At 60.4% G+C, this 55,947-nt stretch carries 51 protein-coding genes and 4 tRNA genes (2 of these 55 only partly in view); 35 read left to right on the top strand and 20 right to left on the bottom strand.

Annotated features, from left to right (window positions below):
- Positions 1–278, top strand: the end of a protein-coding gene (locus ACMGF8_RS00535) for a hypothetical protein (protein ID WP_374704529.1). Its footprint begins 451 nt before the window's first position; the window shows 278 of its 729 coding nt (coding positions 452–729); its start codon lies beyond the left edge, outside the window; its stop codon occupies positions 276–278.
- A 16-nt stretch (positions 279–294) separates the two neighbouring features.
- On the opposite strand, the gene ACMGF8_RS00530 is transcribed toward ACMGF8_RS00535, so the two are convergent.
- On the bottom strand, positions 295–663 hold the full coding sequence (locus ACMGF8_RS00530) for a PilZ domain-containing protein (protein ID WP_115580976.1): 369 nt from the start codon (positions 661–663) through the stop codon (positions 295–297).
- Positions 664–949: 286 nt separating this feature from the next.
- Here ACMGF8_RS00530 and ACMGF8_RS00525 point away from each other — a divergent pair, with 286 nt between their 5' ends.
- The 3 genes from ACMGF8_RS00525 to yjiA all read left to right on the top strand — a co-directional run bounded on the left by ACMGF8_RS00525 (position 950) and on the right by yjiA (position 4,316).
- Positions 950–3,016, top strand: a complete 2,067-nt coding sequence (locus ACMGF8_RS00525) for a carbon starvation CstA family protein (RefSeq protein ID WP_102865428.1) — start codon at positions 950–952, stop codon at positions 3,014–3,016.
- Positions 3,017–3,032: 16 nt separating this feature from the next.
- The gene (locus ACMGF8_RS00520; RefSeq protein ID WP_007937254.1) at positions 3,033–3,230 is read left to right on the top strand and encodes a YbdD/YjiX family protein; all 198 of its coding nucleotides are present in this window, start codon (positions 3,033–3,035) and stop codon (positions 3,228–3,230) included.
- 114 nt (positions 3,231–3,344) lie between these two features.
- Entirely contained in the window at positions 3,345–4,316 is a 972-nt protein-coding gene (yjiA, locus tag ACMGF8_RS00515; RefSeq protein ID WP_102865429.1) for a GTPase, read from the top strand.
- A 23-nt stretch (positions 4,317–4,339) separates the two neighbouring features.
- Here yjiA and ACMGF8_RS00510 read toward each other — a convergent pair whose 3' ends face one another.
- The 5 genes from ACMGF8_RS00510 to ACMGF8_RS00490 form a co-directional block, all read right to left on the bottom strand.
- Positions 4,340–5,047: a GntR family transcriptional regulator gene (locus tag ACMGF8_RS00510; RefSeq protein ID WP_102865430.1), complete on the bottom strand. Its 708-nt coding sequence runs from the start codon at positions 5,045–5,047 to the stop codon at positions 4,340–4,342.
- A 37-nt stretch (positions 5,048–5,084) separates the two neighbouring features.
- Positions 5,085–5,798, bottom strand: coding sequence for a FadR/GntR family transcriptional regulator (locus tag ACMGF8_RS00505; RefSeq protein ID WP_102865431.1), 714 nt, complete (start codon positions 5,796–5,798; stop codon positions 5,085–5,087).
- Positions 5,799–5,877: 79 nt separating this feature from the next.
- Complete coding sequence (locus ACMGF8_RS00500; protein ID WP_102882270.1) at positions 5,878–7,191, bottom strand: C4-dicarboxylate transporter DctA; 1,314 nt, start codon at positions 7,189–7,191, stop codon at positions 5,878–5,880.
- 352 nt (positions 7,192–7,543) lie between these two features.
- Entirely contained in the window at positions 7,544–8,797 is a 1,254-nt protein-coding gene (glyA, locus tag ACMGF8_RS00495) for a serine hydroxymethyltransferase (RefSeq protein ID WP_102865433.1), read from the bottom strand.
- 194 nt (positions 8,798–8,991) lie between these two features.
- On the bottom strand, positions 8,992–12,840 hold the full coding sequence (locus tag ACMGF8_RS00490) for an EAL and GGDEF domain-containing protein (RefSeq protein WP_416758357.1): 3,849 nt from the start codon (positions 12,838–12,840) through the stop codon (positions 8,992–8,994).
- Positions 12,841–13,122: 282 nt separating this feature from the next.
- Here ACMGF8_RS00490 and ettA point away from each other — a divergent pair, with 282 nt between their 5' ends.
- Positions 13,123–14,787 carry an energy-dependent translational throttle protein EttA gene (gene ettA, locus ACMGF8_RS00485; RefSeq protein ID WP_092309880.1) on the top strand — a complete coding sequence of 555 codons (1,665 nt, stop codon included), beginning with the start codon at positions 13,123–13,125 and terminating at the stop codon, positions 14,785–14,787.
- Positions 14,788–15,110: 323 nt separating this feature from the next.
- Entirely contained in the window at positions 15,111–16,448 is a 1,338-nt protein-coding gene (gene gdhA, locus ACMGF8_RS00480; RefSeq protein WP_102865435.1) for an NADP-specific glutamate dehydrogenase, read from the top strand.
- A gap of 6 nt (positions 16,449–16,454) precedes the next feature.
- Here gdhA and ACMGF8_RS00475 read toward each other — a convergent pair whose 3' ends face one another.
- From ACMGF8_RS00475 to ACMGF8_RS00460, 4 genes are all read right to left on the bottom strand, one after another.
- Positions 16,455–16,946: a GreA/GreB family elongation factor gene (locus ACMGF8_RS00475; protein ID WP_102865436.1), complete on the bottom strand. Its 492-nt coding sequence runs from the start codon at positions 16,944–16,946 to the stop codon at positions 16,455–16,457.
- A 72-nt stretch (positions 16,947–17,018) separates the two neighbouring features.
- Entirely contained in the window at positions 17,019–17,375 is a 357-nt protein-coding gene (locus tag ACMGF8_RS00470; protein ID WP_250330521.1) for a hypothetical protein, read from the bottom strand.
- A gap of 99 nt (positions 17,376–17,474) precedes the next feature.
- Positions 17,475–19,328 carry a DUF4105 domain-containing protein gene (locus ACMGF8_RS00465; protein WP_102865438.1) on the bottom strand — a complete coding sequence of 618 codons (1,854 nt, stop codon included), beginning with the start codon at positions 19,326–19,328 and terminating at the stop codon, positions 17,475–17,477.
- A 92-nt stretch (positions 19,329–19,420) separates the two neighbouring features.
- On the bottom strand, positions 19,421–19,909 hold the full coding sequence (locus tag ACMGF8_RS00460; RefSeq protein WP_011063564.1) for a DUF3015 domain-containing protein: 489 nt from the start codon (positions 19,907–19,909) through the stop codon (positions 19,421–19,423).
- Positions 19,910–20,185: 276 nt separating this feature from the next.
- Here ACMGF8_RS00460 and ACMGF8_RS00455 point away from each other — a divergent pair, with 276 nt between their 5' ends.
- A complete protein-coding gene (locus ACMGF8_RS00455; protein WP_102865439.1) occupies positions 20,186–22,624 on the top strand; it encodes a Lon protease family protein in 2,439 nt (812 codons plus the stop codon).
- 213 nt (positions 22,625–22,837) lie between these two features.
- Positions 22,838–23,179 carry a hypothetical protein gene (locus ACMGF8_RS00450; protein ID WP_102865440.1) on the top strand — a complete coding sequence of 114 codons (342 nt, stop codon included), beginning with the start codon at positions 22,838–22,840 and terminating at the stop codon, positions 23,177–23,179.
- Positions 23,180–23,182: 3 nt separating this feature from the next.
- On the opposite strand, the gene ACMGF8_RS00445 is transcribed toward ACMGF8_RS00450, so the two are convergent.
- Positions 23,183–25,012, bottom strand: coding sequence for a hypothetical protein (locus ACMGF8_RS00445; RefSeq protein ID WP_416758352.1), 1,830 nt, complete (start codon positions 25,010–25,012; stop codon positions 23,183–23,185).
- 161 nt (positions 25,013–25,173) lie between these two features.
- On the opposite strand from ACMGF8_RS00445, the gene ACMGF8_RS00440 reads away from it, so the two are divergent.
- From ACMGF8_RS00440 to ACMGF8_RS00430, 3 genes are all read left to right on the top strand, one after another.
- Positions 25,174–25,662: a TIGR00645 family protein gene (locus tag ACMGF8_RS00440; protein WP_102865442.1), complete on the top strand. Its 489-nt coding sequence runs from the start codon at positions 25,174–25,176 to the stop codon at positions 25,660–25,662.
- A 133-nt stretch (positions 25,663–25,795) separates the two neighbouring features.
- Positions 25,796–26,101 carry a DUF6482 family protein gene (locus ACMGF8_RS00435; protein WP_115580972.1) on the top strand — a complete coding sequence of 102 codons (306 nt, stop codon included), beginning with the start codon at positions 25,796–25,798 and terminating at the stop codon, positions 26,099–26,101.
- 126 nt (positions 26,102–26,227) lie between these two features.
- Positions 26,228–26,845, top strand: a complete 618-nt coding sequence (locus ACMGF8_RS00430) for an FKBP-type peptidyl-prolyl cis-trans isomerase (RefSeq protein ID WP_044465159.1) — start codon at positions 26,228–26,230, stop codon at positions 26,843–26,845.
- An 89-nt stretch (positions 26,846–26,934) separates the two neighbouring features.
- On the opposite strand, the gene ACMGF8_RS00425 is transcribed toward ACMGF8_RS00430, so the two are convergent.
- From ACMGF8_RS00425 to ACMGF8_RS00415, 3 genes are all read right to left on the bottom strand, one after another.
- Positions 26,935–27,204, bottom strand: coding sequence for a hypothetical protein (locus tag ACMGF8_RS00425; RefSeq protein WP_102865444.1), 270 nt, complete (start codon positions 27,202–27,204; stop codon positions 26,935–26,937).
- Positions 27,205–27,407: 203 nt separating this feature from the next.
- Positions 27,408–27,749 (bottom strand): zinc ribbon domain-containing protein YjdM, encoded by a 342-nt coding sequence (locus ACMGF8_RS00420; RefSeq protein ID WP_016967028.1) that lies wholly within the window; start codon positions 27,747–27,749, stop codon positions 27,408–27,410.
- 114 nt (positions 27,750–27,863) lie between these two features.
- Entirely contained in the window at positions 27,864–28,832 is a 969-nt protein-coding gene (locus ACMGF8_RS00415; protein ID WP_016967027.1) for a polyprenyl synthetase family protein, read from the bottom strand.
- Positions 28,833–29,095: 263 nt separating this feature from the next.
- Here ACMGF8_RS00415 and rplU point away from each other — a divergent pair, with 263 nt between their 5' ends.
- The 5 genes from rplU to ACMGF8_RS00390 all read left to right on the top strand — a co-directional run bounded on the left by rplU (position 29,096) and on the right by ACMGF8_RS00390 (position 32,901).
- A complete protein-coding gene (gene rplU / locus ACMGF8_RS00410) occupies positions 29,096–29,407 on the top strand; it encodes a 50S ribosomal protein L21 (RefSeq protein ID WP_007924746.1) in 312 nt (103 codons plus the stop codon).
- 35 nt (positions 29,408–29,442) lie between these two features.
- The gene (gene rpmA, locus ACMGF8_RS00405) at positions 29,443–29,700 is read left to right on the top strand and encodes a 50S ribosomal protein L27 (RefSeq protein ID WP_003228360.1); all 258 of its coding nucleotides are present in this window, start codon (positions 29,443–29,445) and stop codon (positions 29,698–29,700) included.
- Positions 29,701–29,894: 194 nt separating this feature from the next.
- Positions 29,895–31,118, top strand: coding sequence for an Obg family GTPase CgtA (gene cgtA / locus ACMGF8_RS00400; protein ID WP_102865445.1), 1,224 nt, complete (start codon positions 29,895–29,897; stop codon positions 31,116–31,118).
- Positions 31,119–31,301: 183 nt separating this feature from the next.
- A complete protein-coding gene (gene proB / locus ACMGF8_RS00395) occupies positions 31,302–32,420 on the top strand; it encodes a glutamate 5-kinase (RefSeq protein ID WP_047289314.1) in 1,119 nt (372 codons plus the stop codon).
- A 19-nt stretch (positions 32,421–32,439) separates the two neighbouring features.
- Entirely contained in the window at positions 32,440–32,901 is a 462-nt protein-coding gene (locus ACMGF8_RS00390; protein ID WP_102865446.1) for a CreA family protein, read from the top strand.
- Positions 32,902–33,012: 111 nt separating this feature from the next.
- Here the strand turns inward: ACMGF8_RS00390 and rpsT are convergent, their stop codons facing one another.
- A complete protein-coding gene (gene rpsT / locus ACMGF8_RS00385) occupies positions 33,013–33,291 on the bottom strand; it encodes a 30S ribosomal protein S20 (RefSeq protein WP_016967023.1) in 279 nt (92 codons plus the stop codon).
- Between the two features lie 251 nt (positions 33,292–33,542).
- Between rpsT and murJ the strand changes: the two genes are divergently transcribed.
- From murJ to ispH, 6 genes are all read left to right on the top strand, one after another.
- Entirely contained in the window at positions 33,543–35,081 is a 1,539-nt protein-coding gene (murJ, locus tag ACMGF8_RS00380; RefSeq protein WP_102865447.1) for a murein biosynthesis integral membrane protein MurJ, read from the top strand.
- Positions 35,082–35,210: 129 nt separating this feature from the next.
- A complete protein-coding gene (ribF, locus tag ACMGF8_RS00375) occupies positions 35,211–36,155 on the top strand; it encodes a bifunctional riboflavin kinase/FAD synthetase (RefSeq protein ID WP_162884093.1) in 945 nt (314 codons plus the stop codon).
- 13 nt (positions 36,156–36,168) lie between these two features.
- The gene (gene ileS, locus ACMGF8_RS00370; protein ID WP_102865449.1) at positions 36,169–39,000 is read left to right on the top strand and encodes an isoleucine--tRNA ligase; all 2,832 of its coding nucleotides are present in this window, start codon (positions 36,169–36,171) and stop codon (positions 38,998–39,000) included.
- Complete coding sequence (gene lspA, locus ACMGF8_RS00365) at positions 38,993–39,505, top strand: signal peptidase II (protein WP_102865450.1); 513 nt, start codon at positions 38,993–38,995, stop codon at positions 39,503–39,505. Before ileS ends, lspA begins: the two co-directional genes overlap by 8 nt.
- A complete protein-coding gene (gene fkpB / locus ACMGF8_RS00360) occupies positions 39,498–39,950 on the top strand; it encodes an FKBP-type peptidyl-prolyl cis-trans isomerase (protein WP_115580968.1) in 453 nt (150 codons plus the stop codon). The genes lspA and fkpB overlap by 8 nt, the downstream gene beginning before the upstream one ends.
- Positions 39,951–40,053: 103 nt before the next feature.
- Positions 40,054–41,001 carry a 4-hydroxy-3-methylbut-2-enyl diphosphate reductase gene (gene ispH / locus ACMGF8_RS00355; protein WP_102865452.1) on the top strand — a complete coding sequence of 316 codons (948 nt, stop codon included), beginning with the start codon at positions 40,054–40,056 and terminating at the stop codon, positions 40,999–41,001.
- On the opposite strand, the gene ACMGF8_RS00350 is transcribed toward ispH, so the two are convergent.
- Entirely contained in the window at positions 41,002–41,526 is a 525-nt protein-coding gene (locus ACMGF8_RS00350; RefSeq protein WP_102865453.1) for a GspH/FimT family protein, read from the bottom strand.
- 390 nt (positions 41,527–41,916) lie between these two features.
- Between ACMGF8_RS00350 and pilV the strand changes: the two genes are divergently transcribed.
- Genes pilV through thiO form a run of 6 tightly spaced genes read left to right on the top strand, consistent with a single transcriptional unit; the run spans position 41,917 to position 45,628 of the window.
- Positions 41,917–42,348 carry a type IV pilus modification protein PilV gene (gene pilV, locus ACMGF8_RS00345; RefSeq protein WP_102865454.1) on the top strand — a complete coding sequence of 144 codons (432 nt, stop codon included), beginning with the start codon at positions 41,917–41,919 and terminating at the stop codon, positions 42,346–42,348.
- An 8-nt stretch (positions 42,349–42,356) separates the two neighbouring features.
- Entirely contained in the window at positions 42,357–43,067 is a 711-nt protein-coding gene (locus ACMGF8_RS00340) for a PilW family protein (RefSeq protein ID WP_207166575.1), read from the top strand.
- A 41-nt stretch (positions 43,068–43,108) separates the two neighbouring features.
- Positions 43,109–43,549, top strand: coding sequence for a pilus assembly PilX family protein (locus ACMGF8_RS00335; protein WP_102865456.1), 441 nt, complete (start codon positions 43,109–43,111; stop codon positions 43,547–43,549).
- Positions 43,536–44,054 (top strand): hypothetical protein, encoded by a 519-nt coding sequence (locus tag ACMGF8_RS00330; RefSeq protein ID WP_416758341.1) that lies wholly within the window; start codon positions 43,536–43,538, stop codon positions 44,052–44,054. Before ACMGF8_RS00335 ends, ACMGF8_RS00330 begins: the two co-directional genes overlap by 14 nt.
- A 15-nt stretch (positions 44,055–44,069) precedes the next feature.
- Complete coding sequence (locus ACMGF8_RS00325) at positions 44,070–44,471, top strand: type IV pilin protein (RefSeq protein ID WP_102865457.1); 402 nt, start codon at positions 44,070–44,072, stop codon at positions 44,469–44,471.
- Positions 44,472–44,527: 56 nt separating this feature from the next.
- The gene (gene thiO / locus ACMGF8_RS00320) at positions 44,528–45,628 is read left to right on the top strand and encodes a glycine oxidase ThiO (RefSeq protein WP_102865458.1); all 1,101 of its coding nucleotides are present in this window, start codon (positions 44,528–44,530) and stop codon (positions 45,626–45,628) included.
- Here thiO and ACMGF8_RS00315 read toward each other — a convergent pair.
- The 3 genes from ACMGF8_RS00315 to ACMGF8_RS00305 form a co-directional block, all read right to left on the bottom strand.
- Positions 45,625–46,953 (bottom strand): sigma-54-dependent transcriptional regulator, encoded by a 1,329-nt coding sequence (locus ACMGF8_RS00315; RefSeq protein WP_207166574.1) that lies wholly within the window; start codon positions 46,951–46,953, stop codon positions 45,625–45,627. The genes thiO and ACMGF8_RS00315 overlap by 4 nt on opposite strands.
- Before the next feature lie 150 nt (positions 46,954–47,103).
- Complete coding sequence (locus ACMGF8_RS00310) at positions 47,104–47,337, bottom strand: PP0621 family protein (RefSeq protein WP_102865514.1); 234 nt, start codon at positions 47,335–47,337, stop codon at positions 47,104–47,106.
- A 124-nt stretch (positions 47,338–47,461) separates the two neighbouring features.
- Positions 47,462–48,484, bottom strand: a complete 1,023-nt coding sequence (locus ACMGF8_RS00305) for an outer membrane protein assembly factor BamD (protein ID WP_102882249.1) — start codon at positions 48,482–48,484, stop codon at positions 47,462–47,464.
- A 150-nt stretch (positions 48,485–48,634) separates the two neighbouring features.
- Here ACMGF8_RS00305 and rluD point away from each other — a divergent pair, with 150 nt between their 5' ends.
- The 7 genes from rluD (at position 48,635) to ACMGF8_RS00270 (ending at position 53,723) form a co-directional block, all read left to right on the top strand.
- Positions 48,635–49,597: a 23S rRNA pseudouridine(1911/1915/1917) synthase RluD gene (gene rluD / locus ACMGF8_RS00300; protein ID WP_102865461.1), complete on the top strand. Its 963-nt coding sequence runs from the start codon at positions 48,635–48,637 to the stop codon at positions 49,595–49,597.
- Entirely contained in the window at positions 49,594–50,319 is a 726-nt protein-coding gene (gene pgeF / locus ACMGF8_RS00295) for a peptidoglycan editing factor PgeF (protein WP_102865462.1), read from the top strand. Before rluD ends, pgeF begins: the two co-directional genes overlap by 4 nt.
- A gap of 130 nt (positions 50,320–50,449) precedes the next feature.
- The gene (clpB, locus tag ACMGF8_RS00290) at positions 50,450–53,014 is read left to right on the top strand and encodes an ATP-dependent chaperone ClpB (protein ID WP_416758337.1); all 2,565 of its coding nucleotides are present in this window, start codon (positions 50,450–50,452) and stop codon (positions 53,012–53,014) included.
- A gap of 296 nt (positions 53,015–53,310) precedes the next feature.
- Positions 53,311–53,386, top strand: a tRNA-Asn gene (locus tag ACMGF8_RS00285).
- 9 nt (positions 53,387–53,395) lie between these two features.
- Positions 53,396–53,472 (top strand) — tRNA-Pro (locus ACMGF8_RS00280).
- A 5-nt stretch (positions 53,473–53,477) separates the two neighbouring features.
- A tRNA-Lys gene (locus ACMGF8_RS00275) sits at positions 53,478–53,553 on the top strand.
- Between the two features lie 93 nt (positions 53,554–53,646).
- Positions 53,647–53,723 (top strand) — tRNA-Pro (locus ACMGF8_RS00270).
- Positions 53,724–53,821: 98 nt separating this feature from the next.
- On the opposite strand, the gene ACMGF8_RS00265 is transcribed toward ACMGF8_RS00270, so the two are convergent.
- Positions 53,822–55,947, bottom strand: the 3' portion of a protein-coding gene (locus tag ACMGF8_RS00265; protein WP_416758335.1) for a transporter substrate-binding domain-containing protein. 1,522 nt of this gene lie beyond the right edge of the window; only the last 2,126 of its 3,648 coding nucleotides appear in the window; its start codon lies beyond the right edge, outside the window; it ends in the stop codon at positions 53,822–53,824.

Genomic DNA, 55,947 nt, shown 5'->3' with positions numbered 1-55,947 from the left:
AGCTGGACTCGGTGCTCTATCTGGGGGAAGGAGGGGAAAGGCAGCCGCTGGTGTTCGCCCAGACTGGCAAGGCGGCGTGGCGGATCGTGCCGTCCCGGGAAGGGGGCACCGAAAGCATCCAGCAGGTGTCATCGGCGTCGACGATGGAGAACGAGGAGTTCATCACCACCTATCGCACCTTCCGTTATGTCGACGGCCAATGGACAGAATTGTCGCGGCAGCAAGCGGGTTACTGGGACATGGAAAGCGACTTTCCCGAACCCGCGCTGTTCCCCTGAACACGGGTGTTTTTGATCAAATACTGATCAGCGCACCCAGTTCCCGCTCCAACTCCTCGGGGTCCCCCAGGTTCAGCTCGATCAACCTCCTGAGGTGTTCGATGGACTCCAGGCCGATGTGCAGGCAGACGAAGCCCAACTGACCGTTATGGTCGTGGGCCAGTTGCACATCCATACGCACGTCGGCATCGAGGCCCAGGTGAACATCGGCTTCGAAGGGGCGGTTGGGATCTCCGAGCCAGGGATCGGGGCGTTCGATCAACAGTCCCTTGAGGGACAGGTCCAGCAGCCGCACCGGCCAGCGGTGGGTGCCTTGACTCAGTTCAGTCGTGGCATCGAAGGCGATGCGTTTGAAGCGTCGGCGTTCGGCGTGTTGCTCGCTCATGGGCTGGCCCTCTGCGTGGTGCACTGACTATAGACCCCGGTTTATGACTGTCGCTACAAAGCCATCGGACCGCAAAAAAAATGCAATGCCGCCGTGCTCGCGGCTTGCCGGACGAATGGGGCTGATTCAGGGTTTTGTGGCGGTGCGCCTTGCGCAGAAAAATGTCCCAAAAAATGCCGCTCATAAGATAAAAGAAGGCTCTAGACCAACGTGGGGGGTGGTCTTTGAGAACAGTAGCGCTACACTCGAAATGCTGTTTTTCTATCCCCCTGGCCGGAATAAAAAAATGAAAAATAATAATAGCCTGCTGCGCCATGTCCCTTGGCTGCTGCTGGCAATCGTAGGAGCGTGCGCCCTCGGCGTAGTTGCATTGCGTCGCGGCGAGGCGATCAACGCCTTGTGGATTGTGGTGGCCGCGGTGGCCATCTATCTGGTGGCGTACCGGTACTACAGTCTGTTCATTGCCAATAATGTGATGCAGCTGGACCCACGTCGGGCCACTCCCGCCGTGCTCAACAATGACGGTCTGGACTATGTGCCGACCAATAAACACATTCTCTTCGGTCACCACTTCGCGGCCATTGCCGGCGCCGGTCCCTTGGTGGGCCCGGTCCTGGCGGCGCAGATGGGCTACCTGCCCGGCACCCTGTGGCTGATCGCCGGGGTGGTCCTGGCCGGTGCGGTTCAGGACTTCATGGTGCTGTTCCTGTCCACCCGACGTAACGGCCGTTCCCTGGGCGACATGGTTCGTGAGGAAATGGGGCGTATTCCCGGCACCATTGCGCTGTTCGGCTGCTTCCTGATCATGATCATCATCCTCGCGGTGCTGGCGCTGATCGTGGTCAAGGCCCTGGCCGAGAGCCCGTGGGGCATCTTCACGGTGATGGCGACCATTCCGATCGCGGTGTTCATGGGCGTGTACATGCGCTACATCCGCCCGGGCCGCATCGGCGAGATTTCGTTGATCGGCGTCCTATTGCTGCTGGGTTCCATCTGGCTGGGGGGGCAGGTGGCCGCCGATCCGGTCTGGGGCAAGATGTTTACCTTCACCGGCATCCAGATCACCTGGATGCTGATCGGCTACGGTTTTGTCGCCGCGGTGCTGCCGGTGTGGCTGATCCTGGCGCCCCGTGACTATCTGTCGACCTTCCTCAAGATCGGTACCATCATCGCCCTGGCGATTGGCATCCTGATCACCATGCCCGAGCTGAAAATGCCGGCCCTGACCCAGTTCACCGATGGCACTGGCCCGGTATGGAAAGGCGGCCTGTTCCCGTTCCTGTTCATCACCATCGCTTGTGGCGCGGTGTCGGGCTTTCATGCGTTGATCTCCTCGGGGACCACGCCCAAGCTGCTGGATAACGAAGCCAATGCCCGCTACATCGGCTACGGCGGCATGCTCATGGAGTCCTTCGTGGCGATCATGGCCATGGTCGCGGCTTCGGTGATCGAGCCTGGCGTTTACTTCGCCATGAACAGCCCGGCGGCCATCGTCGGCGGTGATGTGGTGGCCGTGGCGCAGACTGTCAGCAGTTGGGGTTTTGTCATCAGCCCGGAACAACTGCAGGCGGTGGCCAAGGACATCGGTGAAAACACCATCCTGGCCCGTGCCGGTGGGGCACCGACCCTGGCGGTGGGTATCGCGCAGATCCTCCACCAAGTACTGCCGGGTGAGAACACCATGGCGTTCTGGTACCACTTCGCGATCCTGTTCGAAGCCCTGTTCATTCTGACCGCTGTGGATGCCGGTACCCGTGCCGGTCGTTTCATGCTCCAGGATTTGCTGGGGTCTTTCGTTCCAGCGCTCAAACGCACTGAATCCTGGACCGCCAACCTGATTGCTACCGCCGGTTGCGTGGCCCTGTGGGGCTACCTGCTGTACCAGGGCGTGATCGATCCGCTGGGTGGCATCAACACCTTGTGGCCGCTGTTCGGCATCTCCAACCAGATGCTGGCCGGTATTGCCCTGATGCTGGGCACCGTGGTCCTGATCAAGATGAAGCGCCAGCGCTACATCTGGGTCACCCTGCTGCCGGCTGTCTGGCTGCTGATCTGCACCACGACTGCGGGCTTCATCAAGCTGTTCGACGCCAACCCGGCGATCGGCTTCCTGTCGCTGGCGAAGAAATACAGCGATGCGATGGCCAATGGTCAGATCCTCGCTCCGGCCAAGGACATCACGCAGATGCAGCACGTGATCTTCAACGCCTACACCAACGCGACCCTGACTGCCTTGTTCCTGCTGGTGGTGTTCAGCATCCTGTTCTACGCGCTCAAGGTCGGTATCGCGGCTTGGGGCAGCAAGGAACGTACGGATAAAGAATCGCCCTACCAGGCTGTACCTGACGCGTAACCCGAGGATTGCAACCATGTTCAATGACCTGAGTCGCCTCGGTAAATACCTCGGTCAGGCCGCGCGCCTGATGGTCGGCATGCCCGACTACGACAACTACGTCGAGCATATGCAAACCAAGCACCCGGACAAGCCGGTGATGTCGTACGAGGCGTTCTTCCGAGAACGCCAGGAAGCGCGGTACGGCGGCAAGGGCGGTCCGAAGTGCTGTTGAAGTACAGCGTGTAAGCCACACCCATGTAGGAGCCGGCTGCTCGGCGATAGCGCTCTGATTGACGCCATCGTCGGCCAGCCGGCTCCTACGTTTTTATGCGTGGGAGATCCTGTTTTGCAAAATCCTATTCCCGTCACCGTGCTCAGCGGTTTCCTCGGCGCCGGCAAGACCACTTTGCTGCGTCATCTGCTCAAGGCCGAGCACGGTTTGAAGATCGCCGTGATCGAGAATGAGTTCAGTGATGCCGGTATCGACACCCAGCTGCTGGGGGACGAGCCGGTCCAGGTCATGACCCTGTCCAATGGCTGTGTCTGCTGCACCATCCACACCGACCTGACCAAGGCCCTGTATCTGCTGCTGGAGCGCCTGGACAGTGGCGAGATCGCCTTTGATCGACTGGTGATCGAGTGCACCGGATTGGCCGACCCGGCTCCGGTGGCGCAGACCTTTTTCATTGATGAAGAGTTGCGTGAGCGCTACATCCTCGACGGCATCATCACCCTGGTGGATGCCAAGCACGCCGAGTTCCACCTGACCCAGACCATCGCCCAGGCGCAGATCGGCTTTGCCGACCGGCTGCTGGTGAGCAAGCGCGACCTGGTGGATGAGCAGACCTTCGAGGCCCTCAGCCAGCGCCTGACGCGGATCAACCGCCGGGCGCCGATTCGCCTGGTGGAGCACGGCCGGATCGATCTGGCGGAACTGCTGGATGTGCGGGGCTTCAACTTGAATGCTGATCTGGGCGGCGGCATCAGCCTGCGTCCGGTGAGCCCGGCACCCTCGGTGGATCGGATTTCCAGCCTGGTGCTGCGCACTGAACAGGCCCTGGATCTGGATCGCCTCAGCGAGTTCATGAATGAGCTGCTGGAGGATCATGGCAAGCAATTGTTGCGTTACAAGGGCGTGCTGAACGTGATCGACGAGCCACGGCGCATGGTGTTCCAGGGCGTACTCAAGCTTTACGGCTTTGACTGGGATACCGAATGGGCTGAGGGCGAGGCGCGGGAGAGTGTGATGGTGTTCATTGCCGACGATCTGCCGGAAGAGAAGATCCGGCAGGGCTTCGAGAAAATGCTGGGGGGCTGAAGTCCTCGCTGGCCAGCCGACTCCTACAGGTCGGCGGGCGCTGTGCCTAGCAGGCGTTGTTCCAGGTGATCCAAGTGGCGGTTCATCAGGGCTTCGGCCTTTTCGACGTCAGCCGCCTGTAGCGCATCGATGATCGTCGCGTGCTCTTGCCAGGCGCAGCAGTGGCGGGCGCGGCCTTCAAACTGGGCGATGGCCAGGGAGGTCAGCGGCACCAGGCTGCCGAGAAACTGCGCCAGTGGGGCGTTGCCGGCCACTTCAGCCAGTTGCAGGTGGAACTCCCCGGACAGGCGGATGGCCGGGCCGCGTTGGTCGCGCTCAATGGCTTCACGTTCCCGGGCGATCAACTGTCGCAGGGACTGCAACTGGCGCCGGGGTTGCTGGCAGGCCAGGCGCACCAGGGTGATTTCCGTCAGGCGCCGGGCGTGCAGGATCTGCCGGGTCTGCTCCAGGTCAGGAGCCGCGACCTGGGGGCGGTAATTGGGCCGCAGGATCACCACTTGCTGGTGGGACAAGCGCGCCAGGACCTGGCGGATGATGCTGCGGCTGACGCCGAAGGCCTGCCCGAGGCTGTCTTCGGTGAAGCGGCTGCCGGGTGCGATGCGCTGTTCGAGAATGGCGTCGAAGATCTGTGGATAGACATCATCGACCAGCAGTTTTTTTTCGCCGCACTGACGCCGAGGCAGGCTGGCCACCAGGGTGAAGGGGTTGTTTTTCAGGGCGTAGCTGACCATGGCCTGTCTCCAGTCCAGTTGCTGACTCGGGGGTTGATTACAGGGCGTTGGAGCCCAGGTGATCGTCCGGAATATTCAGTTCGATGCCCATGCGCTGGCCTTCCTGGAGGATGTGCCGACGCATCTCGGCGCTGGCCAGGGCGCTGTTCTTGTTGCGGATCGCCCGCACCACGGCTTCATTTTCTTCCAGGCGTTCGGCCAGGTGCTCCGGCGAATTGCGCAGGATCTGCGCACTTTGCTTGAGGGCATTGCTGGTCTGTTGCACCACGTTCTGGAAGATCGGGTTGCTGGTCAGGGTGAACAGTTCCTCGTGGAAGGCGATGTAGGCATTGACCCCGGCTTCGCTGTCATTGGCCTCCAGGGCTTCGCGCATGTCCATGAGGGTCAGGCGCAGCTGGCCGACTTCCTTGCTGCTGATGGATTGCGCCACCAGCCCGACGATGAAGGGCTCCAGGGTGTAGCGCAGTTGCAGCACGTCCTCGAGGCTGGCGCCGGCCACGCTGCGCTCGGCACCTTGGGCTTCGCTCTGGGGCGCATCCAGCACCACCACGCCCTTGCCAGGCATGGAGCGCACCAGGCCCAGGGTTTCCAGGACGATCACCGCTTCGCGCAGGCTGGGGCGGCTGATGCCCAGTTGCTCGGCCAATTCACGTTGCCCGGGCAGCATGTCGCCGGAGCGCCACTGGCCTCGGGCAAGGGCCGCCCGGAGCTTTTCTACCACTGAATTCACAACCGTTGACGAGCTGATCACTGTTGACTCCATGAGCTATCGGTAGCGCGCTGTTGCCGCGCTGATTGTTGTGCCTGCCGTCGGCAGGCACAAGGTTGGATCAAAATTCCTGCTGGTGGGCACCGGCCACCGGTTTTCGCGCCTGGAAGGTATAGCCCTGTTGACCACTGAGCACCTTGTTGGCCCGTTGCACGTCGATGTCCTTTTCCCAGCGGGCGATGGCCACGGTGGCCACGCAGTTGCCGATCAGATTGGTCAGGGCGCGACCGATGCCCATGAACCAGTCCACGGCCAGCACCAGCACCAGGCCCACCACCGGAATTGCCGGGATCGCGGTCAGGGTCGCGGCCAGGATCACCAGGGCCGAACCGGGAATGCCATGGGCGCCCTTGGAGGTGATCAGCGACACCAGGAGGATGGTCAACAGGTCCGACATGGACAACGGCGTGCCGGTGGCATTGGCGATGAAGACGATGGCCAGGGTCAGGTAGATGGAGAAACCATCCAGGTTGAACGAGTAGCCGGTTGGAATCACCAGGCCCACGGTGGAGCTGCCAATGCCCAGGTGCTCCAGCTTGCGCATGATCTGCGGCAGGACGGCGTCGGAGGAGGCGGTGCCGAGAACGATCAGCAACTCTTCGCGCAGGTATTTGAGGAAGGGCAGCATGCGCAGGCCCGACAGGCGCATGACCAGGCCGAGGATCAGCGCGACGAAGGCGACGCAAGTCAGGTAGAACAGGCCCACCAGGCTGCCCAGGTGCTGCAGCGAATCCAGACCGTATTTGCTGGTGGTGAAGGCGATGGCGCCGAACACGCCGATGGGCGCCAGGCGCACGATCATGCCCATGATGCGGAAGATCACGTGGCTCAGTTCATTGATCAGCCGGGAGATGCCGGAGGCGGCTTCGCCCACCAGGTTCAGGGCACTGCCGAACAGCACCGAGAACAGCAGCACCTGGAGGATATTGTTCTCGGCAAAGGCGCCGATCACCGAGGTGGGGATCAGGTCCATGAGGAACTGGGTGGTGGTGTGCATGTGCTGGCCGCGTTGAGCGATATCGCCCATGTCGGCGGTGGACAGCTGCTCCAGGTGAATATTGGCGCCGCTGCCGATGCCGGTGCTGAAGGCCATGACCAGGCCGATCACCAGGGCGATGGTGGTGAGGATCTCGAAGTAGATCACTGATTTGAGGCCGATGCGGCCGACCTTCTTCAGGTCGCCGGCGCCGGAGATGCCGCTGACCACCACGCAGAACACGATCAGGCCGATGAGCATCTTGATCAGCTTGATGAAGCCGTCGCCCAGTGGTTTGAGTTGTGAGGAGTATTCGGGGAGGGTGAGGCCGCAGACGATGCCAAGCATCAGTCCGAGCACAACCTGGAGGAAAATCGAACGCGAGCACCATCTGAGCATGGGGAGGAATCCTGGTCGGTGTCCTGTCTGCCGTGTGCGGGGGGGCACAGCGGATGGAGGACTTAATTATTGTGGTCTTACCGGTATGTCCAGTGCAGGCGCAGTCTACGCTCGGGTTTTATGGGTTTACAAGAGGCTGAACGAAAATTGGCTTTACCGGTCTGACCAGTGGTTTTTCCTCCCCTGGCCACTGTAGCCGCTGCTGTAGGTTGCGATCGGCCGGGACGGCCGCCCGAGTATCTTGCGTTCGCAAGACCTCGCAGGCTCCTTTCAGCGCCTGGTGCGGCGGCCATCCAGGCACAAAAAAGCCCGGCGCTGGGCCGGGCTTTTTCTGTTGCGGTCTGCGGGCTGATTAAGCGCCGTATACCGGCAGCTTCTTGCAGATGGCCTTGACCTTCTCACGCACGGCGTCGATCACCGCTTCGTTGGACAGGTCCGCCAGGATGTCGCAGATCCAGCCGGCCAGTTCCTTGCACTCGGCTTCCTTGAAGCCACGGGTGGTCACAGCCGGAGTACCGAAGCGCAGGCCGGAGGTGACGAACGGGGAACGTGGGTCGTTAGGCACGGAGTTCTTGTTCACGGTGATGAACGCTTTGCCCAGAGCGGCGTCGGCGTCTTTACCGGAGATGTCCTGCTTGATCAGCGACAGCAGGAACAGGTGGTTCTTGGTACCACCGGAAACCACGTCGAAACCGCGTGCGATGAACACTTCGGCCATGGCTTGGGCGTTCTTCACCACTTGTTCCTGGTAGGCCTTGAACTCAGGCTGCAGCGCTTCCTTGAAGCAGATCGCTTTAGCGGCGATCACGTGCTCCAGCGGGCCACCCTGGGCGCCCGGGAATACTGCGGAGTTCAGCTTCTTCTCGATGTCGGCGTTGGCGCGAGCCAGGATCAGGCCGCCACGTGGACCGCGCAGGGTCTTGTGGGTGGTGGTGGTGACCACGTCGGCGAATGGTACTGGGTTCGGGTAGACGCCAGCGGCGACCAGACCGGCCACGTGGGCCATGTCGACGAACAGGTAGGCACCGACCTTGTCAGCGATTTCGCGGAAACGCGGGAAGTCGAGGATCTGCGAGTAGGCGGAGAAACCGGCCACGATCATTTTCGGCTTGTGCTCAAGGGCCAGGCGCTCGACTTCGTCGTAGTCGATCAGGCCGTTGGCGTCGATGCCGTACTGAACAGCGTTGTACAGCTTGCCGGAGGAGGAAACGGCAGCACCGTGGGTCAGGTGACCGCCGTGGGCCAGGCTCATGCCCAGGATGGTGTCGCCGCCTTGCAGCAGGGCCAGGTAGACCGCTGCGTTGGCTTGGGAGCCGGCGTGTGGCTGGACGTTGGCGTAGTCGGCGCCGAACAGCTCCTTGGCGCGATCAATGGCCAGTTGCTCAACCACGTCGACGTATTCGCAACCGCCGTAGTAGCGCTTGCCTGGGTAGCCTTCGGCGTATTTGTTGGTCAGTACCGAGCCTTGAGCTTCCATCACCGCTGGGCTGGTGTAGTTTTCCGAAGCGATCAGCTCAATGTGCTCTTCCTGACGCTGAGCTTCTTGCTCCATGGCGGCAAAGAGATCGGCGTCGTACTTGGCAATAGTCAAATCACGGCTGAACATGGCGGTCCTCAAGGATCGGGGGGCAGAAAGGGGAGGCATTCTAACCCAATGGGTTTTAGATGGCATATGAAAGGACATCATGTCGCAGACAAGTGGCCTTCACGTAGTACGTGATCTCTCGTAGGAGCTGGCTTGCCAGCGAAGAGGCCCCTGAATCGCCTTCGCCGGCAAGCCGGTTCCTACGTACGCGGGGGTTAGTCGAACATGAACAGCGCGTCGTTGCTGAACTGCGCTTCGAAGCGGTTGGCTGGCATCGGCCGGCCGAACAGGTAGCCCTGGACCTCGTCGCAGCCGTGTTCGCGCAGGAACTCCAGCTGCTCGTGGGTTTCCACGCCCTCGGCGATTACCGCCAGGTTCAGGCTGTGGGCCATGGCGATAATGGCGCGGGCGATCTGCGCATCCTGCTCGCCGGACGGCAGGCCGTCGACGAAGGTGCGGTCGATCTTCAGCACGTCGATGGGGAACTGCTTGAGGTAGTTCAGCGATGAATAGCCGGTGCCGAAGTCGTCCACCGCGATGCTCAGGCCCAGATTCTTCAGGCCGTCGAGAATCTGCATCGCCTCGCTGACTTCGCGCATCAGGATACTTTCGGTGAGCTCCAGCTCCAGGCACGCCGGCGGCAGGCCGGTGTCCTTGAGGATGGTGGCGATGCGCATGCCCAGCTGGCCGTCGGAGAACTGCCGCGCGGAAATGTTCACCGAGACCTTCGGCACCCGCACCTTGGCCTGGTGCCAGGACTTGAGCTGGCGGCAGGCTTCGCTGATTACCCAGTCGCCCACATCCACCACCAGGCCCAGTTCTTCCAGGACCGGAATGAAGTCGCCCGGCGGCACCAGCCCGCGGCGCGGATGACGCCAGCGCAGCAGCGCCTCGGCACCGGTCAGGCGTTTGCCGTCGCCGCTGAACTGCGGCTGGTAATAGAGCACGAACTCTTCCTGTTCCAGGGCGTGGCGCAGGTCGCTTTCCAGCTCCAGGCGCTCCAGGGCACTGGCGTTCATGTCGGCCTGGTAGAACTGGAAGTTGTTCTTGCCGCGCTCCTTGGCGTGGTACATCGCGGTGTCGGCGTTCTTCATCAGCTGGCTCAGTTCTTTGCCGTCCTGAGGGCTCAGGGCGATGCCGATACTGGCGGTGACGAAGAACTCCCGACCTTCGAGGACGAAGGGCTTGACCAGGCTGGCGAGGATCTTCTCGGCCACATTGATGGCCCGGTTCAGGGCAATCTCGCGGCTGGCGCGCGGTTGCAGGAGCAGGGTGAATTCGTCGCCACCCATGCGCGCCACGGTGTCGTCATCGTCGACGCAACCCAACAGGCGGGTGGCCATTTCCTTGAGCATGCGATCGCCCGCCGCGTGGCCCAGGGAGTCGTTGATCGGCTTGAAACGGTCCAGATCGAGGAACATCAGCACCACCCAGGACTTCTGCCGCTCCGCCGATTGCAGCGCGGTGTGCAGACGGTCCTGGAACAGGGTGCGGTTGGGCAGGTGGGTCAGGGCGTCGTAGTAGGCCAGGCGGTGAATCCGCTGTTCACTGGCCTTGCGCTCGCTGATGTCGCTGAAGAAGCACACGTAGCTGGCCAGGTCGCCTTCATCGTCGAGCACTGCAGTGATGCCGACCCAGGCCGGGTAGTGCTCGCCATTGCGGCGCTTGAGCCAGACTTCGCCTTCCCAGCTGCTGTGCTGGTGCAACTGCTTGAGCACATAACGCAGGTGGGCTTCCTGCTGGTCGTCGACGGTGAGCATGTTCGGCAACTGGTCAAGCACCTGGGACACCGCGTAGCCGCTGACCCGGCTGAAGGCTTCGTTGGCCTGGACGATGTAGCCGGCGGGGTCGGTGATCAGGATCGCCGAGGTCGAGTGCTCGAATACCGTGGCCGCCATGCGCAGGTCTTTTTCCGCCCGGCGTTGCTGGCTGATATCGCGGCCAACCCCGAGTACGCCCTCGAAGGCGCCGTGTTCGTCCCACACCAGGACCAGGCGCAGTTCGATGGGGATCTTGCGCCCATCGGCTCGCAGGCAGTCGAACAGGAACAGCTGGGTCTGCACCTGGCTGCGCAACTGCGCCAGTTGCTCGGGTTTGTCCAGGGCCTTGCTGACCCGGTCCATCAGGGTGTAGATGCCGGCCAGTTGCTGTGGGTTGGCGATGGTGGACTGCCAGCCATTCTGGAAGATCCACTCCACGTCGTAGCCGAGCACCGCATGCACCGAGGGGCTGACGTAGTTCAGCGACAGCTTGTTGTCAGTGGAGAAGATCACGTCGCTGATGCTTTCGGCGAGCATGCGGTAGCGCTGTTCGCTGTCACGCAGCGACTCGCTGGCCTCGATCTGGTCGGTGATGTCCTTGGCCACGCCGATGATTCGCGTCACCTGGTCGTAGCGATCCCGGGCCAGGGCCTGTTCGCGGATCTCGAAGCGTCGCCACTGGCCGCTGCGGTGGCGGAAGCGCAGTTGGCATTGCAGGAGCTGGGCGTAGGCCGAGTGGCGCTGTTCCTGGCGCAGGCGGTGATAGAGGTCGGCGTCTTCCGGGTGCAGGAGGATTTCCCAGAAGTATTCGCCCATCTGGTGCAGTTCGGTCTTGTTGTAGCCGAGGGTCTGGCCCAGGTGGTGGTTGCTGAAGATCATCCGCTGGCTGATCACGTCCTGCACATACAGGTGATCGGGCACGGTGCGCACCACGTCGGACCAGAAACCTTCGCGCTCCAGCAGCGACAGCTCGATCAGCTTGCGGCTGGTGATGTCGCTGATGCTGAGGATCACGGCGCTGTAATCCTCTGTCGCTTCCGGCAGGCGCAGTACCAGCCATAGATGCTGGTCATTGCCCTGGGCGTCGCTGAGCTTGATCTCCAGTTCCAACTGTTTCTGCTGGTTGACCACGGCTTCCAGTAACTGGCCGCCGATGGCGTTGCCGTTCTTCGGGCAGCCTTCGATCAGTAGTTGCCAGGCCTGGTCGCTGGATTCGACATTGAGCAGGCGCAGCGCCACCTGATTGACTTCGGTGATGCGCAATTCTTTCAGCAACTGGCGAGGGTGGTCCGGATGGCTGGTTTGCCAGCGCTTGAGCTGCTCGCTGTTGTGTAAATGGTGTTGGCCGAGCAGCTCCGGGAGCCCGGAGATATCCAGGACGCAGAGGGCGACCCCTGTGCCCTCGAAAATATCCTGATAGCGTCGCCGGCCCTCGTGGAGCTGGCGTTGGCGCCGACGCATGTTGAGCAGGGCAATTACCGGCAGCAGGGAGAACGCCAGGCCCAGCAGGCACTTGCCGATAAAGGCCGGCAGCAGTTCCTCGATCACCGCCCGTTGGTCGAACAGCCCGCGCAGTTGCCAGTCGCTATTGTTCAAAGGCACCAGCAGCACACTGCTGGCCATCTCGTCGGGGGCCAGCATGCCTGGGGTCGGGGCGCTGCGTTCATCGCGCTTGATCACCTGTCGGCTCAGGCGATTCTCGATCACCCAAGTCGGCTTGAAACCTTCCTCGCTTTGCCGCACCAGGGTCTGCAGGAAACTGGGGGACATGCGCAGTACCCAGAAACTGCGAGTCGAGCCACTGGCCTGGTGCAGCAAGACATGCACCACTGAACCGTCGGCAGGATTGCTGTAGTAATAGCGCTGGGAACGGCTGCGCTGGACCAGTTCGGCGAGCCAGAGAGCATCCTGGCTGTCGGTGGCGCTGTCGCTGAGGATCTGCCCCTGGCTGTCCAGCAGGGCGAAACTGCGAACGTCCGGCAGGGAGCGCTGGAGCTTTTGCAGCAGTTGCTGTTGTTGCTGGCTGTCTTGGGGGGCTTCGACGGTCGGTAGCAGATTGAGGGCGATCTGGGCATTGAGCGCCAGGTTCAGGCTCAGGTGGTCGGCCAGATCGGCGCTGTAGTCGATGGCGTGCTGGCGCTGGTCCTTGCGGGTTTGCTGCAGTTGATCGAGCAGTTGCCAGAACAACAGGGCCAGGAGCAATAGCACCAGCGTCGCCAGTGCGCCTTTGAGTGTGCCCCGCAAAGGAAGGGCCGACGCGGAGGCTTTAGCGCGCGCGGGCTGTGGCGAAATGACGTTGGACAAGCTGTGATCCTGCGGTTTGGCTGGGCTGGCGCGACGTGCACTATAAGCCGGACGCCCGAAGGGCGGCTAGCATGCCTTGAGTTGTGGCAAAGTGCCAGTCCCGCTTGGCTGGACCTGGATCGTGCATTGAGGTAGTTTTGCCGGTTACGCGGGAGCGTTCCAGCTCCAAACAATCAGGCTTTTTCCGCCCGTCGGTATTGATCATGGTCAATGCCGGTGCCGCGCATGGCCTGGCCCGGGCCCGGCCCGTTCTATTCATCTGTCACTGACGCTAGGTTCACCATGGCTCAATACGTCTTCACCATGCATCGGCTGGGCAAAGTTGTTCCGCCGAAGCGGGAAATCCTGAAAAACATCTCCCTGTCTTTTTTCCCCGGCGCCAAGATCGGCGTACTGGGCCTCAACGGTTCGGGTAAGTCCACGCTGCTGAAAATCATGGCCGGCGTCGATACCGAGTTCGAAGGTGAAGCCCGTCCGATGCCGGACCTGAACATCGGCTACCTGCCTCAGGAACCACAACTGGATCCAACCAAGACTGTGCGTGAAGTGGTCGAGGAGGCGGTGAGCGTGATCAAGGACGCCCAGGCACGCCTGGACGAAGTCTACGCCGCCTACGCCGAGCCGGATGCCGATTTCGACAAGCTGGCCGCCGAGCAGGCCAAGCTGGAAGCCATCCTGCAAGCCAGCGACGGTCATAACCTGGAGCGTCAGCTGGAAGTGGCCGCCGACGCCCTGCGCCTGCCGGCCTGGGACGCCAAGGTCGAGCACCTGTCCGGTGGTGAAAAGCGTCGTGTGGCCCTGTGCCGCCTGCTGCTGTCCGCCCCCGACATGCTGCTGCTCGATGAGCCAACCAACCACCTGGATGCCGATTCCGTGGCCTGGCTGGAACACTTCCTCCACGACTTCCCAGGCACCGTGGTCGCGATTACGCACGACCGTTACTTCCTGGACAACGTCGCCGGTTGGATTCTCGAACTCGACCGCGGCGCCGGTATTCCTTACGAGGGCAACTATTCGGGTTGGCTGGAAGCCAAGTCCGCGCGTCTGGCCCAGGAATCCAAGCAGCAGTCGGCCCATGAAAAGGCCATGAAGGAAGAGCTGGAGTGGGTGCGCAAAGGCGCCAAGGCTCGCCAGTCGAAATCCAAGGCTCGTCTGCAACGCTTCGAGGAAATGCAGTCCCAGGAATTCCAGAAGCGCAGCGAAACCAACGAGATCTATATCCCGGCCGGTCCGCGCCTGGGTGACAAGGTCATCGAGTTCAAGAACGTCACCAAGGGCTACGGCGATCGCGTGCTGATCGACAACCTGTCGTTCTCCATGCCCAAAGGCGCCATTGTCGGCGTGATCGGTGGTAACGGTGCCGGTAAATCGACCCTGTTCCGCATGCTCATGGGCAAGGAAACCCCGGATTCGGGCAGCATCGAGATCGGTGAAACCGTGCAGCTTGCCTGTGTGGATCAGAGCCGTGAGGACCTGGACGGCAGCAAGACCGTGTTCCAGCAGATTTCCGACGGTTCCGACCAGATCCGCATTGGTAACTACGAGATCCCGTCGCGTACCTACGTCGGTCGCTTCAACTTCAAGGGTGGCGACCAGCAGAAGTTCGTCAAGGACCTGTCCGGTGGTGAGCGTGGCCGTCTGCACCTGGCCCTGACCCTGAAAGAGGGCGGCAACGTCCTGCTGCTCGACGAACCGTCCAACGACCTCGACGTCGAAACCTTGCGTTCCCTGGAAGAAGCCCTGCTGGACTTCCCGGGCGCCGCCATCGTGATTTCCCACGATCGGTGGTTCCTGGACCGGGTGGCCACTCACATCCTGGCGTACGAAGACGATTCGCAAGCGGTGTTCTTCGAAGGCAACTACACCGAGTACGAAGCCGATCGCAAGAAGCGCCTGGGCGAAGCCGCAGCGCAACCGCACCGTGTGCGGCACAAGAAGCTGGCCTGATCGGCTCGCTGCTTGAAAAAAAACGGAGCCTTCGGGCTCCGTTTTTTTTGTTCGCCGGTAAGCCGGCGCCTAGAAAAATACTGCCGATGCAGTAGGCGTCGGCTGACCGGCGAAGGGTTTTGTGCGGCTCCCCAAAAACGTGCAGGCCATGCAATTTGTGCCACCAAATCCGTGCACAAAATCCCTGGAAATCGTCGTCATTTATATCTAATGCACCATTTAAATTCATATCTGCGACATTTTGCGCTGTCGCGGTGCGAGTTGAATTGATAAAGTCCCGGGCAAATCTCCCCTTAACGACAATAAATTTGCCGAGACTTCCCATGATCGAATCCGTCGAAGATTTCCTCGCCCGCCTGAAAAAGCGCGATCCGGACCAACCTGAGTTTCATCAGGCGGTGGAAGAGGTCCTGCGCAGCCTCTGGCCATTTCTCGAGGCCAATCCGCACTATCTGAGCTCCGGTATTCTCGAGCGAATCTGCGAACCGGAACGCACTGTGGTGTTTCGCGTGTCCTGGGTCGACGATCAGGGCAAGGTCCGGGTCAATCGCGGTTTCCGCATCCAGATGAACAGCGCCATCGGTCCCTACAAGGGCGGCTTGCGCTTCCATCCGTCGGTCAACATGGGGGTGCTGAAATTCCTCGCCTTCGAGCAGACCTTCAAGAACTCCCTGACGTCCCTGCCCATGGGCGGCGGCAAGGGTGGCTCCGACTTCAATCCCAAAGGCAAGAGCGATGCTGAAGTGATGCGCTTCTGCCAAGCCTTCATGACCGAGCTGTACCGGCATATCGGTGCCGATGTGGACGTGCCGGCGGGAGACATTGGTGTGGGGGCCCGGGAAATCGGTTTCCTCTTCGGTCAGTACAAGCGCTTGAGCAACCAGTTCACTTCAGTTTTTACGGGCAAGGGCATCAGCTACGGCGGCAGTCTTATCCGCCCGGAGGCCACAGGTTTCGGTTGCGTGTACTTCGCCGAGGAGATGCTCAAGCGTCGTGGCGACCGGGTCGAGGGCAAGCGCGTGGCGATCTCAGGTTCCGGCAACGTGGCGCAATATGCCGCGCGCAAGGTGATGGACCTGGGGGGCAAGGTGATTTCCCTGTCCGACTCCGAGGGCACCTTGTATTGCGAATCGGGCTTGAGCGAAGACCAATGGCTGGCGGTGCTGGAGCTGAAGAACGTCACCCGCGGGCGGATCAGCGAGCTGGCAAGCCGCTTCGGCCTGGAGTTCCGGGCCGCTAAGACGCCATGGGACCTGGCCTGCGACATCGCCCTGCCGTGCGCCACACAGAACGAACTGGATGCCGATGCTGCCCGCAGCTTGCTGCGCAACGGCTGCACCTGTGTTGCCGAAGGCGCCAACATGCCCACCACCCTGGAGGCTGTGGATATCTTTATCGACGCCGGCATTCTGTTTGCGCCGGGCAAGGCATCCAATGCCGGCGGAGTGGCGGTGAGCGGGCTGGAGATGTCGCAGAACGCCATGCGCCTGCTCTGGACTGCCGGTGAAGTGGACAGCAAGCTGCACGCCATCATGCAGTCGATCCACCATGCTTGCGTGCATTACGGCGAAGAGAACGGTCGGATCAACTACGTCAAAGGGGCGAACATCGCCGGCTTCGTCAAGGTTGCCGATGCCATGCTGGCCCAGGGCGTGGTCTGAGCCGTCTCAGGCCAGTTCGATTCGGATGATTTCGATCAACTGATCCCCAGCCGGCCGTTGCCACAGGACTTCGTCACCGGGTTGCGCCCCCATCAGGGCACGGCCCAGGGGCGAGGCCCAATTGATCAGGCCTCTGGCGGCATCGGCTTGATCTTCACCAACCAGCTGCACACTCTGTTGCTGATCCTGTTCATCGGCGAAGGTCACCCGGTTGCCGATCTGCACCTTGTCGCAGGTGCTCGCATTGACCACCTGGGCGCTGTGCAGGCGTGACGAGAAATAGCGCAGGTCCCGTTCCAGTTCCGCCACCTGCTGCTGGTCTGCGGCGTCCCCCAAGTCGGTTTGTGCCGAGTGCTGGCTGTGCAGTTCTGCCACCTTGGCCTGCAACTCGGCAAAACCCAGGGGCGTGACGTAGTTGGGCAGGGTGCTGATCTGACGTTCCACGGGTTGCTCGACCTGGGCTGCGGCCAGATCTTCATTGACGAAAGCGCGGCTCATGGTTGTTCTCCTTAAAGGGAGCGATGGACCATGGTTGCAGGCTTTTGACCCGGGCGGTTAGCTGAAAACGACTTACTGCGAGCGATAGGCCCGAGCCGCGTCACGGTCCTTCTCCTGCTGCCAGGCACGTTCCCGTTCGTTCCAGTGACGTTCCCGGTACTCATTGCGGTCCTGGTTCTCCAGCATGCCCTGGCACTGGCGGAAACCATCGTTCCAGCCCTCGGCATACTGCGGGTCCTTGAGGTAGCGCGGAACGTCCTTGCGATACTCACCGCTGATCGATCCTGCCGCCTGACGGCCGCTGACGCAGCCAGCGTCGAAGCCGTCGACAAAGGCCGGCGGATAGCCTTGCTTGAGCAAATACTCGTGGTTCGACTCACAACCACCGATCAGTGCCAGTGCCAGCACTGCCCAACCATAACGCCACATCGAGTCACTCCCAGGCTTCACCTGAGTGAAGTCTAGAAGGGCGATTGTCGGCGACGCGTGAAAACCTTGTCGCTGGCAACTTGAGGCTTGCAGCTGTTCTTAATAGTGATACCACTTGAGTTCGAGCATGACTTCGTTGACCGGGCTAGCCAATTGGCTGAACTCGCGCTGCGCGCTCAGGCGCAGGCCCAGGTTGCGGGACAGTTCCCATTGCTGGTTGAGGCTCAGGCTGCGGCGGACTTCGCCGTTGGTGAAGTAATCGCCCTTGGCTTCGAGGCTGAAGTTGCCCAGTGGGTTCTTCCACAGCAGCCCGGAGTTGAAGCCTGCCGCCGGGGCGATGAACCCGGCGAAGTCGGCGTTGTGTTCTACCCGCACTGTGCCCAGGACAAAACCCAGGGTGTCCTCGCCCAACTGCCAGGTACCGCCGGCGCCGCCGTTGACGTGGCTGACCAGGGTTTCATCGTCGTGCTTGCCAGGCACCCGCTCCAGGCCGCCAGTGACTTGCCAGGACCAGGGTTGCAGCAGTTCGTTGCGTGGAGTCAGGGAGCGGATGGTCGCCAGGTCCAGTTGTTGCAACTGCCAGCGGTTGCCTTCGTACTGGCGCAGTTTCATCTGCAGGATTTCGATCTGCGCCCCCAATGGGAAACCCTCGGCGTTGTCATTGAGGTCGTGGTAGGCCATGCGCAGGCCGTATTCGGCAAAGGCCTTGTCGTCCCGGGTTCCGAGCCCCAGTTGCCAGGTACGGGACTGGTGACCATCTTCCGGCAGGCCAGGGCGTTCGATCTGTAGTTCCGGCGCGGGGTTCTGGTTGATCGCCCGCAACAGTTCGAAGCTGCGCTGGGAGCGCTCGGTATCGCGCTCCAGCCCGTTGGCCCGGTAACGCTCAAGACGGTAGGCAGCGTCGACGATCAAGGCCTGGCGAGCCCGCGGCAGGGCCTTGAACTCGGCGCCCTGCAGTTGTTTCTGATCGGCGCTGACCTTGAGTACCCATTGCTGTTCGTCGTGGCTCAGGGGCTGGGCTCGGCTGAGCAGCTCCCGCTCCCGGGACGGGCGATAGTCGATGCGCTCCACCAGCCCGGCGTCCTTGACCGCCTTCACCGTGTCGGTGGGAATGGCGGTCAAGGGGAATTGTCCGGTCAGGCGCAGGCTGGGCCTGGCGACTTGTAGCAACTCCAGCAGGCGGTAGGAGCAGTTCTCGTCGAAGAAGAAGTAGTCGAACTTGATCTGCTTGAGCTCCCAGACGTGCTCTACCATGCGTTCGGTTTCAACTGGCGTCAGGTTCAGGCGGTACTCCCACAGGTCGCGGTTTTCCAGGCTGCGGTACTCCGAAAGCTTCTCCTGGTAGGGCACCAGGGCGAACAGTCCGGGGTAGCCGCCCATCAGGCCTTTCCACGCGTAGAGGATGCTGTTGTCCGAACCTTCGATATAGGCACCGAAGTTGATCGCGTAGCTGAGCAGGGCCGTGTTGTTGCTTTGTACGTCGGCCTGGTCGATGCGTAGCAGGGTATGGCCGAACATCGAGGAGGGGCTGTTGAGGTAGGCCGCGGGGAAAATCATCACGGTGCTGTGGGGCGAGACATCCTTGAACCATTGTTTGAATTCGGTGCACTCGACCTGGGGCAAGTCATTCAGCCCCAGTTGTGCCTTGAGCCAGCGGGTGCGGGACGGATAGACGCACTGCGCATGCCGGTCACCGGCGTCGGGGGCAGCGTAGAGGGCGTTCAGCGTCGCGCTCAGCTCGGCGTCGGGATGGTGGGCGCCATCGGTTGCGAGGAAGAACTTCGGATCACTGACATAACTGCGCCAGCCGCCCAGCTTGGCGGTTTCATAGTGTCCGATGGAAATCCAGAACGGGTCATTGGCCAGTTGCTGCAAACGTTGGGGATCGATGTGGGGCGCGGCATACAGCGGGGCGCAGACAAAGAGCGCCAGGTAGGCAAGGCGTTTGAGCATGGTGGGCAACTTAAGTCGGAAATACAAAGACCCAAGATGGGCAAGGTCAAGAAAACAAAACCCGCTCCCCGGGGGGAGCGGGCGGGTCGAGCTTAAGCTGGAGTGGCGTATTTCGCCAGGCGCGCATCGTTCTTCAACACGGCCAGGGTATTGGTGTGCACATCTTCCGCGGTCACGTCAGCCTTGCTGAAGATCTGTTGGAAGTGTTCGTGGGTGACCGCAGCAAAGTGCGCACGGTCTTCAGGGGCGACACCGAGTACCACGGCGTAGGTGGTCAAGGCTTCGCCTTGGCCCTTGGCCATGTCTTCGGAGAGCTCGTTCATCATGCCGTTCATGGCGAACCAGGATTTACCACCGTAAGTCAGTGATGCATTGGTGGAGCAGCCGTTGGTGCCGGAAGTCATGCCGAAGGTCGCGTTACCGGAGGTGCCGTTGGTGGTGGAAGCCAGGAAGTGCGCTGGAGTACCACGCTGACCTTCGAACAGCATGTTGCCCCAGCCGCAATCCGGACCACCTGGCGCCTGAGCCATGGCGTTGAGGGATACAGCGGTGAAAAGAGTACCGAGAAGAATCCGTTTCATAGCGTTGTTCTCTTTGTGTGCATACCAATGGACAGGGAGACTGGCGCTGATTGGCGCCAGTGGGCCGGTTATCTATCCAGCCGCGCAGTTTGGAGTTTAGGCAGGTTCCATGGGTTCCGTAGATTTTTACAAAACAATGCCTGAAATAGCTGGTTTTACATGGGGCGGGTAGCTGTATCCGCCTTGTCTATGCTTTCCCCTGAGGCGCGCCTTGCCAGCCGGGCATACCCGGCGCCAGAATGCCGCCATCTGCCCCGCCTGATGTAAGGAAGCCCGATGCCTGATCCTGTTGCTGCCAGCCTGCGTCTTGCGCCTGAAGCGCTGACCCGTCCTTTCTCTGCTGAACAGTTCAGCTTCTCGACCACCAATGATTTGGAGCCCTTTCGCGGTGTGCTTGGCCAGGAACGTGCGGTCGAAGCCTTGCAGTTCGGCGTGGCCATGCCACGCCCCGGTTACAACGTGTTTGTCATGGGGGAACCTGGCACGGGGCGCTTTTCTTTCGTAAAGCGCTATCTGAAGGCTGAAGGCAAGCGCCTGCAGACCCCGTCAGACTGGGTCTATGTCAACAATTTCGACGAGCCCCGGGAGCCTCGGGCGCTGGAACTGCCGGCCGGTGCCGCGGGCAGTTTCATCAGCGACATCAACGGTTTGATCGATAACCTGCTGGCGACGTTCCCGGCAGTCTTCGAGCATCCGTCCTACCAGCAGAAGAAGAGCGCCATCGACCGCGCTTTCAACCAGCGTTACGACCGCGCCCTGGACGTGATCGAGCGTCTGGCCCTGGAAAAGGACGTGGCGCTGTACCGCGACAGCAGCAATATCGCCTTTACCCCGATGCTCGATGGCAAGGCCCTGGACGAAGCCGAGTTCGCCCAACTGCCGGAGGCTGATCGCGAGCGTTTCCACGAGGATATTTCCGCTCTGGAAGAGCGCCTTAATGAAGAGCTGGCGAGCTTGCCGCAGTGGAAGCGCGAGTCGAGCAACCAGTTGCGTCAGCTCAATGAAGAAACCATCACCCTGGCCCTGCAGCCGTTGTTGGCGCCACTGTCCGAGAAGTACGCGGAAAACGCTGCGGTCTGCGGTTACTTGCAAGCCATGCAGGTCTATCTGTTGAAGACCGTGGTCGAGCAACTGGTGGACGACAGCAAGACCGATGCGGTGGCACGCAAGCTGTTGGAAGAACAGTACTGCCCAAGCCTGGTGGTGGGCCACCCGGCCAGTGGCGGCGCGCCGGTGGTGTTCGAGCCGCATCCGACCTACGACAACCTGTTCGGCCGGATCGAGTACAGCACCGACCAGGGCGCGCTCTACACCACGTACCGGCAGTTGCGTCCCGGTGCACTGCATCGAGCCAATGGTGGTTTCCTGATTCTGGAAGCCGAGAAGATGCTCAGCGAACCCTTTGTCTGGGACGCCCTGAAGCGTGCCCTGCAATCGCGCAAGCTGAAGATGGAATCGCCTCTGGGCGAGATGGGGCGTCTGGCGACCGTGACCCTGACGCCGCAGATGATTCCGCTGCAGGTCAAGGTCATCATCATTGGTGCTCGCCAGCTGTATTACACGCTGCAGGACCTGGATCCGGACTTCCAGGAAATGTTCCGGGTACTGGTGGACTTCGACGAAGACATCCCGATGGTGGATGAAAGCCTGGAGCAGTTTGCCCAGTTGCTGAAAACCCGCACCTCGGAGGAGGGCATGGCCCCGCTGACCGCTGATGCGGTGGCGCGCCTGGCCACCTACAGCGCGCGTCTGGCGGAGCACCAGGGGCGTCTGTCGGCGCGGATCGGCGACCTGTTCCAATTGGTCAGCGAGGCCGACTTTATCCGCCACCTGGCTTCGGACGAAATGACTGATGCTGGACATATCGAAAGGGCGCTGAAGGCCAAGGCGACGCGTACCGGTCGGGTATCGGCACGGATTCTCGATGACATGCTCGCCGGCATCATTCTCATCGACACCGATGGTGCCGCCGTGGGCAAGTGCAACGGCCTGACGGTACTGGAGGTGGGGGATTCGGCGTTCGGCGTGCCAGCGCGGATTTCCGCCACGGTCTACCCCGGTGGCAGTGGCATCGTCGACATCGAGCGCGAGGTCAATCTTGGCCAGCCCATCCACTCCAAGGGGGTGATGATCCTGACCGGTTACCTGGGCAGTCGCTATGCCCAGGAGTTCCCCCTGGCGATTTCCGCGAGCATTGCCCTGGAGCAGTCCTACGGCTACGTGGATGGCGACAGTGCTTCGCTGGGGGAGGCCTGCACGTTGATTTCGGCGTTGTCGAAAACACCACTCAAACAGTGTTTCGCCATCACCGGCTCGATCAACCAGTTCGGCGAGGTGCAGGCTGTGGGCGGAGTCAACGAGAAGATCGAAGGCTTCTTCCGCCTGTGCGAAGCCCGCGGCTTGACGGGAGAGCAGGGCGCGATCATTCCTCAGGCCAACGTGGCCACTTTGATGCTCGACGAGAAGGTACTGCAGGCCGTACGTGCTGGACAGTTCCATGTGTATGCGGTGCGTCAGGCTGATGAGGCCCTGAGCCTGCTGGTGGGCGAGCCGGCTGGTGAACCGGATGCCGAAGGTCAGTTCCCCGAAGGCAGCGTCAACGCGCGGGTGGTGGAGCGCCTGCGAGTCATTGCCGAGATGATCAGCGAAGAAGACCTGAAAGAAGCGGAAAAGGAACTGGCGCAAGAGGCGCTGACAGAGGCCAAGCCGGCGTGACAGTGGCCGCTGGCGAGGGCTTTGTCCCTCGCCAGCGGCGTCAGAGGGCTGACGCCAATTTCTCAAAATAGACCATTCGGCGCCTGTTGGATCGGTCAACTTTGTTTATCAGGCTTTTCTTCTATTCTCAGGGCAAGGAGAACGACAGTCGTCGCTGGATCGAAACAGTCCTCTATTGAAGGCTGAACAGTGGTTCTACCGAGGGTCGCCGCCATGTCGCGCAACCTTTGCCTCACCCGCCAATGCCTTGGCTTGGTCACCCGTATCGAATGCAGCGTCCGCCCACTGGCGGGGGACAACGGTATGTGGACCCTTCTCTTCGCCGCCGGAATGGCGGGTGAACAACCCTCAGCGATCAAGTCCCAAGGCCCGTTCTGTGGACCTGTGGTGGCGGAGTCCATCCTTGATTCGATTGTTGAAAGCCTGACCACCCATGGCTATCAGCTGGCCGATGATCCACAGATCTGGTGCCTGCATCTGCAGGCCCAGTTACGTCAGATCAATGGTGAGCGGGGACGCCATGCCGGTGATTTCCAGTTCCATCCTGAACACTGATCCTTAGGGGGGCGGGGGCGTCGACTCGGCTTTGTCGAGCTTGACCTCAAAGCCGTATTGCACAGTGTCGAGTGTGCTGCGGGTGTAGCTTTCCAACTGGCTGGGCTCGCCGTAGAAGTAGTGCACATCGAATAGCGCTGTACCGTCGGCCGAGGCACTGTGGCTGCTTGCAAGAATCTCCTTCAGGTATTGGCCGCTGGCGTCCTTGGCAAAGAAGCGCCAGGCGTCAGCAGGAAAGAGTTTCTGGTCGACGATCAAGGCGTTGCCCCTGAGTTCTAGGCCTTTGGGCAGCTGTTGAGCGTTGATGCTGCTCTTCTCGATGGTGGCCAGGAACAGAGGAATGGAGCCTACGGCGTAGGCGGGGGTTTCCGGGAAAAGGTTGAGGTCGTAGGTGATGACGCCCCGCAATGGGTCGATGTCGAAGGCCTCGTCCGGCAGTTCGATCGGTTCACCCCGTTGGCCCTTCTCGTTCTGGGTGAAGAAAGTCAGCGGGGTATCGTTGGTGCTGAACTCTGAGCCCAGCAACTCATCATTGAAGGTCCGCGGGTGGTTGAACTCGATGCGCGCTGCGCTGGCATCTTCCACCGACTGGCTGATGGTCACGGATTTTTTCAGTGACTCTTCGTCCAGCTGTGCGCCCTTGAGGTAGTGGGGGGCTTGATCGTCATAGACCACCACCGGCATTGGCAGCGGTTGGATGTTCCTGTCGGTGGTATTGCGGTCGAAACGATGTACCGGCAGGTCCAGGTCCTTGCGCGTGACGCTGGCCTGGGAGAAATCCAGTACCGCGACTTCCAGCCGATCCACCAGGCCATTGAAATACACCTTGGCGTAATGATTGGTGTGTTGCTGGTCGAAGGCCTTTTGCTCGTCCTCCAGTTGTTTCTCGAATGCCTCGCTCCACGCCTTCTGCTTTTGCATCTCGGCCAACTGCTGTTGGTAGAAGGCAATCTGTTGGGCGCTTTCGTTGATCGAGCCTGCGCGGGACAGAATCTGCCCCTTGCTGTCACGGGCCTGGGCCAGCAAGGGATTGAGGGCGACATCATTGGCTTCTGCGGGCAGGGGGGCGCTATTACTCAGCTCGATCTCGGCAACGTTCCTGTCCAGCGTCAACAGGGTCAGGCGGATATTGCCGTCCTGACGCGGTTTGCCGATGTCGGCCTTGGTCAGTTCAAAAGCGAGCACCCGACCTGGGGCTATCACCTCCAGTTTGCCTTGCAGGGAAACTGGCTGCGGCTGATTCTTGTTGTCCACCTCCAGGCCCTCGATAAAGGGGTAGGTGATGGTCAAGTCATCCGGATTGGTCAGGTTGGAGCTGGAGGGGCTGAGCTGGATGCCCGGATCGGTCTCCGACCATTCGGTTTGGAAGGGAATGACTTTTTTGTTGCTGAGGGTGACCGACTGCCATTCCAGCCCGTGGGGAAACGGGAACTGTGTGGGCATGTTGAAGCTGAAGGGGAAGACGGGCTGCAGATCGGTCAGGTAGTCGGAATTGGAGGATTTGCGCAGTACGAACAGACCGTTGACGTAGGTGTCCACCAAGGCTTGTGCAGTGGGATAGTGCTTGAGCAGGGCCAGGCTGTCGTCGCCGTATTCGGTTTCCAGCGGCTTGCTGTCAAGTTTGAGCTGTGCTCGTTCCAGCAGCAGGAGGGAGCCACCAAGATTGGCAATGGCGTCCTTGAGCTTCGGATCCTGGATGGCGTCCAGCGACTGTTCAAACTGTACGGTTTTCTCTTCGAGGCTCGCCTGTTTCTTTTCGTCGCTGGGAGAACAGCCGCTGATCAGCAGCGCCAGACCAAGGCCGACACTGGCCAAAGGCAATCGCACATCCATTTCCAATCTTCCTGTCCAATGTCGGTGAGCGTGAGCAATGGCTTCGACACTAGCAGAAAATACGCCCGGAAAAACCCGTGGATCAGGTGATTGTCTGTGGTTTATGGGGGTTTCCGGCGCTGATATACTCGCCGCCGTTTTTACACCGGGTGCGAGATTCAATGGAACGTTTTATCGAGAATGCAATGTATGCCTCACGCTGGCTGCTGGCGCCGATCTACTTCGGTTTGTCTCTGGGCTTGCTGGCACTGGCATTGAAGTTCTTCCAGGAAGTCTTCCACGTCATTCCCAATGTGTTTTCCATGGCCGAGTCCGACCTGATCCTGGTGCTGTTGTCGTTGATCGACATGGCGCTGGTAGGTGGTCTGCTGGTGATGGTGATGATCTCCGGTTATGAGAACTTCGTGTCGCAACTGGACATCGACGAAGACAAGGAGAAGCTCAACTGGTTGGGCAAGATGGATTCTTCGTCATTGAAGATGAAAGTGGCCGCGTCCATCGTGGCGATTTCGTCGATCCACCTGCTGCGAGTGTTCATGGATGCCAAGAACATCCCTACCGAGTACCTGTTGTGGTACGTGGTGATTCACATGACGTTCGTGATTTCGGCGTTTGCCATGGGTTACCTGGACAAGCTGACCAAGCACTGACAGGTTTCGCTGCGTGAATGAATGCCGCCCGGCCGTTGCGAAACGGACGGGCGGCGTTGTTTGTGGCTTGTGCTTTTCCTGGCTGGGGCATATGCCTGTAGCTGTCAGGGCTGTAAAAGCACGAGGTGCTCTCATGAATCTGCAAGAAATGAATGCCTACGCCATTGCCGGAAAAGTCGACGAATTGAATCTGATCTCCCTGGAGGGCGGAATCTATCTGCTTGAGGCGCGCATGCACGGGGCGGCTTATCCACTGAGCGATGCCCAGGGTCAGATGTTTCATCTGCGCTCCGTGGAGCATGCTCGTGAGGTCCTGCAGTCCTTTCCCAAGTTGCCGTTCAATCTGATTCACACGTCAGTGCATGACGAGATGTGCGGCTTGTCCGTGGGTGTCGAGGAAAGCTTGAAAGTGCCCATCACTTTGCACTCGGGTAGCTGAGGCCTGCACGGCGATGATCCGTGCCGGGCTTCTGTGCTAGTCTGCTCGCCCTTTTGATTCCGGGCGCTCCGGGAGGCGCTGTGTTCCTGCGGCCTTTCCGAGCCGTCCGCACAGCGGAGCAGTGTCATGTCCGAAGTAAATCTGTCCACCGACGAAACCCGCGTCAGCTACGGCATTGGCCGTCAGTTGGGCGACCAACTGCGCGACAACCCTCCACCGGGCGTCAGCCTGGACGCGATCCTGGCGGGTCTGACCGACGCTTTCGCCGGTAAGCCAAGCCGTGTGGGTCAGGAAGAAATGTCCGCGAGCTTCAAGGTCATCCGCGAAATCATGCAAGCTGAAGCCGCTGCCAAAGCCGAAGCTGCTGCAGGTGCCGGTCTGGCTTTCCTGGCGGAAAACGCCAAGCGTGAAGGCATCACCACTCTGGCTTCCGGTCTGCAGTTCGAAGTGCTGACCCAGGGCGACGGCGCCAAGCCATCCCGTGAAGACAGCGTGCGTACTCACTACCACGGCACCCTGATCGACGGCACTGTGTTCGACAGTTCCTACGAGCGTGGCCAACCTGCTGAGTTCCCGGTAGGCGGCGTGATCGCCGGCTGGACCGAAGCGCTGCAACTGATGAACGCCGGTAGCAAATGGCGTCTGTACGTGCCGAGCGAACTGGCTTACGGCGCACAAGGCGTGGGCAGCATCCCGCCGCACAGCGTTCTGGTGTTCGACGTCGAGCTGCTGGACGTTCTGTAACCCGGTAGGGGCCAGATGGCTGGCGATGACGGCCGCGCACGCGCGGTCAGTTCATCCTCGGCCAACTTGCCCCTTTCGCGGTTTTGGTTTCATAGACGAATTTTTGCGCCCAGGCTGTGGCCATCGGCGCCGGTTGGCCGCAAGGCTCTGGCGTAGCAGAACAAAAACAGGTTGCGCACCAATTCCTTGAGAACCAGCGGTTCGCTGGAGCTCAAGCCGATCAGGTCCAGATCTCCCTGGTCCTGCAGCTCGCTCAGGGCTTCCTCTTCCAACACAGCACAGACTTCCCCGGTTTCCCGATGCAGGATGCGCAGGTAGGGGTGTGGGCGGTCCAGCCAGGCATCAATCAAATAAGTCATGGGTGTCATCTCCTTGAATGGGTTCAATGAGAATAATTCTTATTCAATGAATAGCAAGTACCTATTGGCGGTTTCTGCTTTTTTCTGTGTGGAAATTGTTTTCGATCAAATTGGCTGGCTTTTCGCTAGCAGGTGTGTGGATCAAGCATGGCGGGGGTATAGGCGGGATACCCTCTCGCGACAGGCGCGAGAGGGTGCAGGCGTCAGACCTTGCGGACGAACTCGGATTTGAGCTTCATCGGGCCGATGCCGTCGATCTTGCAGTCGATGTCGTGGTCGCCATCGCACAGGCGGATGTTCTTGACCTTGGTGCCGACCTTGACCACCAGGGAGGTGCCCTTGACCTTGAGGTCCTTGATCACGGTGATGGTATCGCCGTCTTGCAGCACGTTGCCCACCGAATCTTTCTTCACGGCTTCATCGGATGCGGCTTCGGCTTCGCCGCTGGCGGACCACTCGTGGGCGCACTCGGGGCAGATCAGCTGGGTGCCGTCCTCGTAGGTGTATTCGGAATTGCATTTTGGGCAGGGTGGCAAAGTGCTCACTTAAGCTCCTCAAAGTCAGGATGGCTAAAAAGCGCACATTGTATAGGGTTTTTTCGGGGAGGGGGCGCTGGGGAGTTGCGCCGGCTCCTGCCAATCGGCAGGAGCCGGTGCGCTTTAGTGGGTGCGAGCGACGGCGAATTCGCTCAACTCCACCAGAGCGTCGCGGTATTCGCTGGGTGGCAGAGCTTCCAGGCAGGTGATGGCGCGAGCCACGTAGTCGCGGGCCAATTGCGCGGTGTAGTCCAGGGAGCCCGAAGCCTCAACGGCGGCGCGGATGCTTTCCAGGTCTTCGATACCACCTTTCTGGATGGCCTGGCGAACCAGGGCTGCCTGCTCTGGGGTGCCTTCGCGCATGGTGTAGATCAGCGGCAGGGTGGGTTTGCCTTCCGCGAGGTCGTCACCCACGTTCTTGCCCAGGGTTTCGGCGTCGCCACGGTAGTCCAGCAGGTCGTCCACCAGTTGGAAGGCCACGCCCAGGTGATCGCCGAAGGTGCGCAGGGCTTCGGCCTGTTCCGGTGTGGCGCCGGCCAGGGCGGCTGCGCTGTGGGTCGAGGCTTCGAAGAGCATCGCGGTCTTGCCGCGGATGACTTCCATATAGGTTTCTTCGGTGGTACTGGCGTCGCGCACCTTGGACAGTTGCAGGACTTCGCCTTCGGCGATGATCCGCGTGGCCTGGGACAGGATGCGCATGACCGGCATCGAGCCCAGTTCAACCATCATTTCGAACGAACGGGAGTACAGGAAGTCTCCCACCAGTACGCTGGGCGCATTGCCCCACATAGCGTTGGCGGTCGAGCGGCCACGGCGCATGCCGGACATGTCGACCACGTCGTCATGCAGCAGGGTGGCGGTGTGCAGGAACTCGATGGTGGCGGCCAGCAGGCGCAAATCGTCGCCTTCGCGCCCCAGTGCCTTGCCACACAGCAGCACTAATAAAGGACGCAGGCGCTTGCCTCCGGCCGAAGTGATGTAGTCGCCAATTTTTGAAACCAGCGGCACTCGGGAAGTCAGCTGTTTCTTGATGATGCCGTCGACGGCGCTAAAATCGTCCGCCACCGCGCGGTAGAAAGCTTGGGGTTGCATCAGCGACAGGTGCTCCAGAAGGGTTGCGCGGCATGCTAGGACCCGCGTCCGCAGGTGTCAAGGCGCGCTCCCGGCGGTGCTTGCCGCCGCCTGAACGGCACTTGCATCGCTATTGTGCCTTGCGTACAATCGCGCACCCTGAACTTCCTGGGCAGCACCTGCCTTACGCAATTGCACTTGGGCCGTTCCAGCCCCATGCAGCCATGCCAGCCAATACCTCTTCTTATAAAGAGCTGGGTGAGCAGGATTATCGGAGAAATACCATGTACGCAGTAATCGTTACCGGCGGTAAGCAATACAAGGTCGCTGAAGGTGAATACCTGAAGATCGAAAAACTGGAAATCGCCACTGGCGAGTCCGTGACTTTTGACCGCGTTCTGTTGGTTGCCAATGGCGACGACGTGAACATCGGCGCACCTGTTGTTGCTGGCGCAACCGTCAAGGCTGAAGTGATCTCCCAAGGTCGTCACGATAAAGTCCGCATCATCAAGTTCCGTCGCCGTAAGCACCACATGAAGCGTATGGGCCACCGCCAGTGGTTCACCGAGATCAAAATCACCGGTATTCAGGCTTAATTTCAGCCTAATTCCTCACTAGGAGAATTGAACTCATGGCACACAAAAAAGCTGGTGGTAGTACCCGTAACGGTCGCGACTCAGAAGCCAAACGCCTTGGCGTGAAGATGTATGGCGGCCAGGTCATCAAGGCCGGCAACATCATCGTGCGTCAGCGCGGCACCCAATTCCACGCTGGCTACGGCGTTGGCATGGGTAAAGATCACACCCTGTTCGCGAAAATCGAAGGCGTGATCAAGTTTGAAGTAAAAGGCGCCTTCGGTCGTCGTTACGTGAGCGTCGTCGCAGCTTAATTGCGTGATCGCTGGAAAAGCCCTGTCTCGCGACGGGGCTTTTTCGTTTGTGGGATGAGTCTCTTGCAAAACTGTTTGTACGAGCTGCCAGCGTTGGATGTTTCGGTCGTTGATTGAGGTCGCTGCGCTCATTTTTGCAAGAGTCTTATGTCTTGGTTTCTTCAGCTCGCCCGTGCGGTGAGAGGCGTTTGATCATGAAGTTTGTTGATGAAGTTTCGATTCGAGTAAAAGCTGGCGACGGCGGCAATGGCTGCATGAGTTTCCGTCGGGAAAAATTCATCGAGAACGGTGGTCCCAACGGCGGTGATGGTGGTGATGGTGGCTCGATCTACATGGTCGCAGACGAAAACCTCAACACCCTGGTGGACTACCGTTATACCCGGCACTTCGATGCTGAGCGCGGCTCCAATGGTGGCAGCACCGACTGCACCGGCAAGAAAGGCGAGGATCTGGAGCTGCGGGTTCCGGTCGGTACCACCATCATTGATGCCGGTACTCAGGAAGTCATCGGCGACCTGACCAAGGCTGGTCAGCGCCTGATGGTGGTGCAGGGTGGCTGGCACGGCCTGGGCAACACCCGGTTCAAGTCCAGTACCAACCGTGCGCCGCGACAGACCACTCCGGGCAAGCCGGGTGAGCAGCGTGATCTCAAGCTGGAATTGAAGGTGTTGGCGGACGTCGGCCTCCTGGGTTTGCCGAATGCCGGTAAAAGTACCTTCATTCGCTCGGTTTCCGCCGCCAAGCCGAAAGTGGCTGATTACCCATTCACCACGCTGGTGCCCAACCTGGGCGTGGTCAGTGTCGACCGCTGGAAGAGCTTCGTAATCGCCGATATTCCAGGTCTGATCGAAGGGGCTTCCGATGGTGCTGGCCTGGGGATTCGCTTCCTCAAGCACTTGGCGCGTACGCGCATCCTGCTGCATCTGGTGGACATGGCTCCGCTGGATGAAACCAATCCGGCGGATGCCGCGCAAGTGATTGTCAACGAGTTGGTCAAGTTCAGTCCGTCCCTGGCTGAGCGTGAGCGCTGGCTGGTGCTGAACAAGAGCGATCAGATTCTTGAGGAGGAGCGTGAGGAGCGCGTCAAGGAGATCGTTGATCGCCTGGAGTGGACTGGTCCGGTGTACGTGATCTCGGCCATCTCCAAGGATGGTACCGAGCGTCTGAGTCGCGACATCATGCGGTATCTGGAAGATCGTGCCGATCGCCTGGCAGCCGACCCGGCCTATGCCGATGAGCTGGCCGAGCTGGATCAGCGCATCGAAGATGAGGCGCGTGCCCAGTTGCAGGCGCTGGACGATCAGCGTGCCCTGCGCCGTAGCGGCGTCAAGAGTGTCCATGACATCGGCGACGATGACTGGGATGAAGAGGATGTGGATGACGAGGACGGCCCGGAAATCATCTACGTCCGCGACTGATCCTGTGGTGTGGGCTTGTCCGCGAACACGGTTTATCTGGGCGGGCGCGGTGTTATCATCGCTGCCAGCCAGCTCTCAAGGCGCCGCTCATTCGAGCGGCGTTTTGGTATCTGCAAGGCTTAAATACGAATAACCCCATGAGTGGCGCTCGGTCGCGCTGCTCGCTGGCAAAGGTTGAATAAGATGCGGAGCAAGGTGACGGGTGCGCAGCGCTGGGTCGTGAAGATCGGCAGTGCACTGCTGACGGCGGACGGCAAGGGACTGGATCGCGCGGCAATGGGCGTGTGGGTCGAGCAGATGGTGGCCTTGCATGAGGCGGGTGTCGAATTGGTACTGGTCTCTTCGGGTGCTGTGGCGGCCGGAATGAGTCGCCTTGGCTGGACCGCACGACCGAGTGCGATGCATGAGCTGCAGGCGGCTGCGGCCATTGGCCAGATGGGCTTGGTGCAGGCCTGGGAGTCGAGCTTTGCCGAGCATGGCCGGCATACGGCGCAGATTCTCCTGACCCATGACGATCTGTCGGACCGTAAGCGTTACCTCAATGCTCGCAGTACTTTGCGGGCGCTGGTGGAGCTCAAGGTGATTCCGGTGATCAATGAAAACGACACCGTGGTGACCGATGAAATCCGCTTCGGCGATAACGACACCCTGGCGGCGCTGGTGGCCAATCTGGTGGAGGCGGACCTGCTGGTTATCCTCACTGATCGCGATGGCATGTTCGATGCTGATCCGCGCAACAATCCCGATGCGCAGTTGATTTACGAGGCGCGGGCCGATGATCCGGCGCTGGATGCCGTGGCTGGCGGTACTGGTGGGGCGTTGGGGCGTGGTGGTATGCAGACCAAGTTGCGAGCGGCGCGCCTGGCGGCGCGCTCCGGGGCGCATACCATCATTGTTGGTGGGCGTCTGGAGCGGGTGCTGGATCGCCTGAAGGCGGGTGAGCGCATCGGTACCTTGTTGTCGCCGGAGCGTGGCATGTTGGCGGCGCGCAAGCAGTGGCTTGCCGGGCATCTGCAAACCCGCGGTACCCTGGTGCTGGATGAGGGGGCTGTGTCGGCCCTGTCTCAGGGCAACAAGAGTCTGTTGCCAGTGGGGGTCAAGCAGGTCCAGGGTGGTTTCCGTCGCGGTGAAATGGTGGTGTGCGTGGCGCCTGATGGGCGTGAAATTGCCCGCGGCCTGGCCAACTACAGTGCCCTTGAGGCGCAGAAAATCATCGGTCAGCCCTCTGATGCGATTGTCGGTGTCCTGGGTTACATGGCTGAGCCGGAATTGGTTCACCGCGATAACCTGATTCTGGTGTAAGTGACCTAAGGAAAAGCGAATGCGCATAGCAAAAGGATTGTTGGGTCTGCTCTTGGCGATGCCGTTCATGGTGTCGGCCGAGGAAATTGGCCAGGTGTCCACGGTGTTCAAATTTGTCGGGCCTAACGACCGGATCGTGGTCGAGGCCTTTGATGATCCCAAGGTGGATGGCGTGACTTGTTATCTGTCGCGAGCCAAGACGGGTGGTCTCAAGGGTGGCTTGGGTTTGGCTGAGGATCGTGCTGAGGCATCCATTGCTTGTCGCCAGGTGGGGCCGATCGCTTTCAAGGGCGAGCTCAAGGATGGTGACGAGGTCTTCAAGGAGCGCACCTCGCTAGTGTTCAAGACCATGCAGGTGGTGCGCTTCCTCGACAAGAAGCGCAACACCTTGGTGTATCTGGTCTATAGCGATCGTGTGATCGAGGGCAGTCCGCAGAATGCGGTAACGGCGATTCCTATTCTGCCTTGGCCTCATCAATGACCTGTTGAGAATTGCCGGGCCGGCCCCTGATGGGGCTGGCTTGTTGCGGGCGGGTAAATTGCAGGCAATAAAAAACCGACCCTTGGGTCGGTTTTTTAACAAGCGTGTCGCTTAGGCTGCAGCAGCAAGGTTCAGAGCCTTGATGTGGCCATTCAGACGACCTTTATGACGAGCAGCTTTGTTCTTGTGGATGATGCCTTTATCGGCCATGCGGTCGATAACTGGCACGGCCAGAACATAAGCGGCTTGCGCTTTAGCAGCGTCTTTGGCGTCGATGGCCTTAACTACGTTCTTGATGTAGGTACGAACCATGGAACGCAGGCTGGCGTTGTGGCTGCGACGCTTCTCAGCCTGTTTTGCACGTTTTTTGGCGGAAGGTGTGTTGGCCACCGTCGAGCTCCTCGAAAGACTTTTTGGGAAATAGCAAACAAAATAGGCCGCGAATCATGCCGATGAGTTGAAGTCTTGTCAAGGGCAGCTGATGCGTTCCGCTGAGTGGTCGATCTGAAGAGGCGGGATATTTATTTCCGGCGCTTGACCTGTAAACTCGCGAGCTTTGGCTCTGTGCTGTTGCGGCGCGGAGTATCGCATAAGTGGGCGTCTTTTCGCCTGCTGTTTATCTACAGGCAAACAACCTTTTCATGAACCTGCTCAAGTCATTGGCCGCGGTCAGCTCTATCACGATGCTTTCCCGGGTACTGGGGTTTGTCCGCGATACCATCATCGCGCGCACGTTCGGCGCCGGGATGGCTACGGATGCCTTCTTCATTGCCTTCAAGTTGCCCAATCTGTTGCGGCGAATCTTTGCCGAGGGAGCCTTCTCTCAAGCCTTCGTGCCGATTCTGGCGGAGTACAAGAGTCAGCAGGGGGAGGAGGCGACTCGGACCTTCATTGCCTATGTATCGGGCTTGTTGACCCTGGTTCTGGCCCTGGTCACTGCCCTGGGCATCATCGCTGCACCCTGGGTGATCTGGGCTACGGCACCGGGTTTTGTCGACTCCCCGGAAAAATTCGCCCTGACTTCCGATCTGCTCCGGGTGACCTTTCCTTATATATTGCTGATCTCGCTGTCCTCCCTGGCCGGGGCGATTCTCAATACCTGGAACCGCTTCTCGGTGCCGGCGTTCGTGCCGACTCTGCTCAACGTCAGCATGATCATCTTCGCGGTGTTTCTTACGCCCTACTTCGATCCTCCAGTGATGGCCCTGGGCTGGGCAGTGCTGGCAGGGGGCTTGGCGCAATTGCTCTATCAGCTGCCGCATTTGAAGAAGATCGGCATGTTAGTGCTGCCTCGCCTGAATGTGCGTGATACCGGTGTCTGGCGGGTGATGAAGCAGATGCTGCCGGCGATCCTCGGGGTGTCGGTCAGTCAGATCTCGTTGATCATCAACACCATCTTTGCTTCCTTCCTGGTCGCGGGCTCTGTGTCCTGGATGTATTACGCCGACCGTCTCATGGAGTTGCCTTCCGGTGTGCTGGGCGTGGCCCTGGGCACTATTTTGCTACCGACCCTGGCCAAGACCTACGCCAACAAGGATCGCCATGAGTACTCGCGGATTCTCGATTGGGGGCTGCGTCTGTGCTTCATCCTGGTGCTGCCATGTTCCCTGGCGCTGGGAATACTTGCCGAGCCGTTGACGGTGTCGCTGTTCCAGTACGGTGAGTTCAGCGCTTTCGACGCCTCTATGACTCAGCGTGCGTTGGTGGCTTACGCCGTGGGCTTGCTGGGGATCATCGTGATCAAGGTGCTGGCGCCGGGTTTCTACGCACAGCAGAACATTCGCACACCGGTGAAGATCGCCATCTTCACGCTGATCGTCACTCAGCTGCTCAACCTGGCCTTTATCGGTCCCTTGAAGCACGCTGGCCTGGCTTTGGCCATCAGCGCTGGTGCCTGTATCAACGCTGGGCTGTTGTTCTACCAATTGCGCAAGCAGCAGATGTTTCAGCCGCAGCCGGGCTGGGGGCTGTTTGCCTTGAAGCTGATCGTGGCTGTGACGGTGATGTCGGCGGTATTGCTGGGGCTGCTGCACTTTATGCCGGCCTGGGACCAGGGGCACATGCTCCAGCGTTTCCTGCGCTTGGGCGGTTTGGTGGTGGCTGGGGTGGTGGTGTATTTCGGCATGTTGGCCCTGCTGGGCTTCCGTTTGCGCGACTTCAATCGCAAGGCCTTGAACTGACGGCTGTTTAGTCGTTGGTGCGAGGCAACTACCGGTTTTGTCGGTTCGATCAATTTGGGTGACGGTGCTGCCTGTCGTCGGCCGTCGGGTGTGGTTATAATCGACCACTTTATGAGCAAGAAGCGCGTTATGCAGCTGGTTCGAGGCCTCCACAATCTGCGCCCCCAGCATCGGGGCTGCGTCGCCACTATTGGCAACTTTGACGGTGTTCACCGTGGTCACCAGGCCATCCTGGGCCGGCTGCGTGAGCGTGCGCTCGAGTTGGGCGTGCCCAGCTGTGTGGTGATTTTCGAGCCCCAGCCGCGGGAATTCTTTGCCCCCGAGACGGCGCCGGCGCGCCTGGCCCGCCTACGTGACAAGCTGCAACTGCTGGCCCAGGCCGGTGTCGATCGGGTGTTGTGCCTGGCGTTCAACCAGCGTCTGAGCAAACTCAGCGCCAATGAATTTGTCGAGCGTATCCTGGTGGATGGCCTGGGCGTGCAGCACCTGGAAGTCGGCGACGATTTCCGTTTTGGTTGCGACCGGGTCGGAGATTTCGAGTTCCTGCAGCAGGCTGGCGCCAACCACGGGTTTACCGTCGAGGCAGCGCAGACCGTAGAACTGGATGGTTTGCGTGTCAGCAGCACCCAGGTCCGCAATGCCTTGGCCGCAGCAGATTTTGAACTGGCCGAGCGTCTGCTTGGTCGGCCGTACCGGATTGCCGGGCGGGTCCTGCACGGGCAGAAACTGGCACGCCAGTTGGGTACGCCCACTGCCAACGTGCAATTGAAGCGCCGGCGTGTGCCACTTTCCGGGGTTTACCTGGTGAGTGTCGACATCGCCGGCAAGACGTGGCCGGGGGTCGCCAATATCGGCGTCCGGCCCACAGTCGCAGGTGATGGCAAGGCCCACCTTGAAGTTCATCTTTTAGATTTTGCCGGCGATCTGTATGACCGGCGTTTGACGGTGGTTTTCCACCACAAGCTGCGTGAAGAGCAGCGTTTCGCCTCCCTGGAGGCGTTGAAGACGGCGATCAATGCGGATGTTGCCGCCGCCCGTGCCCAAGTGGCACGTATCCATAGCGCCAATCGCTAATGAAGAGCCTTAAATGACCGACTATAAAGCCACGTTAAACCTTCCGGACACCGCCTTCCCAATGAAGGCCGGCCTGCCTCAGCGCGAACCACAGATTCTGCAGCGTTGGGACAGCATTGGCCTGTACGGAAAGTTGCGCGAGATTGGCAAGGATCGTCCGAAGTTCGTTCTGCACGACGGTCCTCCTTATGCCAACGGCACTATTCACATCGGTCATGCGCTGAACAAAATTCTCAAGGACATGATCCTGCGCTCGAAAACCCTGTCGGGGTTCGACGCACCTTATGTTCCGGGCTGGGACTGCCACGGCCTGCCGATCGAGCACAAAGTCGAAGTGACCTACGGCAAGAACCTGGGCGCAGATAAAACCCGCGAACTGTGCCGCGCCTACGCCACCGAGCAGATCGAAGGGCAGAAGTCCGAATTCATCCGTCTGGGCGTTCTGGGCGAATGGGACAACCCGTACAAGACCATGAACTTCAAGAACGAGGCCGGAGAAATCCGCGCCTTGGCCGAAATCGTCAAAGGCGGCTTCGTGTTCAAGGGCCTCAAGCCTGTGAACTGGTGCTTCGACTGCGGTTCGGCCCTGGCCGAAGCGGAAGTCGAGTACGAAGACAAGAAGTCCTCGACCATCGACGTGGCCTTCCCGATCGCCGATGAAGACAAGTTGGCCACCGCCTTCGGCCTGGCCAAACTGGCCAAGCCCGCGGCTATCGTGATCTGGACCACCACCCCGTGGACCATCCCGGCCAACCAGGCGCTGAACGTCCATCCGGAGTTCAACTACGCCCTGGTGGATGCCGGCGAGCGCCTGCTGGTGCTGGCCGAAGAGCTGGTTGAGTCCTGCCTGGCTCGCTACAACCTGGAAGGTTCGGTGATCGCTACCGCCCCGGGTTCTGCCCTGGAACTGATCAACTTCCGTCATCCGTTCTACGATCGTCTGTCGCCGGTGTACCTGGCCGAGTACGTGGAACTGGGGGCTGGCACTGGCGTGGTTCACTCGGCCCCGGCCTATGGTGAAGACGACTTCGTGACCTGCAAGCGCTACGGCATGGTCAACGACGACATCCTCAACCCGGTACAGAGCAACGGCGTCTACGTGCCATCGCTGGAGTTCTTCGGCGGCCAGTTCATCTGGAAGGCCAATCCGCTCATCGTCGATAAGCTGAGTGAAGTGGGTGCGTTGCTGCACACCGAAATCATCAGCCACAGCTACATGCACTGCTGGCGCCACAAGAGCCCGTTGATCTACCGTGCCACCGCGCAATGGTTCATCGGCATGGACAAAGAGCCGGTCAGCGGTGACACCCTGCGTGCGCGCTCGCTCAAAGCGATCGAAGACACCAAGTTCGTCCCCGCCTGGGGCCAGGCGCGTCTGCATTCGATGATCGCCAACCGTCCGGACTGGTGCATCTCCCGCCAGCGCAACTGGGGCGTGCCGATCCCGTTCTTCCTGAACAAGGAAAGCGGCGAACTGCACCCACGCACCGTCGAGCTGATGGAAGAAGTGGCCCAGCGTGTTGAGCAGGAAGGCATCGAGGCCTGGTTCAAGCTGGACGCCGCCGAGCTGCTGGGCGACGAAGCGCCGCTGTACGACAAGATCAGCGACACCCTCGACGTGTGGTTCGACTCCGGCACCACTCACTGGCACGTACTGCGCGGTTCGCACCCAATGGGCCACGTGAACGGCCCACGTGCCGACCTGTACCTGGAAGGCTCGGACCAACACCGCGGCTGGTTCCACTCGTCGTTGCTGACCGGTTGCGCCATCGACAACCACGCGCCGTACCGCGAACTGCTGACCCACGGTTTCACCGTCGATGAGACGGGCCGCAAGATGTCCAAGTCGCTGAAGAACGTGATCGAGCCGAAAAAGATCAACGACACCTTGGGTGCCGACATCATGCGTCTGTGGGTGGCGTCGACCGATTACTCGGGCGAAATCGCCGTGTCGGACCAGATCCTGGCCCGCAGTGCCGACGCCTACCGCCGTATCCGCAATACCGCACGCTTCCTGCTGTCGAACCTGAGCGGTTTCAACCCGGCCACCGACATCCTGCCGGCCGAGGACATGCTCGCCCTGGATCGTTGGGCCGTGGACCGTACCCTGTTGCTGCAGCGCGAGTTGCAGGAACACTACGGCGAATACCGCTTCTGGAACGTGTACTCGAAGATCCACAACTTCTGCGTGCAGGAGTTGGGTGGTTTCTACCTCGACATCATCAAGGATCGCCAGTACACCACCGGCGCCAACAGCAAGGCACGTCGTTCGGCGCAGACCGCGCTGTACCACATCTCTGAAGCGCTGGTGCGCTGGATCGCGCCGATCCTGGCCTTCACCGCTGATGAACTGTGGGAATACCTGCCGGGCGAGCGTAACGAATCCGTGATGCTCAACACCTGGTACGAAGGCCTGAGCGAATTGCCAGCTGACTTCGAACTGGGCCGCGAGTACTGGGAGGGCGTGATGGCGGTCAAGGTTGCAGTGAACAAGGAGCTGGAAGTTCAGCGTGCGGCCAAGGCCGTCGGTGGCAACCTGCAAGCCGAAGTCACCCTGTTTGCCGAGGATGGCCTGACCGCCGACCTGGCCAAGCTGAGCAACGAACTGCGTTTCGTGCTGATCACCTCGACCGCCAGCCTGGCACCGTTTGCCCAGGCGCCAGCGGATGCCGTGGCTACCGAAGTACCGGGCCTCAAGCTCAAAGTCGTCAAGTCGGCCTTCCCTAAGTGCGCCCGCTGCTGGCACTGCCGTGAAGACGTCGGCGTGAACCCTGAGCACCCGGAAATCTGCGGTCGTTGTGTGGATAACATCAGCGGCGCGGGCGAGGTTCGTCACTATGCCTAACGCCGCAGGCCGTTTCGGCCGTCTGGGCTGGCTGTGGTTGAGCTTGCTGGTTCTGGTCATCGACCAGGCCAGCAAGCTGCACTTTGAAAGCTCGCTGACCATGTACCAGCAGATCGTGGTGATCCCCGAGTACTTCAGTTGGACCCTGGCTTATAACACCGGCGCAGCCTTCAGCTTCCTCGCGGACAGCTCTGGCTGGCAGCGCTGGCTGTTCGCCCTGATCGCGATTGTGGTCAGCGCCGTGCTGGTGGTCTGGCTCAAGCGCCTGGGGCGTAACGAAACCTGGCTGGCCATCGCTCTGGCCCTGGTACTGGGCGGTGCCTTGGGCAACCTGTATGACCGCATTGCCCTGGGCCATGTGATCGATTTCATCCTGGTGCACTGGCAGAACCGCTGGTACTTCCCGGCATTCAACTTCGCCGACAGTGCTATCACCGTTGGCGCGGTGATGCTGGCCCTGGATATGTTCAAGAGCAAGAAAACCGGAGAAGCCGTTCATGACTGAACAGGTATTGACTGAGCAACGCATCGGTCAGAACACGGAAGTCACTTTGCACTTCGCATTGCGCCTGGAGAACGGCGATACCGTAGACAGCACTTTCGACAAGGCCCCGGCGACCTTCAAAGTCGGTGACGGCAACCTGCTCCCTGGGTTCGAGGCCGCGCTGTTCGGCTTCAAGGCCGGTGACCAGCGTAGCCTGACGATTGAGCCGGAAAACGCCTTTGGCCAGCCGAACCCGCAGAACGTGCAGGTCATCCCGCGTTCGCAGTTCCAGGACATGGAGTTGTCGGAAGGTTTGCTGGTGATCTTCAATGACGCGGCCAATACTGAGCTGCCGGGTGTGGTCAAAGCCTTCGATGATGCTCAAGTCACCGTAGACTTCAACCACCCGCTGGCCGGCAAGACCTTGACCTTCGACGTGGAAATCATCGACGTCAAAGCGCTTTAACAGCATCGCCGGCATGCCGTGCCCTATTCTGTAGGGGTTGGTTTGCTGGCGATCCGCTGTCTATAACGATCTAACTTCTTGCGCGCAAGACACGAGGCACAGCATGCAAATCAAACTCGCCAATCCCCGTGGCTTCTGCGCCGGTGTGGACCGGGCGATTGAAATCGTCAATCGCGCCCTGGAAGTCTTCGGGCCGCCGATCTACGTCCGGCATGAAGTGGTGCACAACAAATTTGTCGTCGAAGACCTGCGCAATCGTGGTGCGATCTTCGTCGAAGAGCTGGAACAGGTGCCGGACGACGTCATCGTTATCTTTAGCGCCCACGGTGTCTCCCAGGCTGTACGCAGTGAAGCGGCCGGTCGCGGTCTCAAAGTGTTCGATGCCACTTGCCCGCTGGTGACCAAGGTGCATATCGAAGTGGCGCGCTACAGCCGTGATGGTCGTGAGTGCATCCTCATCGGACACGCCGGCCACCCTGAAGTCGAAGGCACCATGGGTCAGTACGACGCCAGCAACGGCGGCGCCATCTACCTGGTGGAAGATGAAAAGGATGTAGCCGAGCTGCAGGTGCAGAACCCTGAACGCCTGGCGTTCGTGACCCAGACCACCTTGTCCATGGACGATACCAGCCGGGTGATCGATGCCCTGCGCACGCGTTTCCCGGCCATTGGCGGGCCGCGCAAGGACGATATCTGCTACGCCACGCAAAACCGTCAGGACGCGGTCAAGCAACTGGCCGACGAGTGCGATGTGGTGCTGGTGGTGGGCAGCCCCAACAGTTCGAACTCCAACCGCCTGCGCGAGCTGGCCGAGCGCATGGCCACTCCCGCCTACCTGATCGACGGTGCCGAGGACCTGCAGCGCAGCTGGTTCGACGGTGTCGAGCGCATCGGCATTACCGCCGGCGCTTCGGCGCCGGAAGTGCTGGTGCGTGGGGTGATCCAGCAGTTGCAGGCCTGGGGCGCCACCGGTGCTGACGAGCTGGCTGGCCGCGAAGAGAACATCACCTTCTCCATGCCCAAAGAGTTGCGGGTTCGCTCCCTGCTCTGATCAGTCCACTCCCATGCAAAGGGCCTGCTCGGCGGTTTCGCTGCGCAGGCTGACCCGCCCGCTGCGCGACAGCACCACCTGGTGGCGGCTGTGTTCCTGGTCGGCCTGGCAGATATGCAAGGTGCCGGCCTGGAAGGCGCCACTGGGCAGCAACGGATTGCCCTGGGCACTGAAGCGCACGAAGTGCTGTACCGGACGATTACCCACAATCAGCACTTGCCCACCGCTCTGACGCTCGATCAGCAGCGGATTCTCTGGATCCTCCCACCCCTTGCCACTGACATCCAGAATGATGCGCCAGCCCTGGCTCCAGTCGTCGTTCAGACTATGTATCAGCGCGGTGCGCTGGTGCAGGATGGCCGCCGCCCGTGCATTGCGCAGGCCGCTGGCGAGCATCTGCGCCGCTTCCTGCTGTCGATTGGTGCGCAATAGTTCACTGAGCGCAGCCGTGGACAGCGGCAGCAAAAGTGCCAGCAAGGCCAGCGCGATCAACAGTTCAATCAGGCTGAAGCCCTTTTCATGCATGGTGTCTCCTCCCTGGAGATGAGGCGTTCACGCTATCCGTATGCAGGCGCTGAGCAGATGACCAGCTTGCCGGTCTGGGATGGGGTGAGTCGCCGCCCGTTATAGCCGATGCCTGTTCCAGGATGGGTGGTGTATTTGGGTACAAAGGGTTTCACCCGATTGAAACGGCCCGGCGCCTGGGCCCTTGCGGCTCGGCCTCAAGGGAGAGGTAAGGGGGCTGTGAGCAATGTATTGCGGGTTGTTCCGAGAGGCGGCCCGGGGCTGACTCTGGCACTAACCTTTGAAGTCGAGAGCATTGGTTTCCATCGCTTCTGTGGGCTCACACGAGTCTGCTTCATCGGAGATCGGTGGTTGTCTGCATGGGCTTGGGAGCGTGACGGAGATTGGAACATGAGGGAGCAGCATGCACAGGCCGGCATGACCCTGATCGAGGTGCTGGTGGCCCTGTTGATTCTCGCGGTGGGGCTGCTGGGGGCCGCGGCGGTCCAGATCAAGGCCTTGCAGTACACCGACAGTTCACGGATGAGTGCCCAGGCCAGCTTTATCGCCTATGACATGCTTGACCGGATCCGTGCCAATGCGGCGGCCGACTATGGTGTTGCCACGCCCGCCGCAGGCAGCCCGGGCAATGTGCGGGATCAGGACCTGCATGATTTCGCCAGCAACGTGGCGAACTTCGGGGGCCCCAGCGCCAAGGGCAGTATCAGTGTCAATCAGCAGGTCTATACCATCCGCATCACGTGGGACGATTCCCGGGCCGAGGGGCATTCGCGGAGTCAGCGCGCTCTGGTGCTCAGCAGCCGCGTGGCCGTGGATTCGTGAGGGGCGCGATGAGGCAGGGCAGCCATGGCTTCGGGCTGGTAGAGATAATGCTGGCACTGGCTTTGAGCCTGGTGCTGGTGCTGGGTGCGGCTCAGGTGTTTATCGCGGCGAAGGCTACTTACCTTAGCCAGAACGCCTCGGCCTACCTGCTGGAGGATGCGCGTTTTGTTCTGAGCAAGATGCTCCAGGAAATTCGCATGGCAGGGCTTTCCGGTTGCCTGCGCACCGTCAATGATCGCAGTACGGCTAAGGAGTTTTCCCGCTACGCGGCCACCCCGATTCAGTGGAGCAATGTCGAGCGCAAGCTGACCTTGATCACCGCTGACATCGGTGATTATGGCGGGACGCCGACCTGGAGCATGGTCACCGACTGTCAGCGCAGCGCCGTGGTCTATTCGGGGGCTCATCAAGGGGAACACGGGCAGCAGGTCCTGGCCTTGCGCCGGCTGTTCTATAGCCTCCAGGACCACCAATTGATGCTGGGCAGCGGCTTGGGCAAGCAGCAGGCGGTGCTGCTGGATAATGTCGAGACCTTTGACGTGAGTTTCGGTATGGCCCGTTCTGCAACGGAAAGTGCCGCTTCCAGCTACAGTCGCAACCCGGGAGATCCGGCACGTATTCGCAGCGTGCGGTTGCAGCTGACATTGTCCGATCCCCAGCAGCGTGTGCGCCCGCAGCGCTTTACGCTAGTGGCGGCCTTGCGTAACAGGTTGCCCTGATGCCTGGCGTCAATGGCGCAGGGCCCACCAGGGAGAGAGGCATGGCGCTGTTGATGAGCCTGGTGTTCTTGTTGCTGCTGACCATGATCGGCCTGTCATCGCTGCAGAACGCCGTCCTCCAGGAAAAGATGAGCGCCAGCCTGACCTTGAACAATCGTGCATTCCAGGCTGCAGAAGCGGCCTTGCGCGTCGGGGAAAACGCGGTGCGCATGGATGACTATCGTTTGTCGGTATGCGCCAATCCTTCTGAATGTGCCCCTCCCGCTGAGTCTGCAGCGGTCAGCAGCGCGGGCTTCAACAGTGTTTCCGCCGTGACCTGGATCGCCACCGGAGAGGGTTTCTATGGGGTGCAGAACCTGGGGGCTTCTACGGATGCGGTCAACCTGCCGATCAATACCGTCGCCACCTTGTATCGAGTGACTGCCGTGGGTTTGGCCGGTCATTCGCGCAGCGTCTTGGAGAGCATTTATGCCAAATACTGAACCTGATTCGAAAGGTAGCCGGCTGTTGCTCGTCGTTGCCGCTACGTTGCTGGGCAGTTTGTGGCAAGGGGGACTTGCCCAGGCGCGCGGTCCCGCCAACAGCCTACTCTCAGGCGCTGTTGCAGCAGCGCCTGAAGTGATAACCGGCACTCCTTATGTTCGGCCGTTAACTCCGCCCCTTGTACGCGGACAGGTCTTGCCTTGTGCAGCGATGAGCAGTGCCGGCGAGCCCATGGGTGTGGTTCCGTGGCGGCTGGTGCATGTTCGTGACGCTAGGCGGGTGTCCTGCAACCTTCTGCCGTTCAAGATCGATGACCCCAACTCAAACACTGGTAGTGGGAAATTGATCGAGCTGCAAGCGTTCAGCGGTAAGATGCTCGACGCTGCGGTTGCGCACACCCATGGCACTGGCAAGATCATCCGCGATTCCAGTGGCGGCATCAGCCCCCGGGTGGACAAAAACGACGGTGGCAGCCGGCGCATCCTGTGGCGACAAATTCAGTAAGCGAGATTCTTGACCATGCGCAGATCCAACCAAGGGTTCACCCTGATCGAAATCATGATCGTGATTGCGATCATCGGTCTGGTCCTTACCTTGAGCCTTCCCAGCATCACCGAATACATGAAGAAGCCCCATCGCAGTGAAATCGCCGTGCTGCTCACCGAGCAGGCGCAGCAACTTGAGCGCCACTTCTCCAAGACCGGTGTCTACAGCAACGCCCCGGATCTGAGCACCGGCAATGAGTACTACAGCATCACCCCGACTCTGAGCGACAGCGGGTTCTCGCTGACCGCGACGCCAAAAGCCGATGGGATGATGGCGGGGGACAAATGCGGCAGTTTCAGCATCGATCAGACAGGTGCCACCAGCATCAGCGGTCAAGCCGACGGGCTCGCGGCTAAGGATTGCTGGGGACGCTGAGTCTCTGTATCGGGGAGCTGCGGCGCCCACTGTCTTTCTCATGATTGGATCGAATTATGGTCAAGCAACAGCAAGTGCTGGTGGTGGGCGGCGGAGTGATCGGCCTGCTCACGGCTTTCAATCTGGCGTCCCGGGGCCAGCAGGTGCGGCTTGTAGAGCGTTCGGAACTGGGGCGTGAGTCGTCGTGGGCTGGTGGAGGCATCGTCTCGCCGCTGTACCCTTGGCGCTACAGTCCGGCAGTCACGGCGCTGGCCCATTGGTCCCAGGACTTTTATCCACAGCTGGCGGAGCAACTGCTGAGTGCTACCGGGGTTGATCCCGAAGTGCATACCACCGGGCTCTACTGGCTGGACCTGGAGGATGAGGCCCAGGCCCTGCAATGGGCGCGGCGTGAGGGGCGGCCCCTGAGCGCTGTGGATATCTCGGCGGTACATGATGGGGTGCCGGTGCTGGGGAGCGGCTACCAGCGGGCGATCTACATGGCCAATGTGGCCAATGTGCGTAATCCGCGGCTGGTCAAATCCCTCAAGGCCGCTTTGCAGGCTTTGCCCAACGTGCACATCGACGAGCAGTGCAGCGTCAGCGGCTTTATTTGTGAAGGCCGGCAGGTGGCAGGCGTGCACAGTTCGCTGGGTGAGATCCGCGCCGATCAGGTGGTGCTCTGCGCCGGGGCCTGGAGTGGCGAGTTGCTGCGCAGCCTGGGGCTTGTACTGCCGGTGGAACCGGTCAAAGGGCAGATGATCCTGTACAAATGCGCTGCCGACTTCCTGTCCTGCATGGTCCTGGCCAAGGGCCGTTATGCGATTCCCCGGCGTGACGGACACATCCTGGTAGGCAGTACTCTGGAGCACGAGGGGTTCGACAAGACGCCTACTGCATCCGCTCTGGAAAGCCTCAAGGCTTCTGCTGTCGAGCTGATCCCGGCACTGGCGGACGCTGAGGTCGTGGGGCATTGGGCTGGGCTGCGTCCGGGGTCGCCGGAGGGCATTCCCTACATCGGGCCAGTTCCCGGCTTTGCCGGTTTGTGGCTCAACTGCGGGCATTACCGTAACGGCCTGGTGCTGGCGCCCGCTTCCTGCCAGCTTTTTTGCGACCTGCTGCTGGGACAAGCGCCGATCATCGATCCGGCGCCCTATGCGCCCGAAGGTCGAATTTAATTCAGGCCAAGCTTCTTCATGCGGTAACGCATCGAACGCAAGGACAGACTCAGCCGTCGGGCCGCCGCTGTGCGGTTCCAGCGGCTTTCCTCCAGGGCCTGGAGCAATAAATGGCGCTCCACCTGTTGCAGGTGCAGCGCGAGGTCCAGGTTGGGAGGGAGCGAAGGGGCGGGGAGGTCCTGGTGTTCACTGACAGGCAGATGCAGGTCGCTCAGCTCTATCCATGGACCCTCGCAAAGGGTCTGGGCCCGCTCCAGCAGGTTCTCCAGTTCACGTACGTTGCCGGGAAAGTCGTAGCGCTCCAGGGCTTGCAGTGCTTGCGGGCTTAGTTGGGTGGCAGGCTTGTCGCCGGATTTGGCCAGGCGTTGCAGAATGTGCCGCGCCAGTATCTCGATATCTCCCGGGTGCTCGCGCAGCGCGGGGACTCGCAGTTCGATCACATTCAAGCGGTAGTAGAGATCCTGGCGAAAGCGGCCGGATTCTACCTCGCACTTCAGATCCTTGTGAGTGGCACAGAGAATCCGCACATCGACGGCTCTTTCCTCCTGGCTGCCCACCGGACGCACAGACCTTTCCTGCAGTGCACGCAGTAGCTTCACTTGCATGGCAAGAGGCAGGTCGGCGACCTCGTCGAGGAACAGGGTTCCCCCCTCAGCGGCCTGGAACAGTCCAGGCTGATCAGCCAGGGCGCCACTGAAGCTGCCTTTGCGGTGACCGAAAAACTCACTCTCCATCAGTTCGCCAGGAATGGCGCCACAGTTGACCGGAATGAAGGGCGCCCTGGCCCTGGGACCCAACTGGTGGATCAAACGCGCCACTTGCTCCTTGCCACTGCCGGATTCGCCGCTGATGTAGACCGCCGCCAGGCTGGGGGCCAACTTGTCGATGTGTTGGCGCAGGTTGTCCATGGGCGGTGAATGCCCCAACAACTGATGGTCGGGTAGCTTTTTTGTGGCGGTGGGCAGCCGCTTCAGTCTGCTGCTTATCCATTCTCGAAGGCGCATGGGGTGTAGCGGCTTGTGCAGCAGGTCGCAAGCCCCGACTTCCAGGGCGCAGGCCTGCGTGCCTGGGTCATTGCTTAGAAGTGCGACCGGCAATTGAGGGTGGCATTGGCGAATATGCAGCAGCAGGTCCAGTCCGCTGCCATCCGGCAAATGCAGGTCTGTCAGGCACAGGTCGAAGCGCTCCCGGGCCAGGTGAGTCCGGGCTTCCTGCAAGGTGCGGGCACTTTGGGTGTGCAGGCGCATGCGGCCGAGGGTGATTTCCACGAGGGCACGGACTTCCATGGCCTCATCGACCACCAGCACCCTAGGCATTGGGTTCATGGCGGCTGCCGTTTTCATGGGTCAGTCAAAAGCGGGCAATAGCGCCCGTGTTGGGGGGCGAGAGCTCAGTCTAGGCCCTTGGGGTGGGCGGCGCAGGGTGCCGGGGGCGGGTTATTTTGTCGCCAATTGTGCGGACGATGGGGGTAGGGCTCAGCGATCCTTGCTACCCGGGCCCTGCTCCAGATGGGCCTGGCTGCAGTACCACTGTTGTGACAGGCTCAACGCCCGGTCCTGAGGCAGGTGTACGCCGCAGTGAGCGCAGCGCACCATTGGCGTACTCCCCGGCTCCTGGGGCGTGCGGGGAGTTGCAGCGGGGCGCTTGAATTTGCGCCAGAACCATACCGCAGCGGCAATCAGAGCGATCCAGAACAGTAGACGAACCATGGTGACCAGCTTTATGGGGAAAAGAGGGAGCAGTTTATCCAAGCGCCCGGCGGGCGCACAGGCCCATCAAGCTGTGGGCATGAAAAAGGGAGACTTGAAGTCTCCCTTTTTTACTGCGGCGCTATCAGTCGAACACGCCGAAGGTCATGTAGCTGAACCAGGAGCGGTCACTGTTGTTGCCAGTGGCCTCGTGCTCTTCTTCCTCGACCACGTCGCCGTTGCTGTCTTTAGGCTTGAGCTCCGACGGGATCGCGTCCTTGGCATCCTGATACTGCTTCATCACGTCCTGATTGGCGCGGGTTTCTCCCGGCGGCAGCGGTGGACGGGACTCGATAAGGCCCAGGGTGGCCTTGCTCAGCCAGGAGCGGTTGTCGGCTTCGGCCACCCGTGGCACAAACTGACCATCAACCAGGCTTGGGTGGTCAGGGTAGTTGAGCTTCAGGGTTTCCAGGCTGGTGGCAGCCAGTTCGTCCAGGTGCAGACGCTGGTAGGCCTCGGTCATCACCGCCAGGCCGTCACCCACGGAAGGGGTTTCCTGGAAGTTTTCCACCACGTAGCGGCCACGGTTGGCGGCGGCGACATAGGCCTGACGGGTCAGGTAATAGTCGGCCACGTGGATTTCGTAGGCGGCCAGCAGGTTGCGCAGGTAAATCATGCGCTGCTTGGCGTCCGGGGCGTAGCGGCTGTTGGGGAAGCGGCTGGTGAGCTGGGCGAACTCGTTGTAGGAGTCGCGGGCGGCACCCGGGTCACGCTTGGTCATGTCCAGTGGCAGGAAGCGCGCCAGCAGGCCGACGTCCTGGTCGAAGGAGGTCAGGCCCTTGAGGTAGTAGGCGTAGTCGACGTTCGGGTGCTGGGGATGCAGGCGAATGAAGCGCTCGGCGGCGGATTTCGCAGCCTCTGGCTCGGCATTCTTGTAGTTGGCGTAGATCAGCTCGAGCTGTGCCTGATCGGCGTAGCGACCAAAGGGATAGCGCGATTCCAGGGCCTTGAGCTTGGCGGTGGCGCTGGTGTAGCTGTGGTTGTCCAGGTCGGTCTGCGCCTGCTGGTACAACTCGACTTCGCTCAGGTTTTCGTCAACGACTTCCTTCGATGAGCAAGCAGCGGTCAGTGCGAGGATGGCGATCAGCAGCAGGTGTTTCACTTGCATGGCGGCTTGCGTCCCTATGACGGCCGCTGTCTTGGGCGGGGCCGTCCTGTTATGATGAGCGCCCCGTTGAAAGCCTCGGGGCAAAAGACGCCGTATTTAACCACAAGCGCGCAGCCGAAACCAAAGGCTGTGCCGACGCCCAGTCCGAGCATGTCCGATAAAATTGAACTTCGCGCAGAGGTGCCGTCCGAACTGGGCGGTCAACGCCTCGATCAAGTCGCCGCACAACTATTCGCTGAGCATTCGCGCTCGCGCCTTTCCGCCTGGATCAAAGACGGCCGCCTGACTGTTGACGGAGCGGTGATCCGCCCTCGGGACATCGTGCACGGCGGTGCCGTTCTCGAACTGACCGCCGAGCAGGAGGCTCAGGGTGAGTGGATCGCCCAGGACATCGAGCTGGACATCGTCTATGAAGACGATGACATCCTGGTGATCAACAAGCCTGCGGGCCTGGTGGTGCACCCGGCTGCCGGCCATGCCGATGGCACGCTGCTCAATGCCCTGCTGCATCACATCCCCGACATTATCAATGTGCCGCGGGCGGGTATCGTCCACCGTCTGGACAAGGACACCACCGGTCTGATGGTGGTGGCCAAGACCATTCAGGCGCAGACCCAGTTGGTGGCTCAGCTGCAGAGCCGCAGCGTCAGCCGCATCTATGAATGCATCGTGATCGGTGTAGTGACTGCGGGGGGCAAGATCAATGCTCCCATTGGTCGCCACGGCCAGCAGCGCCAGCGCATGGCGGTGATGGAGGGGGGCAAGCAGGCTGTCAGCCACTACCGCGTTCTGGAGCGCTTCCGTTCCCACACCCATGTACGGGTCAAGCTGGAAACCGGTCGTACTCACCAGATTCGGGTGCACATGGCCCACATCAACTTCCCGCTGGTGGGCGATCCGGCTTACGGCGGTCGCTTCCGCATTCCGCCGGCGGCCAGCCAGACCATGGTCGAGTCGCTGAAAAACTTCCCGCGCCAGGCCTTGCACGCGCGTTTCCTGGAGTTGGACCATCCGACCACTGGTCAACGCATGAGCTGGGAATCACCGTTGCCGGATGACTTCGTCTGGTTGTTGTCGCTGCTCAAGCAGGACCGTGAGGCGTTCATCGGATGAGTGGCTGGCTGATTCCTGACTGGCCCGCGCCGGCTGGGGTCAAAGCCTGTGTTACTACCCGCGATGGCGGCGTCAGCCTGGCGCCGTTTGACAGCCTCAATCTGGGCGACCACGTTGAGGATCGGCCTCAAGCGGTGGCCGAGAATCGCCGGCGCCTGACCGAACACTTCGCTATTGCCCCGGCCTGGTTGCAACAGGTGCACGGGATTGCTGTGGCTCACGCCGATCCTGGCGTCGTGGTCAGCGCCGATGCCAGTTGGTCCGCCACGCCAGGCATTGCCTGTGCGGTGATGACCGCCGACTGCCTGCCTGCGTTGTTCTGCAACCGAGCCGGAACCCGGGTCGCGGCAGCCCATGCCGGTTGGCGCGGGCTGGCAGCTGGCGTGCTGGAAGCCACTCTCGACAGCCTGGATGTACCCGCCGCTGAGGTCTTGGTATGGCTGGGGCCCGCTATAGGTCCACAGAGTTTCGAAGTTGGTGCGGAGGTCCGTGAAGCTTTCGTTGCTCAATTGGCGGCCGCGGAGCAAGCCTTTGTCCCTAGTGTCAATGCCGGGCGCTTCATGGCTGACATCTACCAGTTGGCGCGCCTGCGTCTGGCCACCCGGGGTGTGACGGCGGTCTATGGTGGTGGCTACTGCACCGTGACCGACCCACGCTTCTTCTCTTATCGGCGCAGCCCACGTACCGGGCGTTTTGCCTCCCTTATCTGGCTTGAACGCTAGACTAATCTGACTTGCGTCAAGCAGCTGACGCTTGAATCTCCCAGAATCGACCGCATCTAGAGAATCATCTGGCAGGTTTCTCTATTTAGGTGTGTCCATCGCTCCGGCCTGCTCAAAAGGAAGGTGACTAATGCGTATAGACCGATTAACCAGCAAATTGCAGCTGGCCTTATCCGATTCTCAATCCTTGGCCGTTGGCCTCGATCATCCGGCCATTGAACCTGCGCACTTGATGCAGGCGCTGCTTGAACAGCAAGGCGGTTCGATCAAGCCACTGCTGATGCAGGTGGGCTTCGACGTCAACAGCCTGCGCAAGGAACTGAGCAAAGAGCTCGACCAACTGCCAAAAATCCAGAACCCCACTGGCGACGTCAACATGTCCCAGGATCTGGCGCGCCTGCTCAACCAGGCCGATCGCCTGGCCCAGCAGAAAGGCGACCAGTTCATTTCCAGCGAGTTGGTACTGCTGGCCGCCATGGATGAAAACAGCAAGCTCGGCAAGTTGCTGCTGGGTCAGGGCGTGAGCAAGAAAGCCCTGGAAAACGCCATCAACAACCTGCGCGGCGGCGAGGCGGTGAATGACGCCAACGTCGAGGAGTCGCGCCAGGCCCTGGACAAGTACACCGTCGATCTGACCAAGCGCGCCGAAGAGGGCAAGCTTGACCCGGTGATCGGGCGTGACGATGAAATTCGCCGGACCATCCAGGTGCTGCAACGCCGGACCAAGAACAACCCGGTGCTGATCGGTGAACCTGGCGTGGGTAAAACCGCCATCGCCGAAGGCCTGGCCCAGCGGATCATTAATGGCGAAGTGCCTGATGGCCTGAAAGGCAAGCGCCTGCTGTCCCTGGACATGGGCGCGCTGATTGCCGGTGCCAAGTACCGTGGCGAGTTCGAGGAACGCCTGAAATCCCTGCTCAACGAGCTGTCGAAGCAGGAAGGTCAGATCATCCTGTTCATCGACGAGCTGCACACCATGGTCGGCGCCGGTAAAGGCGAAGGCTCGATGGATGCGGGCAACATGCTCAAACCGGCCCTGGCCCGTGGCGAGCTGCATTGCGTCGGTGCCACCACGCTCAACGAGTACCGCCAATATATAGAGAAGGATGCAGCCCTTGAGCGGCGCTTCCAGAAAGTGTTGGTGGACGAGCCGAGCGAGGAAGACACCATCGCCATCCTGCGTGGCCTGAAAGAGCGCTATGAGGTGCACCATAAGGTAGCCATCACCGACGGTGCGATCATTGCCGCGGCCAAGCTCAGCCATCGTTACATCACAGATCGGCAACTGCCGGACAAGGCCATTGACCTGATCGACGAAGCTGCCAGCCGCATCCGCATGGAGATCGACTCCAAGCCGGAAGTGCTGGACCGTCTGGAGCGGCGCCTGATTCAACTGAAAGTCGAATCCCAGGCGCTGAAGAAGGAAGACGACGAGGCGGCGATCAAGCGTCTGGAAAAACTCCAGGAAGAGATTGTCCGCCTGGAGCGTGAGTACGCTGACCTGGAAGAAGTCTGGACCTCGGAGAAAGCCGAAGTGCAGGGCTCTGCGCAGATCCAGCAGAAGATCGAGCAGTCGCGTCAGGAGCTGGAAGCGGCGCGGCGTAAAGGCGACCTGAACCGCATGGCCGAGCTGCAGTACGGGGTGATCCCGGATCTGGAGCGCAGCCTGCAGATGGTCGACCAGCACGGCCACAGCGAGAACCAGTTGCTGCGCAGCAAGGTCACCGAGGAAGAAATTGCCGAAGTCGTGTCCAAGTGGACCGGCATCCCGGTGTCGAAAATGCTCGAAGGCGAGCGCGACAAGCTGTTGAAGATGGAAAGCCTGCTGCATCAACGGGTGATCGGCCAGAACGAAGCCGTGGTGGCGGTATCCAACGCAGTACGCCGCTCTCGGGCCGGGTTGTCCGATCCGAACCGGCCAAGTGGTTCGTTCATGTTCCTCGGCCCAACCGGCGTGGGTAAGACTGAGTTGTGCAAGGCCTTGGCGGAGTTCCTCTTCGATACCGAGGAAGCCATGGTGCGGATCGACATGTCCGAGTTCATGGAGAAACACTCCGTGGCTCGCCTGATCGGTGCGCCGCCAGGCTATGTCGGTTATGAAGAAGGTGGCTACCTGACCGAAGCCGTGCGTCGCAAGCCGTACTCGGTCATCCTGCTGGACGAAGTCGAGAAGGCGCACCCGGATGTGTTCAATATCCTGCTGCAGGTTCTGGAAGATGGTCGCCTGACGGACAGCCACGGACGCACTGTGGACTTTCGCAACACGGTGATCGTCATGACCTCCAACCTGGGCTCGGCACAGATCCAGGAGTTGGTAGGGGATCGCGAGGCACAGCGGGCAGCGGTGATGGATGCGGTGTCCACCCACTTCCGGCCGGAGTTCATCAACCGGGTCGACGAAGTAGTGATCTTCGAGCCTCTGGCACGGGATCAGATCGCTGGCATCACGCAGATCCAGTTGGGGCGCCTGCGCAGCCGTCTGGCGGAGCGCGAGCTGAGCCTGGAACTGAGCGACGAGGCCTTGGAAAAGCTGATCGCCGTGGGTTACGACCCGGTGTATGGCGCACGGCCGCTGAAGCGTGCGATCCAGCGCTGGATCGAGAACCCGTTGGCCCAGTTGATCCTGTCCGGTGGTTTCCTGCCAGGAGCAACAGTCACTGCGTCGGTGCGGGACGATGAAATCGTCTTTGCCTGATCGTTCAGTGGCGTATTGATGAAAAGGCCTCGCATGGCGAGGCCTTTTTTTTCACTAGGGCGTTGAACTGAAAGGAAAAGGCTTGTAAAGTGCGCCCCGCAGTCAGTCACCCCCTAGGTTTTTTCTGATGTAGAAGAAACCGGCAATGAAGTCGCAAATCATTGTCTTAAAAGCAATTTAAGGGGTTGACAGGTAGTTTGAAGATTGTAAAATAGCGCGCCTCAGAGGCATGAACGTAGCGATACGGGAAAGCCGAAGAGGATGAAGTAAAAACGTTGTAGCTTGAAATATGTAGTTCCGTGATAGCTCAGTCGGTAGAGCAAATGACTGTTAATCATTGGGTCCCAGGTTCGAGTCCTGGTCACGGAGCCAATTTCAAACCGGGGTATAGCGCAGTCCGGTAGCGCGCCTGCTTTGGGAGCAGGATGTCAGGAGTTCGAATCCCCTTACCCCGACCATTTTTGGGTCGTTAGCTCAGTTGGTAGAGCAGTTGGCTTTTAACCAATTGGTCGTAGGTTCGAATCCCACACGACCCACCATTTTTGAGACCAGTTCGCTGGAATCGAATCTTAAGATCAGACGCCAAAAGCTCTGTTCGCAGAAGGCGCCTTTTAAAGGTGCCTTTTTTTTACCGGGGTATAGCGCAGTCCGGTAGCGCGCCTGCTTTGGGAGCAGGATGTCAGGAGTTCGAATCCCCTTACCCCGACCATATTCACGATAAAAGGCACCTCTAGAGGTGCCTTTTATCGTTTGTCTGCAAAAGAGCGCTGAGGTCGAGGGGCTGCCCGAGAGGCGAGCCTCTTGTTGTCAGTTGATAGGCAGTTCTTCCCAGACCCTACGTTGTTCAAACAGGCGCTGTTCGAGGGTGATGATGGCCTGTTTCACCTGTTCCACGCATTCCTTGACCATGTTCAGGGACAGGTCGGGGCTCAGGCAGGCATCTTCCAGCTGACGACAACTCTCTACCAATTCTTCGCCTTTGACCACGCGCGCAGCGCCCTTGATACGATGCGCCAACTCTGCCAACTCAGCTGTTGCCTGCTCTTGAAGCAAGGTGTCGAGGCTCTGCATGTCCATGCGATTGTTACTGAGCAACTCATTCAAGATGTGATGCAACATCGTCGGCTCGCTGCCCACCAGGGTATGCAAGGACTCCAGGTCGAATACCCGAGAAGAGCGGGGGCTGGTGTGCTTTGTGGGGATGAGGTTCTCACGTTCGCTCTCATCGGCCTGTCCCATGGTCAGCAGACGTTCTTCCAACTCATCCAGGCTGATGGGTTTGATCAGGCAATCATTCATTCCCGCCTGGATGCAACGTTCCACTTCTTCCTGCTGGGCGTCGGCGGTCAGGCCGATGATCATCATTGGTTCGCAGGCCTTGTCCTGCTCATCCTGGCGGATCGCCCGGCTCATCTCGGCGCCGTTCATGATGGGCATGTGGCAGTCGGTGATGATCACGTCAAAGTCCTGCTCGCGCCAGAGATGCAGTGCCTCCAGGCCGTTCTCCGCTTCGAACACGTCATGTCCGAGGAAGCACAGCTGCTGCTGCAGGACCTGGCGGTTCACCGGATGATCGTCTACCACCAGAATCTGCAAACGTTGTGTGTAGCGCCTCTTGACCTGAGGCGGACGCTCAGCGGTGGCCGTGCTCTCCAGTACTTGCAAACGCAGCTCCACATCCACCCGGGTGCCATGCCCCAGGGTGCTGCTCATCGACACCTGGCCACCCATCATTTCGCAAAGGGAGCGACAAATCACCAGGCCCAGCCCCGTGCCTTCGTTGTTCTGCACGTTGCGCTCTACCTGGGCGAAGGGTTGGAACAGGCGTTGCTGGCTGCTGGGGGAAATACCAATTCCCGAGTCTTCGACACTGAGCTCGACCCGCAGCACAGCGTTTTCCACTAGCTCGCCGGAAATGCTCACCTTGATAAAACCGGCTTCGGTGAACTTGATGGCATTGCTCACCAAGTTGGACAGGATCTGCTTGAAACGCATCCCGTCCACCAGCACATCGCCGTTGATGCTGGAGTCGATCTCGAGGATCAGGCTCAGGCATTTCTGCCGAGCCAGCCCCTCGAACACTCTAGCCACTGATTCCACCAGTTCGCGCAGGTTGGCGCGTTTGGGGCAGAGGCTCAGGCGTCCGGACTCGATGCGGGCAATGTCGAGGATATCGCCGATCAGCTCCAGCAGGCTCTTGGCCGAACTGTAGGCGATTTCAATGCTGGAGCGCTCGATCCGATCGCTGTCGGCGCGTTTGAGCGCCAGTTCCAGAATGCCGATGATGGCGTTCATTGGCGTGCGTATTTCATGACTCATGGTGGCCAGGAAGGTGGTCTTGGCCCGGCTGGCCTCATCGGCGAGATTCTTCGCCTCCTTCAGTTCCTGAACCAGATGACGGTGCTTGGTAATGTCCAGCCAGCCGCAGATCACGCCCTTTGTGACACCGGTGGCGTCCTGGAATGGCTGAATCCAGTGCTCGATCCAGACGTCCTTGCCCTGCAATTGCACGGCATACACCGAGGTAATGGTCTTGCCGTCATTGATCGCTTGCAGGTAGTTCTGGTGCAGGTCGGGCCCTGCCGCAAAGTGCTCATCAGGCAGTTCCTGCACAGTCTTGTCCAAGACGTCCTCGGCACTCAGACCGACGCTCTGCAGATAGCTGCGGTTGCAGGACAGCATGTTGCCCTCAATATCCCGGAGATAGAGGGCCGGAGGCATGTTCTCTGCGAGGGTCTCGATAAAGCGCAATTGTTCATTGAGCGTTTTCTCGGCCTTGACCCGGCGTTGCAGATAGAAGACCCAGAGCAGAGACAGCAGGAGCAGCAACGAAGCGCCAGCTATGATTTCGGCGATCATCAACGCGTAGTCGCGCCAGGTTTCGCTGCTCATGCCCGGCGGTGAGCGCCAGTGGTTGGCGATGGCGTTCAAAT

It is taken from the genome of Pseudomonas sp. BNK-7 (assembly GCF_048072025.1).
Classification (GTDB): Bacteria; Pseudomonadota; Gammaproteobacteria; order Pseudomonadales; family Pseudomonadaceae; genus Aquipseudomonas; species Aquipseudomonas danubii.
Note: the sequence above shows the minus strand (reverse complement) of the source record. Positions and strands in the feature narration are given on the sequence as shown.

Excerpts from the sequence above, each read along its gene's own strand:
- fkpB (WP_115580968.1), top strand. The coding sequence starts at position 39,498 with ATGACTGAACAGGTATTGACTGAGCAACGCATCGGTCAGAACACGGAA.
- ACMGF8_RS00525 (WP_102865428.1), top strand. The coding sequence starts at position 950 with ATGAAAAATAATAATAGCCTGCTGCGCCATGTCCCTTGGCTGCTGCTG.
- ACMGF8_RS00470 (WP_250330521.1), bottom strand. The coding sequence starts at position 17,375 with ATGTGGCGTTATGGTTGGGCAGTGCTGGCACTGGCACTGATCGGTGGT.
- ACMGF8_RS00435 (WP_115580972.1), top strand. The coding sequence starts at position 25,796 with ATGAATCTGCAAGAAATGAATGCCTACGCCATTGCCGGAAAAGTCGAC.
- rpmA (WP_003228360.1), top strand. The coding sequence starts at position 29,443 with ATGGCACACAAAAAAGCTGGTGGTAGTACCCGTAACGGTCGCGACTCA.
- ACMGF8_RS00390 (WP_102865446.1), top strand. The coding sequence starts at position 32,440 with ATGCGCATAGCAAAAGGATTGTTGGGTCTGCTCTTGGCGATGCCGTTC.
- ACMGF8_RS00465 (WP_102865438.1), bottom strand. The coding sequence starts at position 19,328 with ATGCTCAAACGCCTTGCCTACCTGGCGCTCTTTGTCTGCGCCCCGCTG.
- ACMGF8_RS00530 (WP_115580976.1), bottom strand. The coding sequence starts at position 663 with ATGAGCGAGCAACACGCCGAACGCCGACGCTTCAAACGCATCGCCTTC.
- ACMGF8_RS00520 (WP_007937254.1), top strand. The coding sequence starts at position 3,033 with ATGTTCAATGACCTGAGTCGCCTCGGTAAATACCTCGGTCAGGCCGCG.
- ACMGF8_RS00475 (WP_102865436.1), bottom strand. The coding sequence starts at position 16,946 with ATGAGCCGCGCTTTCGTCAATGAAGATCTGGCCGCAGCCCAGGTCGAG.
- ACMGF8_RS00305 (WP_102882249.1), bottom strand. The coding sequence starts at position 48,484 with ATGCAAGTGAAACACCTGCTGCTGATCGCCATCCTCGCACTGACCGCT.
- ACMGF8_RS00315 (WP_207166574.1), bottom strand. The coding sequence starts at position 46,953 with ATGAACCCAATGCCTAGGGTGCTGGTGGTCGATGAGGCCATGGAAGTC.
- proB (WP_047289314.1), top strand. The coding sequence starts at position 31,302 with ATGCGGAGCAAGGTGACGGGTGCGCAGCGCTGGGTCGTGAAGATCGGC.
- rplU (WP_007924746.1), top strand. The coding sequence starts at position 29,096 with ATGTACGCAGTAATCGTTACCGGCGGTAAGCAATACAAGGTCGCTGAA.
- ACMGF8_RS00430 (WP_044465159.1), top strand. The coding sequence starts at position 26,228 with ATGTCCGAAGTAAATCTGTCCACCGACGAAACCCGCGTCAGCTACGGC.
- ACMGF8_RS00510 (WP_102865430.1), bottom strand. The coding sequence starts at position 5,047 with ATGGTCAGCTACGCCCTGAAAAACAACCCCTTCACCCTGGTGGCCAGC.
- ACMGF8_RS00440 (WP_102865442.1), top strand. The coding sequence starts at position 25,174 with ATGGAACGTTTTATCGAGAATGCAATGTATGCCTCACGCTGGCTGCTG.
- pilV (WP_102865454.1), top strand. The coding sequence starts at position 41,917 with ATGAGGGAGCAGCATGCACAGGCCGGCATGACCCTGATCGAGGTGCTG.
- ACMGF8_RS00310 (WP_102865514.1), bottom strand. The coding sequence starts at position 47,337 with ATGGTTCGTCTACTGTTCTGGATCGCTCTGATTGCCGCTGCGGTATGG.
- gdhA (WP_102865435.1), top strand. The coding sequence starts at position 15,111 with ATGATCGAATCCGTCGAAGATTTCCTCGCCCGCCTGAAAAAGCGCGAT.
- clpB (WP_416758337.1), top strand. The coding sequence starts at position 50,450 with ATGCGTATAGACCGATTAACCAGCAAATTGCAGCTGGCCTTATCCGAT.
- ACMGF8_RS00450 (WP_102865440.1), top strand. The coding sequence starts at position 22,838 with ATGTCGCGCAACCTTTGCCTCACCCGCCAATGCCTTGGCTTGGTCACC.
- ribF (WP_162884093.1), top strand. The coding sequence starts at position 35,211 with ATGCAGCTGGTTCGAGGCCTCCACAATCTGCGCCCCCAGCATCGGGGC.
- ACMGF8_RS00340 (WP_207166575.1), top strand. The coding sequence starts at position 42,357 with ATGAGGCAGGGCAGCCATGGCTTCGGGCTGGTAGAGATAATGCTGGCA.
- ACMGF8_RS00500 (WP_102882270.1), bottom strand. The coding sequence starts at position 7,191 with ATGCTCAGATGGTGCTCGCGTTCGATTTTCCTCCAGGTTGTGCTCGGA.
- ispH (WP_102865452.1), top strand. The coding sequence starts at position 40,054 with ATGCAAATCAAACTCGCCAATCCCCGTGGCTTCTGCGCCGGTGTGGAC.
- ACMGF8_RS00445 (WP_416758352.1), bottom strand. The coding sequence starts at position 25,012 with ATGGATGTGCGATTGCCTTTGGCCAGTGTCGGCCTTGGTCTGGCGCTG.
- ACMGF8_RS00325 (WP_102865457.1), top strand. The coding sequence starts at position 44,070 with ATGCGCAGATCCAACCAAGGGTTCACCCTGATCGAAATCATGATCGTG.
- ACMGF8_RS00350 (WP_102865453.1), bottom strand. The coding sequence starts at position 41,526 with ATGCATGAAAAGGGCTTCAGCCTGATTGAACTGTTGATCGCGCTGGCC.
- thiO (WP_102865458.1), top strand. The coding sequence starts at position 44,528 with ATGGTCAAGCAACAGCAAGTGCTGGTGGTGGGCGGCGGAGTGATCGGC.
- cgtA (WP_102865445.1), top strand. The coding sequence starts at position 29,895 with ATGAAGTTTGTTGATGAAGTTTCGATTCGAGTAAAAGCTGGCGACGGC.
- lspA (WP_102865450.1), top strand. The coding sequence starts at position 38,993 with ATGCCTAACGCCGCAGGCCGTTTCGGCCGTCTGGGCTGGCTGTGGTTG.
- murJ (WP_102865447.1), top strand. The coding sequence starts at position 33,543 with ATGAACCTGCTCAAGTCATTGGCCGCGGTCAGCTCTATCACGATGCTT.
- ACMGF8_RS00460 (WP_011063564.1), bottom strand. The coding sequence starts at position 19,909 with ATGAAACGGATTCTTCTCGGTACTCTTTTCACCGCTGTATCCCTCAAC.
- rluD (WP_102865461.1), top strand. The coding sequence starts at position 48,635 with ATGTCCGATAAAATTGAACTTCGCGCAGAGGTGCCGTCCGAACTGGGC.
- ettA (WP_092309880.1), top strand. The coding sequence starts at position 13,123 with ATGGCTCAATACGTCTTCACCATGCATCGGCTGGGCAAAGTTGTTCCG.
- ACMGF8_RS00455 (WP_102865439.1), top strand. The coding sequence starts at position 20,186 with ATGCCTGATCCTGTTGCTGCCAGCCTGCGTCTTGCGCCTGAAGCGCTG.
- ACMGF8_RS00335 (WP_102865456.1), top strand. The coding sequence starts at position 43,109 with ATGGCGCTGTTGATGAGCCTGGTGTTCTTGTTGCTGCTGACCATGATC.
- ACMGF8_RS00330 (WP_416758341.1), top strand. The coding sequence starts at position 43,536 with ATGCCAAATACTGAACCTGATTCGAAAGGTAGCCGGCTGTTGCTCGTC.
- ACMGF8_RS00415 (WP_016967027.1), bottom strand. The coding sequence starts at position 28,832 with ATGCAACCCCAAGCTTTCTACCGCGCGGTGGCGGACGATTTTAGCGCC.
- glyA (WP_102865433.1), bottom strand. The coding sequence starts at position 8,797 with ATGTTCAGCCGTGATTTGACTATTGCCAAGTACGACGCCGATCTCTTT.
- ACMGF8_RS00425 (WP_102865444.1), bottom strand. The coding sequence starts at position 27,204 with ATGACTTATTTGATTGATGCCTGGCTGGACCGCCCACACCCCTACCTG.
- pgeF (WP_102865462.1), top strand. The coding sequence starts at position 49,594 with ATGAGTGGCTGGCTGATTCCTGACTGGCCCGCGCCGGCTGGGGTCAAA.
- ileS (WP_102865449.1), top strand. The coding sequence starts at position 36,169 with ATGACCGACTATAAAGCCACGTTAAACCTTCCGGACACCGCCTTCCCA.